The sequence below is a fragment of the Fertoeibacter niger genome (assembly GCF_009380135.2).
Lineage (GTDB): Bacteria > Pseudomonadota > Alphaproteobacteria > Rhodobacterales > Rhodobacteraceae > Fertoeibacter > Fertoeibacter niger.
In genome coordinates this window covers 223,864-278,609 of sequence record NZ_WHUT02000007.1, presented here as the reverse complement: position 1 = coordinate 278,609, position 54,746 = coordinate 223,864, and the positions used below count along the sequence as shown (strand labels likewise).

Sequence of the window (54,746 nt, the reverse complement as noted above, 5' to 3'; positions counted from 1 at the left end):
GGGTGGGGTCCGGGGAGGGGGCAGACAGCCCCCTCCCCGGGGTTTCCCGACATCGGGGTCGGTGCCAGGCAGCCCCCTCCCCAGCGTTTCCCAAAGCCGGTGCTGGCAAAAGTCAGCCCCCGGCTCCGTCAGAAAAGCCCGCGCTTACTTCTGCGGTTCATACCACGACGCCAGACCCTCTTGCAGGCGGGCGGCGGCGGCTTCCGGCGTCTCGGTGCCCTTGATCACATTGGCCGAGGCGTTCCAGGTCTCGTTTTCCAGGTTCGGCGTGCCACGCGACAGGATCTGATATGTGGACCGGATCGAGGATTTGCAGGTCGCACGCCAGTTCAGGAATTCCTGCGCCAGCGGGTCTTCCAGCGTGACGGGGGTCGATGACAGCGGGAAAAAGCCCGGCAGCGCATTGGCGTAAAGCGTGGCGAATTCGGGCGAGCCGACCCAGTTCAGAAAGACCTTGCCCGCTTCGGCATTGGGCGAGGCCGCGTTCAGGCCAATGGCGATGTCGGTATGGTCGGAAATATAGCACTCATCCCCGGCGGCGGGAACCGGCGGATAGAACGCGCCCATCTCGAACGCGGCCTGCGCGCGGAAACCGCTGATTTCCCATGATCCGGCCGGATAGACGGCGGCACGGCCCAGCGTGAACAGGTTCTGGCTGTCAGGATAGGTCTGCGCCTCGAAACCGTCGCCCAGATAGTCCTTCCATTTCGCCAGTTGGGTGAACGGGGCCACCCATTGTGCGTCGGTCAGCTTCTGCTCACCCGCGATCAGCGCCAGACGGCCTTCCTCGCCCTTCCAGTAGTTCGGCCCGATGTTGTTGTAGCCCATCGTGGCCGCTTCCCACTGGTCGTTTGTGCCCATGGCCATGGGAATGTAGCTGCCCTCGGCCTTGATCTTGTCCAGCGCGGCAAAGAACTCGGCCTCGGTTTTCGGCACTTCGACGCCCGCCGCGGCAAACGCCTCTTTGTTGTAGATATAGCCGTGGATCACCGACGCCATCGGCACGCAGAAGGTTTTCGCCGCATCATCGGTGGACCAGCCCGATTTCGCCACGGCGCTGAAATTCGCCATGCCTTCCAGATCGGTCAGGTCGGCCAGTTGCCCCTTGTTGAACAGTTCCAGCGAGGCATCGAAGGGGCGGCAGGTGATCAGATCGCCCGCCGAACCGGCGTCGAGTTTCGAGTTCAGCACAGCGTTGTATTCCGCCGGGGCCGAGGGCGCGAACACCACCTTGATGCCGGGGTTGGCAGCTTCGAACGCCGGTATCAGCGTGTCCTGCCAGATCAGCAGGTCGTCGTTGCGCCAGGACTCGATCGTCAGCGTGGTGTCTTGCGCGGCAGCCGCACCGGCCAGCAGCGTGCTGGTCAGCAAGGCGATGCGAAGGGTTTTCGTGGTCATTGTCGTCTCCCGGTTGGCGGGCTTTTTGCCCGGTTATGAAAACTTTGTGGCCAGCGCCGGGGCAAGGTGCCCGTGGCTGGCATGCAGGGCCTTGGCCGCAGCCGAAGGCGTGGCCCCGGCGGCGATCAGCACGGCAGGCTTCACCGCGCCGCCGGTCTGCGCCAGTGCGTCGCGGGCGGCATCCATGCCAGCCCCCGACAGGTTGGCCACGATGCGCGCGGCGCGGTCGATCAGCTTGGCATTGTCGGCGATCACATTCACCATGTAACCATCATGCACATGGCCCAGGCGGATGCCCACCAGCACCGACAGCATGTTCAGCGCGATCTTCTGCGCGGTCGCGGCCCCCATGCGGGTGGAACCCGCGATCACCTCGGGCCCGGTATCCAGCAGCACGGGCAGATCGGCCAGAGCCAGCAGACGGGTGCCCGGCGCATTGGCGATGCCGATGATCGTGGCCCCACGGTCGCGCGCGGTTTCGGCCACCACCAGCGTATAGGGTGTGCCGCCCGAAGCCGAAATGCAGATCACCACATCGCCCGCCCCGATGCCAGCGCGGTCCAGATCGGCCAGCGCCAGTGCGGGGTCATCCTCCACCGCGCCGGTCATGTGCAGCAGGGCAGCCGCACCACCGGCGAACAGCATGGGCGTGCGGTCGGGCGGAATGCCGAAGGTGCCTGCCAGTTCCAGACAATCGGCCAGCGCCATCAGCCCCGAACTGCCCGCCCCGGCATAGGCCATCTTGTGCCCCTGCCCCAACGCCTGCGCCGCGGCCTCGGCGGCAGCCTCCAGCGCGGGCAGGGCGGGCGCAACCGATGCCGCCGCTGCAACCTGTGCCGTCAGAAGATGCCCCAGGACCACGGCGGCGGGTGCCGCATGCAGCCCCTGCGCTGCGGGATGTGAAGCCTCTGTCCGACGGTTAGCCATGCGATTCCCCCTGATGGATAAACAATGCCAAAATAATACCAATTGTAAAGCATCATCTTTGAGTCGGCATATTCTTTGGTTTTCTGGCAGTTTGCATGATGCCACTTTTCATTTGGTATTGTTTTGGTATCTTAGGTGGCGGAGGATTCGGGATGGCGCTTTTTCTGGGCATCGATGGGGGCGGCACGGGGTGCCGGGCGGTGGTGGCAGGGGCTACCGGCCCGGTGCTGGGGCGTGGCACCGGCGGGCCTGCCAATATCACCAGCGACCCCGTGGCTGCCCGCGCCAGCATCCTTGCCGCCGCCATGCAGGCTGTCGCGGCTGCGGGCGGAGCCGATCTTGGCCGGATCCATGCCGGGCTGGGGTTGGCGGGTGCCAATGCGGCGGGGCATGATGCGCTGGATCTGCCGTTTGCCCGGGCGCGCATCGTCACCGATGCGCAGACGGCGGTGATGGGGGCGCTTGGCGCGGGTGACGGCATTGTTGCGGCCATCGGCACGGGGTCGGTCTTTGCGGCGCAGCGGGGCGGGGTGTTCCGGCAGATCGGCGGCAAGGGGCTGGTGCTGGGGGATGAGGGCAGCGGGGCATGGCTGGGCCGCCGGTTGCTGGCTCAGGTCTTGCGCGCGGCGGACGGATTCCTGGCGGCAACGCCGCTGGTGCAGGCCGTGCTGGCCGAGATGGGCGGCGAGGCGGGGGTGATTTCCTTTGCCGCCCGCGCCACCCCTGCCGATTTCGCGGCGCTTGCGCCCCGCATCATTGAATCCGGTGATCCGCTGGCGCAGACACTTCTGGCCGATGGCGCGCGTGAAGTCGCCGCCGCGCTTGACCTCCTGGACCATGATCAGACCCGGCAGGTGGTGTTTCTGGGTGGGCTTGGTGGCATCTATGCCGGGCTGCTGGCCCCGGAATGGCAGGCGGTGGACCCGCAGGGCACGGCGCTGGATGGCGCGTTGATGCTGGCGCGGGGGCTGGGATGAACCAGATGTTTTCGCCCGACGGCTTCGATGTGGCGGGCTCTGGCCCGCTGTATCTGCAACTGCAACGCCGCATTGCCGATGCGGTGGCCGAGGGGCGGCTGGCCCCGGGCGACAGCCTGCCCGCCGAGCGTGACATGGCCGCGATGACCGGGCTTTCCCGGGTGACGGTGCGCAAGGCGGTGCAGGCGCTGGTGGCGCAGGGCGTGCTGGTGCAGAAGCGCGGATCGGGCACCTTTGTGGCGGCACGGGTGGAACGTCTGGAACAGGCTCTGTCGCTGCTGACCTCGTTTACCGAGGATATGGCCCGGCGTGGGCGCAGCGTGGAATCGGTCTGGCTTTCGCGCGCGCTTCACGCCCCGGCCCCCGAAGAGGTCATGGCGCTGGGATTGGGCGCGGGTGACAGGGTGGCGCGGCTGGAACGGGTGCGGCGCAGCGATGGCGTGCCGCTAGCCATCGAACGCGCCAGCCTGTCGGCGCAGGTGTTGCCCGATCCCATGGCGGTTGAAGCCTCGCTTTATGCGCTGCTGGAGGAGCGGGGCCTGCGCCCGGTGCGCGCGGTGCAGCGGATTTCTGCGGCCAATCTGGGGGCAAAGGATGCCGACCTGCTGGGTGTCGCCCCCGGCGTGGCGGGCCTGAGGATCGAGAGGGTCAGTTACCTGCCCTCGGGCCGGGTGGTGGAATTCACCCGGTCGCTTTATCGCGGCGATGCCTATGATTTCGCTGTGGAACTGAAACTGGCCCCCGGTGGCGAAGCCACGGATGGCCGGACAACGAAAGGATGACCCGATGACCGACAGTTTCATGGCGCAGGAAGTGGCCGAAATTCCCGCCGCCGCCGCGCGGTTTCTGGCCGGGTCGCAGGCGGCGGTGGCCGACGCGGCTGCGGCGCTGCGAACGGTGGACCCGGGGCTGGTCGTGACCGTGGCGCGCGGATCGTCGGACCATGCGGCGACCTATCTGAAATACGCGGTGGAACTGCTGGCGGGGGTGCCGGTGGCCTCGGTCGGGCCATCCATCGCTTCGATCTACCGGCGGCCCCTGCGGTTGGGTGGGGCGGCCTGCATCGGCATTTCGCAATCGGGCCGCAGCCCGGATATTGTGGAGATGATGCGCGCCGCCGGGGCCGGGGGCGCCCTGAGCATCGCGATCACCAATTTCGCCGATGCACCGATGGGCGAGGCCTCGGCCCATTGCCTGCCCCTGCTGGCAGGCACCGAGAAATCGGTGGCGGCGACGAAAACCTTTGTCACCTCGGTTCTGGCCGGGCTGGCGCTGCTGGCCGAATGGCAAGACGATGCACCGCTGCGCGCGGCGGTCGCGGGCCTGCCAGATGCCTTTGCCAAGGCGCTGGCGCTGGATTGGGAACCGCTGGCCGCCCGACTGTCGCGCGCGCAGTCACTGTATGTGCTGGGGCGTGGGCCGGGTTTTGCCATCGCAAGCGAATGCGCGCTGAAGTTCAAGGAAACCAGCGGCCTGCATGCCGAGGGCTATTCGGCGGCCGAGGTGCTGCACGGGCCTGCGGCGATCGTGCAGGCGCGCTTTCCGGTGTTTGCGCTGGGGGTGGATGATGCCGCCCTGCCGCAGCTTGTGGCCACCGCCGAGCGGCTGGCGGCGCAGGGGGCCGATGTGTTTCTGACCGGGGCGGCAGCCAAGGGCGCGGTCACATTGCCATCGGTCGGCGGGCTGCATCCGTTGGTGGCGCCGCTGGTGCTGATCGTGGGCTTCTACGCCTTTGTCGAGGGGCTGGCGCGGCGGCGGGGCTTTGACCCCGACACCCCGCCGCATCTGCGCAAGGTGACGGAAACCGTGTGATGCAGGTCTTTGTCGGGGCACGGGTGTTTGACGGGCAGAGCCTGCATGACGGGATGGCGCTGGTGGTGCAGGGGGCCACGGTGACGGCGCTGCTGCCCGAGGCGGATGCCCCAAGCGGGGGCCGGGTGGTGCTGGACGGTGGCATTCTGGCCCCGGGCCTTCTGGATTTGCAGGTGAATGGCGGGGGCGGGCGGATGGTGGACGGGTCCACCGATGCGGCGGCACTGGCGGCCATATGCGCCGCGCATCTGCGGCTTGGCACGACCGGCATCCTGCCCACGCTGATCACCGACACGCCCGGGGCGACAGCCCGGGTGATTGCCGCCGGGGTTGCGGCGGCGGGCCTGCCCGGTTTTCTGGGCCTGCATATCGAAGGCCCGCATCTGGACCCGCGCCGCAAGGGCGCGCATGACCCCGCGCTGATCCGCCCGATGACCGGCGACGATCTGGCGCGGCTGTGCGACGCGGCCCGCGCCTTGCCCGCGCTGATGGTGACACTGGCGCCCGAGGCTGTGACGGCAGACCAGATCGCCACCCTGCGCGCGGCGGGTGCGGTGGTCAGCCTTGGCCACAGCGATTGCACCGCCGGTCAGGCACGCGCGGCGATGGCGGCGGGGGCGGGCTGCGTCACGCATCTGTTCAACGCGATGAGCCAGATGGGCAACCGCGAGGCGGGGCTGGTGGGCGCGGCCCTGGATTGCGCGATCCCGGCGGGCCTGATCGCCGACGGCATCCATGTGGCGGTCGAGGTGATGCGCATCGCCTGCGCGGCGAAGCCGGAGGGGTTGTTTCTGGTGTCAGACTGCATGGCTGTGGCGGGCAGCGGCCTGACGGAATTCACGCTGGGCGGGCGGCGGATATTGCGGCAGGACGGGCGGCTGACGCTGGAGGATGGCACGCTGGCCGGGGCCGACCTGACGCTGCCGCAGGCGGTGGGGGTGATGGTGGGCCGTGTGGGTCTGCCCCCCGAACGCGCGCTGGCCATGGCCACATCGGTGCCGGCGGCGGTGATCGGGCAAGGCGGCACCCGGGGCCACCTTCTGCCGGGGCGAGCGGCGGATATGGTGCATCTGGGGGCGGACTGGGCGGTGCGCGGCGTCTGGCAGGCGGGGCAGCGCGTAGGGTGACGCCACCCGGCCCGCATTTGTGACAGCGGGGTTGCAGACTCGGGCGGTTCTGCGTATATCCCCTTCAACAGCGCGTTTCGGGGTCCACACCCGAAGCCTCCGATCCGCACGCACGGGCCGCTTGGCCCGTTTTTTGTTTTCTGGAACATCACATGTCCGACCTTATCGCCAAAACCGCCATCGACCGCCGCCTGGCCGAGATTGTCACCCCCGCCATCGAAGGGCTGGGGTTCGAACTGGTGCGCATCCGCCTGATGGGCGGCAAGCTGCGCACCTTGCAGATCATGGCCGACCGCCCCGAAGGCGGCATCATCGTGGAAGATTGCGCGAAAATCTCCACCGCCGTATCCGCCGTGCTGGATGTGGAAGACCCGATCGAGGAAAACTACACGCTTGAAGTGTCGTCGCCCGGCATCGACCGCCCGCTGACCCGGCTGAAGGATTTCGATGTCTGGGCCGATTACGAGGCCCGGCTGGAAACGACCGAGCTGATCGACGGCCGCCGCCGCTTCAAGGGCTTTCTGCGCGGCACCGAAGGCAACGAAGTGCTGATCGAGATCGAGGATGGCGCCGACACGCTGACCATCGGGCTGGAATTCGACTGGCTGTCGGACGCCAAGCTGATTCTGACCGATGATCTGATCGCCGAAATGCTGCGCCAGCGCAAAGCCTCGGGCACGTTCGACGAGGCCGATTTCGACGAGATCGAGACATCCGAAGCCGGCGACAGCGACGACGCTGAAACCGCTGCACCCAAACACTGACCCAGCCCCGAAACGCTGATCCCTTACGAGGACGATGACCATGGCGATTACCTCTGCCAACCAGCTTGAACTGCTGCAAACCGCCGAAGCGGTGGCGCGTGAAAAGATGATCGACCCCGATCTGGTGATTCAGGCGATGGAAGAATCCCTCGCCCGCGCCGCCAAGTCGCGCTACGGGTCCGAGCTGGACATCCGCGTGAAGATCGACCGCAAGACAGGCCGCGCGACTTTCGCCCGCATCCGCACCGTGGTCGAGGACGAGGCGGTTGAGAATCACCATGCGCAACTGACCGTGGCGCAGGCGAAAAGCCATCTGAAAGACCCGAAGATCGGTGACGAGGTGATTGACGAGGTTCCGCCTGTCGATCTGGGCCGCATCGCCGCGCAATCGGCCAAGCAGGTCATCCTGCAAAAGGTGCGCGAAGCCGAGCGTGACCGCCAGTATGAGGAATTCAAGGACCGCAAGGGCACGATCATCAACGGTCAGGTCAAGCGCGAGGAATACGGCAACATCATCGTCGATATCGGCCGTGGCGAGGCGATCCTGCGCCGCAACGAAAAGATCGGCCGCGAATCCTACCGCCCGAACGACCGCATCCGCGCCTATATCAAGGATGTGCGCCGCGAGGCCCGTGGCCCGCAGGTGTTCTTGTCGCGCACCGATCCGCAGTTCATGGCCGAGCTGTTCAAGATGGAAGTGCCGGAAATCTATGATGGCATCATCGAGATCAAGGCCGTGGCCCGCGACCCCGGTTCGCGTGCGAAAATCGCCGTGATTTCCTATGACAACTCCATCGACCCGGTGGGTGCCTGCGTCGGTATGCGCGGCAGCCGCGTTCAGGCGGTGGTGAACGAGCTTCAGGGCGAAAAGATCGACATCATTCCGTGGAACCAGGATCAGGCGACCTTCCTTGTGAACGCGCTGCAACCGGCCGAAGTCAGCAAGGTTGTCATCGACGATGACGCGGGCAAGATCGAGGTTGTGGTGCCGGACGAACAGCTGAGCCTGGCCATCGGGCGGCGCGGGCAGAACGTGCGTCTGGCAAGCCAGCTGACGGGTCTGGATATCGACATCATGACCGAGGCCGACGAATCGGCCCGGCGGCAGGCGGAATTTACCGAACGGACCAATCTGTTCATGGAGACCCTTGATATTGACGAGATGATGGCCCAATTGCTTGTTTCCGAAGGGTTCACCAACCTTGAGGAAGTGGCCTATGTCGATACGGACGAACTTCTGTCCATCGACGGGTTTGATGAGGGCACCGCTGCCGAGTTGCAGATGCGCGCCCGCGACCATCTGGAAGCCGCCAACCGCAAGGCCATGGAAGCCGCGCTGGCGCTGGGTGTGGAAGAAAGCCTTGTGAACTTCGAAGGGCTTACCCCGCAGATGCTGGAGGCCTTGGGCAAGGACGGCATCAAGACGCTGGAAGATTTCGCCACCTGCGCCGACTGGGAACTGGCCGGCGGCTGGACGACCGAAAACGGCCAGCGCAAGAAGGATGAAGGCGTGCTGGAAAAATTTGACGTGAGCCTGGAAGAGGCGCAGCATCTGGTGATGACGGCCCGCGTGATGCTGGGCTGGGTGGACCCGACCGAACTCGCTGGCCCCGCCGACGACGAGGAGGCCGAGGCCTGATCGGGCCTCGGAACGCCCCGAATGACGCGCGGAGGCCGCATTGACGACCGCGACGACCCCGAACGCCGGTGCATCGTCACCGGCGAGCGCCAGCCCAAGCCGGGCCTGATCCGTTTCGCGCTGGGGCCTGACGCGCAGGTGGTGCCGGACGTGCTGGCACGCCTGCCGGGGCGCGGGTTCTACGTGACGGCCAGCCGCGCCGCGCTGGAAAAAGCGGCCGGCAAGGGCCTGTTCGCCCGTGCCGCACGCCAGCCGGTGACAGTGCCGCCTGGTCTGGCCGATCTGGTCGAGGCGCAGGTGCTGCGGCGGGTGATCGACCTGATCTCGCTGGCGCGCAAGGCGGGCGACGCGGTGATGGGCTATGAGAAGGTGAAGGACTGGCTGGTGAAGGGGCAGGCGCGCGTGCTGATCCAGGCCAGCGACGGATCGGAGCGTGGCAAGTCAAAGCTGCATCCGCCGGACGGAAAAGATGCGTTCATCGGCTGTCTGACGGCTCAGGAATTGGGTTTGTCCTTCGGGCGTGAACATGCGATACACGGCGCGCTTGCGGCTGGCGGACTCACGACGCGTGTTGTAGAGGAAGCGGCACGGCTCGCCGGACTACGAGAGAATATCGGCGGCAAGGCTGCTGATGGCGGGCAGATCGACGGCGAGACCGTCGGAAGGGATACGAAAGACGCATGAGCGATACAGACGGTAAGAAACCTCTTGGCCTTGGTGGCGGGTCGTCTCGGCCCGGCCAGGTAAAACAAAGTTTCAGCCATGGCCGAACGAAATCTGTGCTGGTGGAAACCAAGCGCAAACGTGTGGTCGTGCCCACAAAACCGGGGGCACCCGGCGCTGCCGGCGCATCCGGCTCGACATCGCATCTGGGCGACCCTTCCAAGCGTCCCGCAGGCATTTCCGATGCGGAGATGGAGCGTCGCCTGACCGCGCTGCGCAATGCCAAGGCCCGTGAAGCCGAAGATGCCGCCAAGCGCGCCGAAGATGACCGCATCCGCGAGGAAGACCGGCAACGTCGCCGCGATGACATCGAGGCGAAAGAGCGTGAGGAGCGTGAGCGTGTCGAAGCCGCCCGGCTGAAAGCCGAGGAAGAGGCGCGCGCCAAGGCCGAGGCCGAAGCCGCCGCCAAGCGCGCGGAAGAGGCCAAGCGAGCCCCGGCCCCTGCCCCGGCGCGGACCGATGCCCGTTCGGCGGCACCCGCCGCCCCGGCAGAAGACACCACGGCCCGCAACCAGACCAACGCCCCCGCCGGTGCCAAGCCCGGCCTTGCCCCGCGCAAGACCGAGCGTGACCGCGAACCGCGCGGCGATGACCGCGACCGCAACGCCAAGGCCAAGGCCGATGACGCGCGCCGTTCCGGCAAGCTGACCCTGAACGACGCCCTGTCGGGCGAGGGCGGGCGCACCCGCAGCCTGGCCGCGATGAAGCGGAAACAGGAAAAGGCCCGTCAAAAGGCCATGGGCTTCAACAAGCCCGAAAAGCAGGTGCGCGACGTGCAGCTGCCGGAAACGATCGTCGTTCAGGAACTGGCGAACCGCATGGCGGAACGCGCGGCCGATGTGGTGAAATCGCTCATGAAAATGGGCATGATGGTCACGATGAACCAGTCGATTGATGCCGATACCGCGGAACTGGTGATCGAGGAATTCGGCCACCGTACCGTGCGCGTGTCCTACAGCGATGTGGAACAGGTGATCGACACTGTGCAGGACAGCAGCGACAACCTGCTGCCCCGCCCGCCGATTGTGACGATCATGGGCCATGTCGACCACGGCAAGACCTCGCTTCTGGATGCGATCCGCAAGACGTCGGTTGTCTCTGGCGAAGCGGGCGGCATCACCCAGCACATCGGCGCCTATCAGGTGACGACCGACAGCGGCGCGGTGCTGACGTTCCTCGACACGCCCGGCCACGCGGCGTTCACCTCGATGCGCCAGCGCGGCGCGAACGTGACCGACATCGTCATTCTGGTGGTGGCGGCGGATGACGCCGTGATGCCGCAGACGATCGAGGCGATCAACCACGCGAAGGCGGCCAACGTGCCGATGATCGTGGCGATCAACAAGATCGACAAATATGAGGCCAATGCGCAAAAGGTGCGCACTGACCTGCTGCAACACAACGTTGTGGTCGAGGCCATGTCGGGCGACGTGCTGGATGTGGAAGTATCGGCGAAAACCGGCAAGGGTCTGGATACGCTGCTGGAAAGCATCGCGCTTCAGGCCGAGATCCTTGACCTGCGCGCCAACCCGAAACGGGCGGCACAGGGCGCGGTGATCGAGGCCAAGCTGGACGTGGGCCGTGGCCCGGTGGCGACGGTTCTGGTGCAGCACGGCACCCTGCGCAAAGGCGACATCTTTGTCGTCGGCGAGCAGTGGGGCAAGGTGCGCGCCCTGATCAACGACAAGGGCGAGCGGATCGACGAAGCCGGGCCATCGGTACCGGTCGAGGTGCTGGGTCTGAACGGCACACCGGGCGCTGGCGACGTGCTGAACGTGGTGGAAACCGAGGCGCAGGCGCGCGAGATTGCGACCTACCGCGAGAAAGCCGCCAAGGACAAACGCGCCGCCGCCGGTGCCGCGACCACGCTGGAGCAGCTGATGGCGAAGGCCAAAGCCGACAAGGACGTGGCCGAGCTGCCGATTCTTGTGAAGGCCGACGTGCAGGGTTCTGCCGAAGCCATTGTTCAGGCGATGGAAAAGATCGGCAATGACGAGGTGCGCGTGCGGGTTCTGCATTACGGCGTCGGTGCGATCACCGATTCCGATGTGGGTCTGGCCGAGGCGTCGAACGCGCCGATCATCGGCTTCAACGTGCGGGCCAATGCCTCGGCCCGCCAGTCGGCCAACCAGAAAAGCGTGGAAATCCGTTACTATTCGGTGATTTACGATCTGGTGGATGACATCAAGGCGGCGGCCTCGGGCCTCTTGAAAGCGGAAGTGCGCGAAACCTTCATCGGTTACGCCACGATCAAGGAAGTCTTCAAGGTGTCGGGCATCGGCAATGTTGCGGGTTGCCTTGTGACCGAGGGCATTGCACGCCGTTCGGCGGGCGTGCGCCTGCTGCGCGACAACGTCGTGATCCACGAGGGCACGCTGAAAACGCTGAAACGCTTCAAGGACGAAGTGAAAGACGTGATCTCCGGCCAGGAATGCGGCATGGCGTTTGAACGCTATGACGATCTGCGCGCCGGTGACGTGATCGAGATCTTTGAACGCGAAGAGGTTCAGCGCAAGCTGGCCTGATACGCGCGCGCCCTGTCAGGAACATCCCTGACCGGGCGCGGCACAAACGGAAAAGGCCGGGCAAATTGCCCGGCCTTTTCCGTTATCCTCCCAGATATCACGATACGCGGGCGGCACCGACGGGATAACCGACGAAATTCTTTTCATCGACCCGCACGACAATTTTTCCGTCCGCAAGTTGGGCAATGACAATACCCTGAACCGACACGCAGCTACCCAGTGTGATCGTTCGCAACATGGCTTCCCCCAAAGCAAATTCGTTACAATTTCAGGATAGTTACAAAATTTCCAAAAACCACCACAATTTTGCCGGATATGCGCAATTGCTGTGCGAAATGCGAAAAATCGCAAGGTTGTGACGTTACAGCCAGTCACGCAGAATGGGGATGAGCGGCAAATCAGCAGGCGGCATCGGATAGTCGCGCAAATTCTGGGCACGCACCCAGGCCAGCGCTTGCCCCTCTTGCCCCGCAGCGATTCCCTGCCAGCGGCGGCAGGCGTAAAGCGGCATCAGCAGGTGGAAATCCGGGTAACTGTGGCTGGCGAAAGTGAGCGGGGCCAGACAACTGGCATGGGTGTCAATTCCCAGCTCTTCCTTCAACTCGCGAATCAGCGCGGCCTCGGGAGTCTCGCCGGGCTCCACCTTGCCACCCGGGAACTCCCACAGCCCGGCCAGCGACTTGCCGGGCGGGCGCTGTGCCAGCAGCACGCGGCCGTCAGCGTCGATCAGGGCAACGGCCGCGACGAGGAGGGTTTTCATGCCAGGCTCCGGCACTCTCTGCCAAGGCCGGGGGTTTTGCACCCCCGGACCCCCGCAGGATATTTAAGTCTGGAAAGACAGCGCAGGGTCAGGACCGATAATCGGCGTTGATGTCGATGTAGCGGTGCGTCAGGTCGCAGGTCCACACCGTTTTTGCACCGGTGCCCAAACCCAGATCGACACCGATCACCAGTTCCGGCTGTTTCATATAGGCCGCGCCATCGTCTTCGGCATAGTCGGGATTCCGCCAGCCTTTTTCGGCCACCAGAATATCGCCGAAACGGATCGACAGCAGATCGCGGTCGGCCTGCGCGCCGGACTTGCCCACCGCCGCCACGATACGCCCCCAGTTCGGATCTTCGCCCGCGATGGCGGTTTTCACCAGCGGCGAATTGGCGATGGACATGGCGACGCGGTGTGCATCCTCGGGGCTGACGGCCCCCGTTACCCGCACCTCGACGAATTTGGTGGCCCCTTCACCATCGCGCACCACCTGCTGCGCCAGATCCAGCATCACGCCGCGCAGGGCCGACTCAAACGTCTTGGCCACTTTGGAACGGCCGTTGATCTCGGCCGCCGCGGTTTTGCCGGTGGCACAAAGCAGCAGCGCGTCGGAGGTAGATGTGTCACTGTCCACCGTGATGGCGTTGAACGTGTCATCTACTTGGCGCGACAGCATTTTTTGCAACAGCACGGGGCTGATTTTCGCATCGGTGAAGATATAGACCAGCATCGTCGCCATATCCGGCGCGATCATGCCCGACCCCTTGGCGATGCCCGCGATATGGATCGGGCCGCCATCGCCCGCGATGGTGGCCGAGGCCCCCTTCGGGAATGTGTCGGTGGTCATCATTGCCTGCGCCGCCATGGCGATGGCGTCTTCGTGCAGGGATTCGGCCAGTTCGCCGATCTTGGCGGTGATGCGGTCATGCGGCAGCGGCTCGCCGATCACCCCGGTGGAGGAGGAGAAGACGCGGCTTGCCGGCAAGTTCAGAACCGACGCAACCTCGCCCGTCACCGCCGCGACCGAGGCGATGCCCGCAGCACCCGTAAAGGCATTGGAATTGCCCGAATTCACGATGATCGCGGCACCGGCGCCTTCCGGCACTTTCAGCGCCAGTTTCGCCTGACAATCCAGCACGCAGGCCGCGCGGGTGGAGGACCGGGTGAATACCCCGGCCATCGCCGTGCCTGCCGCCAGACGGATCAGCATCACATCCTTGCGGTGCTGATAGCGCACACCGGCCTCTACGGCGGAAAATTCAACCCCGGCAATGACTGGCAGGTCAGGAAATCCGCCAGCCGGGGCAAGGGGCGACACAGGCTTGGCCGCCTTGGTCACGGCGGCAACGACGGCTTCTGCGCCATCCTCCAGCCGGTCTTTGAGCTTTGACAGCTTTTTCTTCAGCGTCTTCGCTTCGGCTTTCCAGTCGGTCTTGGCCATGTCGCCCTCCGGACGCGATTATTTGTCCAGCAGTGTTTGATCACGAAGCAGCGCCGGGTCAATCCCGATCCCGGGGCGCGTGATGGTGGCGGCGTCGGTGAGGCCCTTTACATGCGCCTCGACGGTGGCCTGTTCGATCTCGGCGGCCAATTCCTCGCGCAATGCATCCAGCGGCGGGGCTTCGGCGATGCGGGTTTCGTTCAGCTTGACCAGATGCCAGCCGAATTGCGTCTGTAGCGGCCCCACCACCTCTCCGGGCTGCATCGCCACGACGGCATCCTCGAAGGGTTTCACCATCATGCCAAGGCCGAACCAGCCCAGCGAGCCGCCGCCCGCCGCAGCGCCATCGGTGGAATTGGCGATGGCGAGTTCGGCGAAATCGGCGCCGCCGTCAATTTCGGCCTTCAGTTCGATCGCGCGGGCCTCTTCGGCCACGAGGATATGCGAGGCATTGTATTCGGTCTGCGGTGCCGCATCCTTGAAACGGGCATCATAGGCCGCTTGCAGCGCCTCGTCGGTGATCGCAGCCGACACAACGTCTTGCAGCGCCACGCCCGACAGATAACCGCGCCGGTCATTTTCCAGCGCCAGCGTGTCGCGCTTGGTGATCGCATCCGCGACCGATTGTTCCAGCGCGGTCTGCTGGATCAACTGTTCCAGAATGCCGTTGAAAAGCGCGTCGTCGGGCAGTTGCTGATACTGTTCCGGAAGGCTGGCGCGCAGCACGATCATGTGGCCCAGGGTGATGTCGGTGCCGTTGACGGATGCCACCACGGTATCGGCGGTCGCGTCCTGTGCGGCCAGCGGTGCGGCCAGCCCCAATGCGCAGACGGCACCCAGCGCCACACCCTGCATCAGCCTTGCGAATATCGCCATCTCACCTTCTCCTGAACGGGCCGCGCTGTTGCGCGACGTTGACTTGCCCCGGCCAGCCCCTTACATCGCATTGGTCGCGTGAGGCAGGGTGTCCGGGTTTGCCCGGCCCTTCTAGGCAAGCCGGTGCAGGCGGGCAAGGCCACAGCCTCACACGATCATGTCAAGAAAGACTTGGCCTGTCAGGAACGCGCCACGGAGAAAACATGCTGGGTCTCGGAACGCTTGCACGGAAAGTCTTCGGCACGCCGAACGACCGCAAGGTAAAATCGGTTCGCCCGCTGATCGCACAGATCAACGCGCTGGAGCCGGAGTTTGAAAAGCTGACCGACGAGGGGATCAAGGCCAAGACGGCGGCACTTCAGGCCCGCGCCCAAGGGGGCGAAAGCCTGGATGCGCTGCTGCCCGAGGCTTTTGCCAATTGTCGCGAGGCGGCCCGGCGCGCGCTGGGGCTGCGGGCCTTTGATGTGCAGCTGAAGGGCGGGATTTTCCTGCATCAGGGCAATATCGCCGAGATGAAGACCGGCGAAGGCAAGACGCTGACGGCCACCCTGCCCGCCTATCTGAACGCGCTGGCGGGCAAGGGCGTGCATATCGTCACCGTCAACGACTATCTGGCCAAGCGTGACGCGGAATGGATGGGCAAGGTTTACGCCGCCCTGGGCCTGACGGTGGGTGTGGTCTATCCCTATCAGCCGGATGCCGAGAAAAAGGCTGCCTATCGCGCCGACATCACCCATGCCACCAACAACGAGCTGGGGTTCGACTATCTGCGCGACAACATGAAGGGCAGCATCGAGGAGATGAGCCAGCGCGGCCACTTCTTTGCCATCGTCGATGAGGTGGACAGCATCCTGATCGACGAGGCGCGCACGCCCCTGATCATTTCCGGCCCGTCGCAGGACCGCAGCGATCTGTATATCAAGGTAGATGCGCTGATCCCCGAACTGACGGCGGATCACTTCAAGCTGGACGAGAAAACCCGCAACGTCACCTTTACCGAGGATGGCAACGAATTCATCGAACAACGGCTGCTGGCGGCGGGGCTGCTGCCGGATGGCCAGTCGCTCTATGACCCCGAAAGCACCACCCTTGTGCATCACGTCACGCAAGGGTTGCGGGCGCACAAGCTGTTCCAGAAAGATCAGCAATACATCGTGCGCGACGGCGAGGTGATGCTGATCGACGAATTCACCGGACGAATGATGCGCGGGCGGCGGCTGTCGGACGGGCTGCATCAGGCGATCGAGGCCAAGGAAGGCGTGGCGATCCAGCCGGAAAACGTCACGCTGGCATCCGTGACCTTCCAGAACTACTTCCGCCTTTACGACAAACTGGCAGGCATGACCGGCACGGCCACGACCGAGGCCGAGGAATTCATGGAGATCTACGGCCTTGGTGTGGTGGAAGTGCCCACCAACCGCCCGATTCAGCGCAAAGATGAACATGACGCCGTTTACCGCACCGCGCGCGAAAAGCATGAGGGTGTGGTCGCCAGCATCAAAGAGGCACATGCCAAGGGTCAGCCGATCCTTGTCGGCACCACCAGCATCGAAAAATCCGAATTCCTGTCGCAACTGCTGACCTCCGAAGGCATCACGCACAACGTGCTGAATGCCCGCCAGCATGAGCAGGAGGCGCAGATTGTCGCCGATGCGGGCAAGTTCGGCGCCGTGACCATCGCCACGAACATGGCGGGCCGGGGCACCGACATCCAGCTGGGCGGCAATGTGGAAATGAAGGTGATGCAGGCCATCGCCGCCGATCCGCACCTGAACCCGGATGAGCTGCGCAACCGGATCGAGGCGGAACACGCCGAGGAAAAGGCCAAGGTCATCGCGGCGGGCGGCCTGTTCGTGCTGGCGACCGAGCGGCACGAATCGCGCCGCATCGACAACCAGCTGCGTGGCCGGTCGGGCCGTCAGGGCGACCCGGGGCGTTCCAGCTTCTTCCTGTCGCTGGAAGACGACCTGATGCGCATCTTCGGGTCGGAACGGCTGGACAAGGTGCTGTCCACCCTCGGCATGAAGGAAGGCGAGGCCATCGTTCACCCCTGGGTCAACAAGTCGCTGGAAAAGGCGCAGGCCAAGGTCGAGGGCCGCAACTTTGACATCCGCAAGCAATTGCTGAAGTTCGACGATGTGATGAATGACCAGCGCAAGGCGATCTTCAGTCAGCGCCGCGAGATCATGCAGGCCGAAGACCTGTCGGAGATCGCCGAGGACATGCGCTATCAGGTGATCGACGATCTGGTCGACACCTACATGCCGCCGAAATCCTACCCCGACCAGTGGAAGATGCAGGGGCTTTATGCCGCCGTCATCGAAAAGCTGGGCCTGAACCTGCCGGTCATCGACTGGGCCAAGGAAGAAGGCGTGGATCAGGAGGCGGTGCGCCAGCGGCTGTGCGAGGCATCCGACACGATGATGGCGGAAAAGCTGGCGGCCTTTGGCCCCGAGACGATGCGCAACATCGAAAAGCAGCTTTTGCTGCAGACCATCGACGCGAAATGGCGCGAGCACCTGCTGACGCTGGAGCATCTGCGGTCCGTCGTGGGTTTCCGCGGCTATGCGCAGCGTGACCCGCTGTCGGAATACAAGACCGAGGGCTTCACGCTGTTTGAAAGCATGCTGAACTCCCTGCGGCAGGATGTGACGCAGAAACTGTCGCAAGTGCGCCCGCTGTCCGAGGCGGAACAGGCGGCGATGATGCAGCAATTCCTGGCGCAGCAACGCGGTGCCCAACCGGCGGCAGCGCCCGTGGCAGAACCGGCCCTGGTGCCGCCCGCGCCCCCGGCACCTGCACGGCTGGCCGGTTTTGACGAGACCGATCCCGCGACATGGGGCAACCCGAACCGGAATGATCCCTGCCCCTGCGGCTCGGGTGAAAAGTTCAAGCATTGCCACGGGCAACTGGCCTGATTGCGGCGAAACGGGGGCGGTCTGGCCGCCCCCTGCCCGAAAAACCTGACATTGGCCGGCGCGGGGCAGGAAACATTCCCCGGTTTTGCCATGTGTTGGCCCGTTTTGCCCCCTAGCCTTTCCCAAAGACAGAACGGACGGAGGGCACAAATGGATTTGAAACGCAAAGCGGCCATGGTGGTGCTGACGCTGGCCGTCGCCTTTGCCTGTGGCCAGTTCGTGCAATATGGCACCGGCTTTGGCCCGCGTCTGGCAAGCCTGCCGCCCGAGGCCGATCCGACCCCCCGCGCGATCGTGCCGCTGGCCGCCGATTCGGTCGAGGTGATCGCCACCCCGGTCGAGGCGCCTTCCGCCCCGCGCCTGCCCGATCAGGCCATGTTGCCCGCGCCTGCCGATCTGCCCATCGCCATTCCGCTGCCCGCAGAGCCCGCAGCCTTGCCACCGTTGACGGCCGAAGCGCCCGCGATCACATCGCTGGATTGCCCGGTGCAACTCGACGTGACGGCACAGCCCGATGCGATGCTGGGCGTCACCATGCTTGCACCCTGCCACGCCAATCAGCGTGTCGTATTGCGCCATGCCGGTCTGGCCTTCACAGGCAAGACTTCGGCAACCGGCGGGCTGTTCCTGACCATTCCGGGGTTGCAGGCGGATGCCGAGGTTTCGGTGCTGTTCGCCGATGGCGACACCGCCGAAGGCCGCACCCGCCTGCCCGACATGGCCGATACCCGTCGGTTTGCCGTGCAATGGATGGCCGATGACATGTTCCAGCTTCATGCCTTTGAAAACGGGGCCGATTATGGCACGCCCGGCCATATCTCGGCCGCAGACCCGCAGCGCCCGGCGGCGGGTGTGCCCACCCGCGGCGGTTTTCTGTCACCGCTGGGCGATGCGTCTGTCGATCTGCCGATGCTGGCCGAGGTCTATACCTTTCCGAAATCCGCCGATGTGCCCGTAAGCGTGGCGATCGAGGCCGCCGTGACAGAAGCCACCTGCAACCGCGATCTGCTGGGCGAAACGCTGGTCAGCGTGGCGGGCAAGGTGACTGTAACCGATCTGACAGTGGCGATGCCCGGCTGCGACGCCCTGGGCGATTATCTTGTGTTGAATAATCTGCTGCCCGAGATGAATATCGCCACAGCGAACTGAACGGTCAGGCGGCGGGTATATGAGGTCAACTTGGTGGCACGCGGCGGTCCTCGCCGCGTTTTTGCTTCCCGCCGCTGCGGTGGCGCAGGATGTAACGCTGACCGCCCGCGATGGCGCGATCACGCTGAACGGCACGCTGCAGGGCTTTGACGGTGAATTTTACCGTGTGATGACCAGCTATGGCCTGCTGACGGTGGATGGCGAGGGCGTAATCTGCGCAGGCCCCGGCTGCCCCGACCTGACCGCACCCAAGGCGCTGATCCGCATCACCGGCGCGCCGGATGCCGGGATGAACCTGCTGCCCGGCGTGCTGCGCGCCTTTGCCCGCACGCGGGGTCTGGTGATAAGGTTGGAACCCGGCGATGGCGAATTTGCCGCGCAGATCACAGATCCGGTCAGCGGTCAGGTGCTGTCGGACATTACCTTTACCCCCGCGCCACCCGATCAGGCCCGCGCGGCGCTGGCTGTGGCCGAAGCCGACCTGATCGTAGCCTCGCTGCCCGAACAGGGGCTGAACGCCAAGGTCATGGCGCTGGATGCGCTGATCCCCATTGTGGCGCCCGACAACAACGTGCCGCGCATTTCCACCCCCGACCTTGCACGCGCGCTGTCGGGCGAAATCGGCAACTGGCAGCAGCTGGGTGGCCCCGACATGCCGCTGGTGCTGCACGCCCTGTCACCTGACACCACCTTGCAAGAGGCGCTGGAGGCCCGTCTGGGCCGCCCTGTGGCCGCAGGCGTCACCCACCCCGATCTGGCCAGCCTTGCCGCCGCTGTGGCCCGCGATCCGTGGTCGCTGGCCGTTACCGGGCAATCGGCCACCGGCGAGGCGCGCGAGCTGACACTGACCGACAGTTGCGGCTTTCCCTTGCTGCCCACCTCGCTGGCGGTGAAGGCCGAGGATTACCCCTTGTCGGTGCCTGTATATCTGGTGACACCGCGCCGCCGCCTGCCGCTGGTCACGCGCGAATTGCTGGAGTTTCTGGCAACCCCCGAGGCGCAGGTGGCCGTGGCGCAGGCGGGCTATGTCGACCGCGCCGCCACACGCGCGGCACTCAGCGAAGATGGCCAGCGGCTGATCAACGCGATCCGCGGCGCGGGGCCGGAAATCGCGCTGGAGGAATTGCAGCGGCTGGCCGTGGCGATGGCCGGGGCGGAACGGCTGTCGCTGACCTTCCGGTTCGAGGATGGGTCAAGCACGATGAACACATCCAGCCGCGAGAATCTGGCCGATCTGGCCCGGCTGCTGGAAATCGGCCAGTTCCGGGGCGAGCAACTGGTGCTGGTGGGCTTTTCCGATGGGTCAGGCGATGCAGCCGCCAACATGGATCTGTCACGTGACCGCGCCGAGGGTGTGGCAGCGGCATTGGCCGAAGCCGCGCAAGCCCTGCCGCCCGATCAGACCCTGCCGGTGATCGAGGCCTTTGGCGAGGCAATGCCGATGGCCTGCGATACCACGGTTGCGGGCCGGCAGGTGAACCGGCGGGTGGAATTGTGGCTGCGGCCTTTCACCGGGCCTGTGCCATCTGCGCAGGATGAACTGGTGCCTTGAGGTGAAAGCCGCACGCGTATCAGCCCTAAAGATACCCCGCCGCGCGAAAGCTCAGCTCCCGTTCCCGCCCGACAATCAGGTGATCGTGCAATGTGATGCCCAGCACCCCCGCCGCATCCTGGATCTGCGCCGTCATGGATATATCGGCCTCTGATGGTGTCGGGTCGCCCGAAGGGTGGTTGTGCACAAGGATCAGCGCGCTGGCATTCAGCTCCAGCGCCCGCTTCATCACCTCGCGCGGGTAAACCGGCACATGATCGACCGTGCCGCGCGCTTGTTCCTCATCCGCGATCAGCACGTTCTTGCGGTCAAGAAACAGGATGCGGAACTGTTCGGTTTCACGGTGCGCCATTGCGGTATGGCAGTAATCCAACAGCGCATCCCAGCTGGACAATACCGGCCGGTGCATCACCCGGGCGCGCATCATCCGCTGCGCCGCAGCCTCGAGTATCTTCAGATCCTGCACCACCGCCTCACCCACGCCCGCAACCTGTGCCAGCCGAGCGGGGGCCGCTGTAACCACACGGTTGAAATCGCCGAACGTGTCCAGCAACAGCCGGGCCAACGGTTTCACATCCTGCCGGGGGATGGTGCGGAACAGCACGAGTTCCAGCAATTCATAGTCGGGCATCGCCGTTGCGCCACCTTCGCTGAACCGCGCACGCAGGCGCTTGCGGTGGTCGGCGATGTAGGACGGCAGGCGGGCGGGCAATGCGGCACCCTGCGCCTCGTCCGCGTCGGCGGCAAACAGCGGCAATGGCGCTTCCTGCAGGGTGCGGTTCCGGCTCATGCCGTCAGGATGCCGACCCATGGTGAAGGAAAGGTTAACGCTATCATGCTGCGTTGCGGAAAAAACTGTCGCCGCCAGCGCCACACGAACGATAAGTTGACGCGCGCGCCCTTGTCCTGTCGCACGCTCACACATATGTGACCGCAACGAAAGCGGCCTTGAAATGCGGCCCTTCCATCCAAAAAACCTGAAAAGAGGGGCACCCATGGCAGCGACATGGCATTATTTCAAATGGTCTTTCATCGTCACCGTCGTGGGCCTTGGTCTGACGTTGTGGCTGGGCTGGGCCTACACCGGCACACTGGCCGGCACGATGGGATTTTTCCTGATCGGGGCGATTCTGGCGGTTCTGGAAATATCGCTGTCGTTTGATAACGCCATCGTCAACGCCAACAAGTTGAAGGATATGACGCCGGTCTGGCAGCGGCGTTTCCTGACCTGGGGCATCCTGATTGCCGTGTTCGGCATGCGGATCGTGTTCCCGCTGCTGATCGTGGTTGTGGCCGCCTCCATCGGCCCGTGGGAGGCGATCCGCCTGGCCGCCACGCAGCCCGACGAATATGCGCGCATCATCGGCGACGCGCATCTGTCGATCGCGGCGTTCGGCGGGGCCTTCCTGATGATGGTGGCGCTGAATTTCTTCATGGCCGAAGGCAAGGATGTGCACTGGATCGCCGCGCTTGAGCGGCAGGTGGCCAAGTTCGCCTCGATCCGTGGCATTGAGGTGGCCATCGTGCTGGCCGTCGTGCTGATCTTCGCGTCGATCCTGCCCGATCAGTATCTGGCCACCTTCCTTTATTCTTCAATCGCCGGTCTGGTGACGTTTCTGGCGGTGGAAGTTGTCGGTCACGTGCTGGACGCCAGCCAGCAGGCCACCGATGTGGCGGTCAAGGGCGGTCTGGGCGCGTTTCTGTATCTCGAAGTGCTGGACGCAAGCTTCAGTTTCGACGGTGTGATCGGGGCCTTTGCGCTGACGCAGAACCTGTTCCTGATCGCCATCGGTCTGGGCATCGGGGCCATGTATGTGCGTTCGATGACCATCATGCTGGTGGAAAAGCAGACGCTGGCGCAGTTCCGCTATCTGGAGCATGGGGCTTTCTGGTCGATCCTGATCCTGTCGGTGATCATGTTCTGCCAGACCATCACCCATATTCCGGAAATCATCACCGGCCTGCTGGGGGCAGCATTTATCGGCGTGTCGCTGTGGTCGTCTATCAGGTTCAACCGCGCGGCGGCGGCGGTGCTGTAAGGCGCCGCCCTGCGGGCCTGAAATGAAAAAGGGCGGCCTGTCCGGGCCGCCCTTTTTTGTGTCGGAGTGGCGGGCCTCAGCCCTTCATGCCATCCCAGAACCCCTTGACCTTGGAAAAGAACGACGAGCCTTCGGGGTTGTTGTCCTCACTCAGCTTCTCGAACTCGCGCAGCAGGTCGCGCTGGCGGCTGGTCAGGTTCACCGGGGTTTCCACCGCCAGTTCGATCAGCATGTCACCGGCACCGCCGCCGCGCAGGGCTGGCATGCCCTTGGCGCGCAGGCGCATCTGCTTGCCGGTCTGGCTGCCCGCTGGCACCTTGACCCGGCTGGACCCACCGTCGATGGTCGGCACCTCCACCTCGCCGCCCAGCGCCGCCGTGGCGATGCTGACGGGCACGCGGCAGAACAGGTGAACGCCGTCGCGCTGGAAGATAGCGTGATCCTTCACCTCGATGAAGATGTAAAGATCGCCCGACGGCCCGCCACGCAGGCCCGCCTCACCCTCTCCGGCCAGCCGGATGCGCGTGCCGGTTTCCACACCTGCCGGGATGTTCACCGACAGCGCGCGCTCCTTCTCGATGCGCCCCTGCCCGCCACAGGCCCGGCAGGGGTTTTTCACGATCTGGCCCGCGCCGTTGCAGGTGGGGCAGGTGCGTTCGACGGTGAAGAACCCTTGCTGCGCCCGAACCTTGCCCATGCCCGAACAGGTTGGGCAGGTCACAGGCTCTGCCCCGCCCTCGGCCCCGGTTCCCCGGCAGATCTCGCAGGCGACAGAGGCAGGCACGTTGATGGTCTTCTGCACTCCCTTGAACGCCTCTTCCAGCGTCACGCGCAGGTTATAGCGCAGGTCAGACCCGCGCTGCGCCCGCGAACGGCCAGTGCCGCCGCGCCCGCCCATGAAATCGCCGAACAGATCCTCGAACACGTCGGAAAATGCACTGGCAAAATCGCCCTGCCCGCCATAGCCGGGCCGCTGGCCCGCCGCACCCATGCCACCCTCGAACGCCGCATGGCCGTAACGGTCATAGGCGGCCTTCTTGTCGGCATCCTTCAGCACGTCATAGGCTTCGTTCACGTCCTTGAACTGCGCCTCGGCATTCGGATCATTGGTGTTGCGGTCGGGGTGAAGCTCTTTGGCCTTGGTGCGGTAGGCCTTCTTCAGATCTTCCGCCGACGCGCCACGGGCCACTCCAAGCACATCATAGTAATCGCGTTTTGCCATTCAGACCCCCTCGGGGAACGCCGGAAGGCGGCCTGTTCCCAGACCGCCCCCCTTGCCATTCCATGCGGTGTTACTTCCGCTTGTTGTCGCCGAGATCTTCAAAATCGGCATCCACGATATCGTCATCCACATTGCGCGGGCCATCTTCGTCACGGCCCTCGGATTCGGCCTGGCTGGCCTTGTAGATCGCCTCGCCCAGCCGCATTGCGGCTTCGGTCAGGTTCTGGATACCGCCCTTGATCTTGCCGGCATCGCCCTTTTCAAGGGTTTCCTCCAGCGCGCCCATGGCCAGTTCGATGGCCTCGACCGTGGACGGGTCCACCTTGTCGCCATGTTCCGCAATGGATTTCTTGGTGGAATGCAGCAGGCTTTCGGCCTGGTTCCTGGTTTCCACCAATTCGCGGCGGGCCTTGTCGCCTTCGGCATTCGCCTCGGCGTCCTTCACCATTTTCTCGATGTCTTCATCGGAAAGGCCGCCCGAGGCCTGAATGGTGATGTTCTGCGCGCGGCCCGTGCCCTTGTCCTTGGCACCCACGGAAACGATGCCGTTGGCGTCGATGTCAAAGGTCACTTCGATCTGCGGCATGCCGCGCGGGGCGGGCGGGATGTCCTCCAGATTGAACTGGCCCAGCATCTTGTTGTCGGCAGCCATTTCGCGTTCGCCCTGGAACACGCGGATGGTCACGGCATTCTGGTTGTCTTCGGCGGTCGAGAACACCTGCGACTTCTTGGTCGGGATCGTGGTGTTGCGGTCGATCAGACGGGTGAACACGCCGCCCAGCGTCTCGATGCCAAGGCTCAGCGGGGTCACGTCCAGCAGAACCACGTCTTTCACGTCGCCCTGCAGCACACCGGCCTGAATGGCCGCACCCAGTGCCACGACCTCATCGGGGTTCACGCCCTTGTGGGGTTCCTTGCCGAAGAACTTGGTCACTTCCTCGATGACTTTGGGCATGCGGGTCATGCCGCCGACCAGAACCACCTCGTCAATGTCGCCGATCGACAGGCCCGCATCCTTCAGCGCGGCCTGGCAAGGCTTGATCGACGCCTTGATCAGGTCGCCCACCAGTTGCTCCAGCTTGGCACGGGTCAGTTTCATCACTAGGTGCAGCGGCTGGCCGGTGTTGCGGTCCATGCTGATGAAGGGCTGGTTGATTTCGGTCTGGCTGGCCGACGAAAGCTCGATCTTGGCCTTTTCCGCCGCTTCTTTCAGGCGTTGCAGCGCCATCTTGTCGAGGCTCAGGTCAACGCCATGCTCTTTCTTGAACTCGTCCGACAGGTAGTTGACGATGCGCATGTCAAAGTCTTCACCACCCAGGAACGTGTCGCCGTTGGTGGATTTCACTTCGAACAGGCCGTCGTCAATCTCCAGAATGGTGATGTCGAACGTGCCGCCGCCAAGGTCATAAACCGCGATGGTTTTCGAATCTTTCTTGTCGAGGCCGTAAGCCAGCGCCGCAGCCGTCGGTTCGTTGATGATGCGCAGCACCTCAAGCCCGGCGATCTTGCCCGCATCCTTGGTGGCCTGACGCTGGGCGTCGTTGAAATAGGCGGGCACCGTGATGACGGCCTGGGTGACGGTTTCGCCCAGATAAGCCTCGGCGGTTTCCTTCATTTTCTGAAGGATCATAGCAGAAACCTGCGCGGGCGAGTATTTCTCGCCGCGCACTTCAACCCAGGCGTCGCCGTTGCCGCCGTTGACCAGCGTGTAGGGCAGGTTCTTCTTGTCTTTGGCGATATGCGCGTCGTCGATGCGGCGGCCGATCAGCCGCTTGACCGCAAAGACGGTATTCGTGGGGTTGGTGACGGCCTGCCGTTTGGCGGCCTGCCCGACCAGACGTTCGTTTTCCGTGAAACCCACGATGGAGGGCGTCGTGCGCGCGCCTTCGGAGTTTTCAATGACGCGGGGTTGCGAACCATCCATGATGGCTACGCAGGAGTTGGTAGTCCCGAGGTCGATCCCGATGACTTTGGCCATGCTATGCACCTCTAGTTGCGGCGATGTTGTGGGGGTCAGGCCCGCAAGTCGGCCCCTGATCCCCGATCCCAATCGTGCCGGCCGGGGCGGCCGCCCCAATCGGCTACCGGGCGTATATAGGGGGGGGCCAGTGGGGCTGCAAGCGTCACAGAGTTGTGAAACCCCCATGAAACAGGGAAAAAGCGAAGCGTTGCAGGCATGTGCCGCCGTTCTGGCGAATTCACGCGCGCAACCCGTCCATCACGCGCACCAGTTCGGCGCTGATGCCGGGTTCTGACAGCGCGTGGCCCGCCAGGGGCACCAGACGCAGTTCGGCCTTGTCCCACCCTTGCGCCAGTTTCCAGGCGGAAACCGGCGGGCAGATCATGTCATAGCGGCCCTGCACGATGGCGGCGGGGATATGCGCGATGCGGGCGCGATTGGCCGTGATCCAGCCGTCATGCGCCAGAAAACCGGCGTTCTGGAAATAGTGATTCTCCAGCCGCGCAAAGGCACGGGCGTATTCTGACGGGCTTTCGCCCATCGGCCCCTCGTGGTTCACCGAGGCCAGCGCGTTTTCCCAGTTCGCCCAGATGCGACCATAGCGGCTTTCCTCCATCAGGTTTCCGGAAAACAGGCGGCGGTGATAGGCGCCGATCATGTCGCCACGCTCGGCCGGGGGGATGGGGTTCTGGAACCGCGCCCAAAGCTCGGGGAAAAACGCGCCCGCCCCGCCGCCGTAGAACCATTGCAGTTCCGCCTGCGTCATCAGGAACACGCCGCGCAGCACCAGTTGGGCCACGCGGGCCGGGTGGGTGATGGCATAGATCAGCGCAAGCGTGGCCCCCCAGCTGCCGCCAAAGCAAATCCACCGGTCGATGCCCAGCGTCTCGCGTATCACCTCGATATCGCCCACCAGATGCCAGGTGGTGTTGTGCTCCACCGAGGCATGCGGGCGTGACCGCCCGCAGCCACGCTGGTCAAACAGCACCACGCGGTAGACCGCCGGGTCGAAATAGCGCCGCATCGCCGGGCTGCACCCGCCCCCCGGGCCACCATGCAACACCAGCACCGGCACGCCATCGGGGTTGCCGCATTGCTCCACATACACCCTGTGGCCATCACCCATGTCGATGACCCGCTGATCGAACGGGTCGATCGGCGGATACAAAAATTCGACTGCGCGCTTTTGGCCTGATCTGTGGTCCATGATCGTCCTATATACCCTGCCAAGCCTGCACCTCTGTCCGGCAATGCGCAAGGAGTTCGCCATGGAAACTGCATCGACCATCGACCCCGCCGAAGTGGCGAAGTTCGAGGCCATGGCGGCCGAATGGTGGAACCCGCACGGCAAGTTCAAGCCGCTGCACCAGATGAACCCCTGCCGGCTGGACTACATCACCACGCAGATTGCTGCCGAGTTTGACCGCGATCTGGCCGCACCGCTGCCTTTTGCCGGGCTGCGCATTCTTGACATCGGCTGCGGTGGTGGCCTGCTGTCGGAACCCATGGCGCGACTGGGGGCGACGGTGGTGGGCGCTGATGCCGCCCCGCGCAACATCCCCGTCGCGCGCCTGCATGCCGAACAATCCGGGCTGGTGATCGACTATCGGCACACTACCGCCGAGGATCTGGCGGCGGCGGGCGAACAGTTCGACGCAGTGCTGAACATGGAGGTGGTGGAGCATGTGGCCGACCCGCTGGCCTATCTGACGGCCTGCCAGCGCCTGCTGCGGCCCGGCGGGCTGATGGTGTGCTCCACCCTGAACCGCAACGCCAAGAGCTTTGCCATGGCCATCGTGGGGGCCGAATGGGTGATGCGCTGGCTGCCCAAGGGCACGCATGACTGGCGGAAATTCATCACCCCGGACGAGCTTTATGCCCTGATCCGGCAGGCGGGCCTGGACCCGGTGGATCGCAAGGGCATGGTGTTCAATCCGGTGGCCTGGTCATGGAGCCTGTCAGACCGGGATCTGTCCTGCAATTACGTGACGGCCAGCGTGAAACGCGGGTAATTGTGGAAGCCTGCGGCGGGGATATTCTTGCCAGGATGAAAGCGCGCGGGGCGGTGTTACACCCCGACCCCACACCTCTGCGTGAGGTCGCAGATCCGTGTTTTGGCCGGACCCGCCTGATATGAGACGACAGGGCAACCGCAAAGCCATGAGGTCTGCCATGTCCCTGTCCCGCCGCACTGTCCTGTCATTCGCCCTTGCCTGCCTGCCCGGGCTGGCCGCCGCGCAATCGGTGTTCACCGCCGACGGGGCCGCGATCCGGGGTTATGACCCCGTGGCCTATTTCACCGAAGGCCGCCCGGTACAGGGCGACCCGGGCATGGCGTTGCAATGGGGTGGCGCGCGCTGGCAATTCGCCACCGAGGCCAACCGCGCGCTGTTCGAGGGCAACCCCGCCGCCTATGCCCCGCAATTCGGCGGCTACTGCGCCTGGGCGGTTTCGCGCGGCTATACCGCGCCCATCGACCCCGAGGCGTGGAAGGTGGTGGATGGCAAACTTTACCTCAACTATTCCAAAGGCGTGCAGCGCCAGTGGGAAGCCGACGTGCCCGGCAACATCGCCAAGGCCGAGGCAAACTGGCCCCGCCTTGGCGGCTGAGGCAGCCGGGATCAGTCCAGTTCGGCCGAACGCGCCCAGAGGTTCACATCTTCCTCACCCGCAATCCGGTCGATCTCTGCCAGTTCTTCGGCTGTGAAATCAAGGTTGGCCACGGCCCCCGCGCAGTCCACCACCTGTTCGGGTTTGCTGGCCCCGATCAGCGCCGTAGTGATGCCACCTCCGCGCAGCACCCAGGCAATCGCCATCTGTGCCAGCGTTTGCCCGCGCGCCTGCGCCATGGCGTCCAGTGCGCGCACCGACGCGATCGCGCTTTCGGTGATGGTCGCGGGGTTCAGCGATTTGCCCTGGCTTGCCCGGCTGCCCTGCGGGATGCCGCCCAGATATTTCTTGGTGAGTATCCCCTGTGCCAGCGGGGTGAATGCGATGGAGCCTACGCCCAGTTCCGCCAGCGTGTCCTTCAGCCCGTCATGTTCCACCCAGCGGTTCAGGATGTTGTAGCTGGGCTGGTGGATGATGCAGGGCGTGCCCAGGTCTTTCAAAATCGCCACAGCCTCGCGCGTGCGCTGGCTGTTGTAGCTGGAGATGCCCACATACAGCGCCCGGCCCGACCGCACGATGGTATCCAGCGCGCCCATGGTTTCTTCCAGCGGCGTCTCGGGGTCGAAACGGTGCGAATAGAAGATATCGACGTAGTCCAACCCCATGCGTTTCAGCGACTGGTCGCAGGATGCGATCAGGTTCTTGCGGCTGCCCCATTCGCCGTAAGGGCCGCCCCACATCTGATAACCGGCCTTGGATGAAATGATCAGCTCATCCCGGTAGCCCTTGAAATCATTGCGCATGATCTCGCCAAACGCCTCTTCGGCCGACCCGGGCGGCGGACCATAATTGTTGGCCAGATCGAAATGGGTGATGCCAAGATCAAAGGCCGTGCGGCAGATCGCCTGTTTTGTGGCATGCGGCGTGTCATGGCCGAAATTGTGCCAAAGGCCCAACGACACTGCGGGCAGCTTCAGGCCGGATTTGCCGCAGCGGCGGTAAACCATCGTGTCATAGCGGGTGTCGGCGGGATGATACATGGCGCGTTCCTTTGTGTTGCCACAGTGATAGCGCCAACAGCCGCAGGAGCAAAGACCCTGACCGCGCGCGTGACTGCGCGGCGCGGAACCGGGCGGGGCGCATCTGCGTTATCCCGGCACATAGCAAGGAGCTACGTCACATGGACAAAGACCGTATTGCAGGTGCCGCCAAGAACATCGGTGGCAAGATCAAGGAAGCCGCTGGCAAAGTCACCGGCGATGCCAAGTTGCAGGCCGACGGCCGCGCCGATCAGGTGGAAGGCAAGGTGCAGAACGCCGTAGGCGGCGTGAAGGATACGCTGCGCGGCAAGTAAGCGCGGCATGCCGAAATGACTGGGGGCGGGCACTTGGCCCGCCCCTTTGCCTTGCAGAACCGTCCCGGTTCAGACGTAGCGGTTCCACAGGTTTTCCAGCCGCTCCTGCCGCCCCGACACAGGCTCGGGGTTCACGTTGCGCGCCATGACATCGGCGGCGATGGTTTCAAGCGAGCCCTCCAGCATGGCCTGCGCAGCGGAGGTCTGCCATCCGGCATAGCGGGTGGCGCGGGCGGCCTCCATATGGCCATCCTCCAGCATCTTCGCGGCCGCTTTCAGGGCGCGGGCGCAGGTATCCATGCCGCCCACATGGGCCAGGATCAGATCCTCGGCATCAAGGCTCTGGCGGCGCACCTTGGCGTCAAAGTTCGTGCCGCCGGTGGTATAGCCGCCCGCGCGCAGGATTTCATAGAATGCCAGCGCCTTTTCGGCATGGTTGTTGGGGAACTGGTCGGTGTCCCAGCCCGACTGGTAATCGTTGCGGTTCATGTCGATGGAACCGAAGATGCCCAGCGCCGAGGCCAGCGCGATTTCATGTTCGAACGAATGACCGGCCAGAATGGCATGGCCCTGTTCGATATTGGTCTTCACCTCGCCCTCAAGCCCGAAATCCTTGAGGAAGCCGTAAACCGTGGCCACATCATAATCATACTGGTGCTTTGAGGGCTCCTGCGGTTTCGGCTCGATCAGGATCGTGCCGGTGAAGCCGATCTTGTATTTGTATTCCACCACCTGTTGCAGGAACCGGCCGGCATGGGCGCGTTCGGCCTTGAGGTCGGTGTTCAGCAGGGTTTCATAGCCCTCGCGCCCGCCCCACAGCACATAGTTCTGCCCGCCCAGTTTCTTCGTGGCATCCATGTTGGCCTTCACCGTTGCGGCGGCATAGGCGTAAACCTCGGGGTCGGGGTTGGTGGCAGCACCCGACATCCAGCGGCGATGGCTGAACATGTTGGCCGTGCCCCACAGAAGCTGCGTCTTGTGGGTGGCCTGCTTTTCGCCAAGGTAATCAACGATTTCCTCAAGGTTGCGGGTCGATTCCGCAAAGCTGGCACCCTCGGGGCGCGCATCGGCATCGTGGAAACAGTAAAAGGGCGCGCCCAGAATATCGAACATCTCGAAGGCCACATCGGCCTTCAGCCGGGCCAGATCCATGCTGTCGCCGAACCACGGGCGGTCAAAGGTCTGGCCGCCAAACGGGTCGCCGCCCGGCCAGGCAAAGCTGTGCCAATAGGCCACGGCAAAGCGCAGATGATCTTCCATCCGCTTGCCCAGAATCACCTCGTCGGGGTTGTAGTGGCGAAAGGCGTATTCATTGGTGCTGGCTTCGCCCTCGTATGTGACAACGGGGATACCCTTGAAAAAGTCGGTCATGTCAGATCCTTGATGGCAGATTGGGCCGCGCGGTAGCGGGCATGGCCCGCGTCAAAGGCGGCGGTCAGCGACGGGTCGGGTTCGAAGGTGCGGGCAATCGGCGGCAGGGTGGCAATCTCGGCCCCGGCACCTGTGGCAGCCATCATGGCCAACCGGGCGGCACCGAAAGCCCCGCCAAAATCGCCCGCCGCAGGCAGGGAAACGGGCAGGTTCAGCGCCGTCGCAATCGCCTGCAACCAATAGTCGGAACGCGATCCGCCACCCACGGCGATCAGTTGCTCCAACCGGGTGCCTGTGGCGGCCAGCGCATCGCGGCTGTCACGGAAGGCAAAGGTTACACCTTCCAGCACGGCGCGGGTGCCTGCCGCGCGGTCGGTAGCATGTTCCAGCCCCAGAAACGCGCCCCGGATGGCGGCATCGTTCAATGGTGTGCGCTCGCCCCCCAGATAGGGCAGGAACAATGTCTTGCCCGGGGCCTGCAACGGCCCCATGCCACGCGTCAGCCCGGCGGCATCCTGCCCCACCAGCCCGGCATACCAGTTCAGCGCATCCGTGGCGGCCAGTATCACACCCATCTGGTGCCAGGCACCCGGCAGCGCATGACAGAAGGTGTGCACCGCCGTTTCCGGTGCGGGCTGATAGCCGTCATTGGCGGCAAACAGCACCCCCGAGGTGCCAAGCGAAACAAAGGCCTCGCCCGCACGGACCACGCCCACACCCACGGCGGACGCGGCATTGTCGCCACCGCCACCGGCCACCACCACATCGGCGGGCAAGCCCCAGCGCGCGGCCAATGCGCCGCGCAATGCGCCCGACACGTCCGAGCCTTCGACCAGCCGGGGCATGTGCCCGCGGCTCAGCCCCGTCGCCGTCAGCAGTTCATCCGACCAGTCGCGCTTGCCGGTATCCAGCCAGCTTGTGCCCGCCGCATCCGACATTTCCGCCACATGCTCGCCCGTCAGCCACAGCCGCAGATAGTCTTTCGGCAGCAGCACCTTGGCCAGCCTTTCCCACAGGCGCGGCTCGTGCGCCTGCACCCACAGCAGTTTCGGTGCGGTAAAGCCGGGGAAAACGATGTTGCCCGTCACCCGACGAAACTGCGGATCGTCGTCAAGTTCGGCAGCTTCTTCGTGGCTGCGGGTGTCGTTCCACAGGATGCAGGGGCGCAGCACCTCATCCGCCGCATCCAGCAGCGTGGCACCGTGCATGTGCCCCGACAGACCGATGCCGCGCACGGCGGAAAGCCCGTGGGTCGCCAACTGGTCCATCACCGTTTCCGCCGCCGCAATCCAGTTGGCCGGCGATTGTTCCGACCAGCCTTCCTGCGGGCGGCTGACGGTCAGGGGCGCGACAGCCTCGGCCAGAACGCGCTGATCTTCGTCGATCAGCACGCCCTTCAGCCCAGAGGTTCCCAGATCAAGCCCGATATACATCACGCGGCCTTGCTTGCAGGGGGGCTTGCCCAGAATGATCATGCCCAGAATGTCGTCATCGGTCACTTCATCTACCTTCACTGTGCCGACCAGCTGGCCGTTCTTCATCACCGAGGCGCGGTCGCACAGGTCCATCACCGCATGAATGTCATGCTCGATCAGGAAGATGCCCAGACCCTGCCGCTTCAGCTCTTGAATAAGCTCGGCCACCATCTGCGTTTCCTGCGGGCCAAGGGCGGCGGTGGGTTCATCCATGATGAGGATCTTGGCGTTGAAATACACCGCGCGGGCAATGGCCACCGATTGCCGCTGGCCGCCCGACAGAGCCGAAACCGGCACGTTGAACTTGCGGAAGTTCGGGTTCAGCCGCGCCATGATCTTGCGGGTTTCCGCCTCCATCTGCGCATCGTCCACGAAACCGGCCTTCGTCACCAGTTCACGGCCCAGAAACAGGTTCGAGGCGGCGTTCAGATTGTCGGCCAGTGCCAGTGTCTGATAGATGGTTTCCACATTATGCGCCCGGGCATCGCGGGGGTTGGTAATCTCCACCTTCTGCCCGTTGATCCAGACTTCGCCGCTGTCGGCCTGATAGGCCCCGGACAGGCATTTGATCAGCGTCGACTTGCCCGCGCCGTTGTGGCCAAGCAAGCCCACAACCTCGCCCGGGTAAAGATCGACACTTACCCGGTCGACGGCCTTGATGCCGCCGAACGAGATGGAAATGTCGCGCAGTTCGACCAGCGGTGTTCCTTTGTTGGTCATGTCTTGCCCCCTCATTTCGATTTGCGGCGGTAAAGGATGTCAAGGAACACGGCCAGCACCAGCACCGACCCCACGACGACCTGCTGCAACCCTGCGTCGACACCGATGAAGGGCATGCCGGTTTGCAGGCTCTGCATCACCAGCGCGCCGAAGATCGCGCCGTAAACCGTGCCCACACCCCCGGCCAGCGACGTGCCGCCGATCACGGCAGCGGCGATGACATAAAGCTCGTCCAGCGTGCCCAGCGCGCCGGTGGCCGAGGTCAGACGGGCCGAGGCCACGACAGACGACAGCCCGGTCAACAGACCCAGCAGGGCAAAAATCTTGACGGTCATCCAGCGGGTGTTGATGCCCGCCAGTGCCGCAGCCTCGGGGTTGCCGCCGATGGCAAAGACATAGCGGCCAAAGCGGGTGCGCGTCATCAGTATGGTCATCAGGATGCCCACGCCGATCAGGATCAGCACCGGAATGGCAAAACCATGGCTGATGAACAGCCCCTCGGGCGGCACGGTGATGTTGTTGGCAGCGGCATAGGCCGTGACGATGCCCCTGGGCCAGGGATAGGCGTTCACCACCATCACGGCACCCAGCACCAGACCGCAGCCCAGCACGCCAAGGAACACTTCGGCCCACATCGGGCGCTGGGTGAAGCCGTGTTTTTCGCGCTGCGCGCGGCCCGAGATCAGCATCCACAAGATACCTGCGCAGGCCAGCAGGCCGACAATCCAGCTGCCGGTGGCGCCGATGGCCCCGTAAGGCCCGCCGCCCATCAACGCGAATGTGGCATCGACCGGCGCGATGGTTTCACCGCGCGCCACCAGAAAGGCCGCACCGCGCCAGACCAGCAACCCGCCCAGCGTGACGATGAACGACGGGATTCCGACATAGGCGATCATCCAGCCATGGAACGCGCCGATCAGACAGCCCACGATCAGCCCGGCAATCGCCGTGATGACCCAGATCAGCGGGTGGCCCAGCCCCAGGATGTCCGGCAGGATATAGACCTGGATCACACCCATGATGATGGCGCAGAACCCCAGGATCGAGCCGACCGACAGGTCGATGTTGCGCGTCACGATCACCAGCACCATGCCCGTGGCCATGATGCCGATCGACGAGGTTTGCACCGACAGGTTCCACATGTTGCGCGGCGTCAGGAAGCCCGCGTTGCCGTTCACGAAGATGCTGTAAAGATGGAAGCCCATCCAGATCAGCAGCAAGGCCCCGGCCATGCCCAGAAGGCGGGTGTCGATCTCGGTCGCGCGCAGGAAGCGGGCAATGGGCCCCGCGCCTGCGTCCGGGTTGGCGGATTGGGTGTGTGTCTGGCTCATGTCCTCATCCAGCGATATGGGGGCAGTGATGCGCGGGGATAGGGCAAAGGCGGGCAGCGGCGCTGCGCAATGCCCTGCCCGCCGAATGGCCGCAAAAGGAAAATCGGGGTTGTCAGTGGCATCCCTGCCCCCGGTCAGGGGGCAGGGGCACTGTTACCGTGTCACTGGCAGGCGGCGACGCCTGCGGCAGCACCTTCGCAAGCCTGCTCTTTCGAGATGTGGCCCGCTTCGATCACGACATTCAGGTTTTCCTGGGTGATCGGGGTCGGGGTCAGCAGGATTGCGTTCATTTCAACGCCGTTGGCGCCGTCCGAGAACTTGGTCGCGCCGGGAACGGCATCAAGAGCAGCACCACCGGCCAGAGCCACGGCAATCTCGCCCGCAGCCTTGCCCAGCGCGCGGCTGTCTTTCCAGACCGAAACGGTCTGCGTGCCGCGTGCCACGCGGTTCAGCGCGGCCAGATCGCCGTCCTGACCGCCGATCGGCACGTTCAGGCCCTGCGCCGACAGCGCCGCAATCGCGCCGCCTGCCATGCCGTCGTTCTGTGCCAGAACGGCGTCAATGGCGTTGTCGTTGGCGGTCAGGATCTGCTCCATGTTCTTCTGGGCATTTTCCGGCTTCCAGCCATCGGTCGAGGCTTCGCCGACGATCTTGATTTTGCCGTCGGTGACGGACTGGCCGATCACTTCCATCATGCCTTCCAGCAGGAAGCCCGCGTTCGGATCGCCCGGGTCACCTTTGATGACGGCATAGTTGCCTTCCGGCACGGCTGCCATCACCGACTCGGCGATCAGCTTGCCCACGCCCTTGTTGTCAAAGGTCAGGTAGAAGGCGCGCTGGTCTTCGATCAGACGGTCATAGCCGACCACCGGGATGCCTTCGTTGGCGGCCTGTTCGATCGCCGGGCCGATGGCGTCCTTGTCCTGCGCCAGGATGATCAGGGCGTTGGCACCCTGTGCAATCAGCGCCTCGATGTCGGTCAGCTGCTTGGCAGCCGAAGCCTGCGCGTCAGCCGAGATATAGGTGGCGCCGGCAGCTTCCAGCGCGGCCTTGATCGCGGCTTCGTCAGTCTTCCAGCGCTCTTCCTGAAAATTCGACCAGCTAACGCCAACGGTCATCGCATGGCTTTCGGCCAGAGCAGCCGAAGAGAAGCCGACCGTCGCAATGACGGCGGCCAGAATCGGGTTACGCATGTAGTCCTCCCTGTCAGTGCGGCCAGAAATATGGCCGGTCCGACGGATTCGTCGGCACAGGCGGAAATTGCCGCGAATAAATTCAGTTGTCAAAATAAAAATGTTGCGCGAAAGTCTCTTTGCCAAGAATTGGCTCGTGATTTCGCTGCTGTGCAGCAAATAAGTGGCGTGCGGCAAAGAAAACTGATCAGTTTTAGTTAGGGGACCGAATAAATGAGGCCGCGCGCAACCGGGCAACCGGCAAGCCACACGGCGCAGGGCTGCGGGCCGCTGATTCCGCCCCTGTCCGATACGCTGCGCCCGCTGCGCCAGCAGGTGTTTGAACGCGTGCGCGCGGCGGGGCAGATTGCCCGGGTGCAGGTGGCCAAGGATCTGGGGGTCAGCCCCGCTTCTGTCACCACCATCATGTCGGAACTGATCGAGGCCGGGCTGATCGAGGAAACGGCGGCCTTGCGCGAGGGTGACGGCGCGCGCGGGCGGCCCGCCGTGGCGCTGGGGGTGCGGCGCGATGCGCATCGCGTGGCGGGGATGAAGCTCAGCGACCGCGAACATACCGCGGTGATCGTTGATTTCGCAGGCAATCTGCTGGCCGATGATGTGATCCCCCGCCGCCCCGGTGCGATGACACTGGCCGAGATGCTGGACACGATCGAAACGCTGCTGGACCGGATCTGCGCCAAGGCCGGCTTGTCGCGCGCCGATCTTTCCGCCGTGGGCATCGGCGTGCCGGGGTTTGTCGATTGCGAGGCGGGCATGGTGGCCTGGTCATCCACCCTGACCGAACGCAGCATTCCCCTGGCCGCCGAAGTGCAGGCCCGGCTGCGCCTGCCGGTCAGCATCGACAACGATGCAAATCTGGTGGCGCTGGCGGAACTGTGGTTCGGCGCGGGGCGCAGGCTGTCGGATTTCGCGGTGGTGACGATTGAACATGGTGTGGGCATGGGGCTGGTGCTGAACCACCGCATCTATCGCGGCGCGCGGGGTCTTGGGCTGGAACTGGGCCATACCAAGGTGCAGCTTGATGGCGCGCTGTGCCGCTGCGGCCAGCGCGGCTGTCTCGAGGCCTATGTCGCCGACTATGCGCTGGCGCGCGAGGCGACCACGGCGCTGAACTGGGCGCACAAGGACGGGCAGAGCATCACCGTGCTGCTGGAAAGCCTTTATGACCATGCCAAGGCCGGCAATGGCGCTGCCCGATCGATCTTTCGCCGCGCGGGGCGGTATCTGGCGGTGGGATTGTCGAATGTGATCAATCTGTTCGACCCGGCGCTGATCATCCTGTCGGGGGAGCGCATGCGCTATGATTACCTTTATGCCGCCGAAACCCTGGCCGAGATGGAAAACCTGACCATTGCCACCGGCCGCCCCCGCCCGCCCATCGAAATTCACGCCTGGGGTGATTTGCTGTGGGCCCATGGCGCGGCAGCGCTGGCGCTGTCATCGGTCAGCGAGGGGCTGCTGGCCCCCGCCCGCGACATCGCGGCGCAATAGGATGTGATGCGGAAAGGTGGCACTTCCAGCCTCGGTGTTCACGCGAAGGCCATGCAGTAGCGGGTTTCAGCCACAGGGGGAAAAGTGATCCGCCGCTTTGCCGCAGCCGCATTGCCCCTTTCCGGTCAACCTGCAATAGTCCGTGTGGTTCTGCTTTGGGGGTATCTGTGGCCGGTTTTCGCGCAGGGTCGTTCTATGCTGTGGCGGCTGCGGCCGGGCTTGGTGTCTTCATGGCTGCGCCCGCGGGTTACGCCTTGGAGAAAATCGAATTTCAGGTGGTGGGCGGGAACGAGGATCTGGCCGATGACCTGCGCGCGTCATCCCTGCTGATCGCCGCCGAAACCGAAGGCACTACCGAGGCGCAGGATCTGTTCACCGCCGCAAGGGCCGAATACGCAAGGCTGGTCGGCGCACTTTATGCGCAAGGCTATTACTCTCCGGTGGTGCGCGTGCTGATCGACGGGCGCGAAGCCGCGACCATCGCCCCGCTGAATGCCCCCGCCAGCATCTCGCGCATCGCCGTGCAGGTTGACCCCGGCCCGCCTTTTGCCTTCAGCCGCGCGAACATCACGCCGCTGGCCCCTGAAACCGAACTGCCCGATGGTTTTGCGGTGGGCGAGCGCGCCCGCAGCGGCATCATCCGCGAATCGGTGACGGTGGCAGTCGATGGCTGGCGTGGCATCGGCCATGCCAAGACCGCCACCTCGGGGCAAAACATCGTGGCCGATCATGCACAGAACACTCTGGCCGCCGATGTCACCCTGAACCCCGGGCCACGCCTGCGTTTCGGCCCGCTGACCATCACCGGCGAGGAACGGATGCGGGAGCGCCGCATCCGCAAGATCGCGGGCCTGCCCGAAGGCGAGGTCTACAGCCCCGAAGAGCTTGACCGTGCCGCCGGCCGCCTGCGCCGCACCGGTGTGTTCAGCTCGGTCGCCATGACCGAGGATGAAAATGTCACCAGCCCCGACCTCTTGGGCATCACGGCCACGGTCGTTGAACAGAAGACCCGCCGCTACAGTTTCGGTGCCGAACTGGCCAGTTTCGAGGGCGCCACGCTGACGGGATCTTGGCTGCACCGCAACCTTCTGGGCGGGGCGGAACGGCTGACCATCAACGGCATGGTGGCCAATATCGGCGCACAAGCCAGCGGAATGGACTACAGCCTTGGCGTAACCCTTGACCGGCCCGCCACGCTGACCCCCGACACGACACTGAGCTTTCACGTCGACTTCGAACATATGGATGAAGAGGATTACGTGTCGGACGGGGCCGCGACCGGCATCACGTTCTCGCATATCTTCTCTGACCGGCTGACGGCGCGGGTGGGCGTGGAATACAGCTTTTCCAAGGTGGATGACGACTCGGGCGATTATACCTACCGCAACCTGTCGGTGCCGCTGGGCCTGACCTGGGACAGCCGCGATGTGAAGCTGGACGCGACCGAAGGCTATTTTCTGGATGCCACCGCCATGCCCTTTCTGGGGTTTGGCACCACCGATTCCGGCGCGCGGCTGACGGTGGACGGGCGGGCTTACCGCAGTTTCGGTGCCGATAACCGGGTAACGCTGGCCGGGCGGGTGCAGGCCGGGGCGGTGTTCGGGTCGGATCTGTTGAACACGCCGCGCGACTACCTGTTCTATTCCGGCGGCGGCGGCACGGTGCGCGGGCAACCCTATCAATCCTTGGGCGTGAATATCCTGCGGTCCTCGCTGCCCGATTTCAAGATCGGCGGGCTGGCCTTCATGGCGGTGTCGGCCGAGGTGCGCACCCGGATCACCGAAAGGATCGGCGTGGTGGGCTTTGTCGATGCGGGCAGCGTCGGCGCACAGGATTTCTTTGACGATCTGGGCGACTGGCACGCGGGTGCGGGGCTTGGCCTGCGCTATGACACCGGCTTTGGCCCGATCCGGCTGGATGTGGCCGCGCCGGTGGGCGGCGATACCGGCGAAGGCGTGCAGATTTATGTGGGTATAGGGCAGTCCTTCTGATGTGGCGCAATGGTCTGAAAATCGGGCTTCTGGTGGCAACGCTGGCCCTGCCCCCTGTGGCGCTGGCGCAGGAAACCGCGGCCGAGGCGGATGACCGGGGCTATTTGACCGCCCTGCTGGAAGACAACCTTTCGGGTGCCGGGCGCAAGGTGACGATCACCGGGTTTCAGGGCGCATTGTCGTCGCGGGCCAGTCTGGCCGAGATGACGATCGCCGATGACGAAGGCATCTGGCTGACCCTGCGCGATGTGTCGCTGGACTGGAACCGTGCGGCTTTGTTCGCGGGCCGCGTTTCGGTGAATGAACTGACGGCTGCCGAGATCATCGTGGCCCGGCCACCGGTGGCGGGCGACGATCTGCCCTCGCCCGAGGCGACGGAATTTGCCTTGCCGGAACTGCCGGTCTCGGTCGAGATCGGACGGCTGGCGGCAGAGCGGCTGGAACTGGGCGCGGCCGTGCTGGGCACACCCCTTGAGGCGCGGCTGGAGGCGGTGGTGCTTCTGTCGGGTGGCGAGGGCGGCGTGACGCTGACCGCCGAACGCACCGATGATGGCCCCGCAGGCCGCGCCGTGCTGAACGCCAGCTATGCCAATGAAACCCGGGTGCTGGTGTTCGATCTGGATGCGTCCGAGGCGGCGGGCGGGCTGGCCAGCACCATGATCGGCCTGCCGGGTGCCCCTGCGGTGGATGTGATGATCGCAGGCACCGGGCCGATCGACAATTATGCCGCGCAGATTTCGCTGGCCACCGACGGGGTTGACCGGCTGGCGGGCAATGTCACGCTGATGTCGAACCCCGCCACCGGCCAGCGGTTTTCGGCACAGTTGCAGGGCGATGTGGTGCCGCTGTTCCTGCCCGCCTATGCCGAGTTCTTCGGCCCCGATGTGCGGCTGGAAACCGAGGGCGCGCGCGATGCCACAGGGCGGCTTGACCTGAGCAAACTGTCGCTGGTGACGCGCGCGCTGACGCTGGATGGCGCGGTAGTGATCGGCGCGGGCGGGCTGCCCGAAATGGTGGCGCTGTCGGGGCGCATCGGATCGGCAGACGGCTCGCCCGTGCTGCTGCCCTTTGGCGCGGAACAGCCCACGCGCATTGCCGGGGCCGATCTGACGCTGGCCTATGACGTGACGCAGGGCGAGGGCTGGACCGGCCGCGCGCAGGTTACAGGGCTGGACCGCGCCGATTTTGCTGCGGCTACGGTCGAACTTTCCGGCTCGGGCCGCATCCGGCAAGATCCGGTGCGCGGGCTGATCGGTGCGACGCTGGCCTTTGCCGCCGAGGGGCTGCGGCCCACCGATCCGGGGCTGGCGCAGGCCTCGGGCGAGGCGGTGACGGGCACGGCGACGCTGTTCTGGCAGCAGGGCGGCGACGGGCTGAAACTGCCGAAACTGACGCTGGCCGGTGATGGCTATACCGTTGATCTGGCAGGCGGGTTTGAGGGGCTGTCCACTGGCCTTACCGTGCAGGGGCAGGGCACCGCACGCATCGACGATCTGTCGCGCGCGGCGCTGCTGGCCGGGCAACCGCTGGCGGGCAGCGCAATGCTGACCGTTGTGGGCGATGCCAGCCTGCTGGCGGGCAGTTTCGACGTCACCGGCACCGTGACCGGCACCGATCTGGCCATCGGCCAGCCCGAGGTTGACGGGTTGCTGCGCGGCCCGTCGCAAATCGCGTTCTCGGCGCTGCGCGACACGGCTGGCACGCAGTTGCGGCAGTTGGACGTCACCGCCACCAGCCTGACCGCCGCCGTGCAGGGCACGATTGCCACGGCGGGCAGCGACCTGACCGCCGATCTGGATTTCAGCGACCTGTCGGTGCTGGGCGCGGCCTACAACGGCCAGTTGACCGGGCAGGCCCGGCTGACCGGCACGTTGGAGGCGGGGCAGGTCAGCCTGGAGGCTGATGGCAGCAATATCGCCGTGGGTGTGCCCGAAGTGGATGCGCTGCTGCGCGGGGAATCCGTCATCCGTCTGGCGGCGGGCCTGCGCGATGGCGGGGCAGACCTGCGCGAGTTGCGCATCAATGCCGCCAGTCTGGCGCTGACAGCCACGGGGCGGGTCGCCCTGACGAGCAGCGATGTGCAGGCCAATCTCAGCTTTGCCGATCTTTCGGTGCTGGGCGGGCCTTACCGGGGTGCGCTGACCGCCGACGCCACCTTTACCGGCACGCCAGAGGCCGGGCAGATCGGCCTTGAGGCCGTGGGCGACGGCATCGGCATGGGCGTGCCCGAGGTGGATGCCCTGCTGCGCGGCACCTCGCAAATCACCCTTGCCGCCGGGCTGGACAATGGCGCGCTGGATATCACCACCCTGCGCATCAACGCCGCCAATCTGGTGGCCAGCGCGCAGGGGCGGCTGGCAACGGCGGGCAGCGACATCTCTGCACAGCTTATTTTCCCTGATCTTTCGGTGTTGGGCGGGCAATACCGGGGCAGTCTGGTGGCCGATGCCGCCTTTACCGGCACGCCCGAGGTCGGGCGGCTGACCGCCACCGCCATGGGCCGCGGTCTGGCCATCGGGCAGGCCGAGGCGGACCGCCTGCTGGCCGGGCGCAGCGATCTGGTGCTGGCGCTGAACCTGGACAACGGGCTGATCAAGGTCGATGAGGCGCGGCTGACCAACCCGCAACTGACCGCCAGCGCCACGGGCACGGCCCAAGGCACCCGGCGCGAGGTGGCGCTGGAGGCGCGGCTGTCCAATCTGGCGCTGGTGCTGCCCGAATTTCCGGGGCCGCTGACGTTGACGGGCACGGCGGTGGATGACGGTGCGGGCTATGCGCTGGACCTGCGCGCGCAGGGGCCGGGGCAGATTGCCCTGACCACCACCGGGCGGCTGGCGGCCAACATGGCCTCGGCCAACCTTGACATCGCGGGCACAGCGCAGGCGGCGCTGGCCAATGCCTTCATTGCGCCGCGCACAGTCTCTGGCCCGCTGCGCTTTGACCTTGCACTGAACGGGCCGCTGCAATTGTCGTCACTGTCGGGCCGCGTGACGCTTAGCGACGCGCGCATCGCCGACCCCGATTTCGGGCTGGCGCTGGTGGGCACATCTGTGACCGCCGATTTGTCGGCGGGACGCGCGCAGTTGAATGCGCAGGCCACCGCCAGCGAAGGCGGCCTGCTGTCGGTATCTGGCGGTGCGGGCCTGACGGCACCCTATGACGCCGATCTGGCGATCACCCTCACCAACCTGATCCTGAAAGACCCTGAACTGTTCCAGACCCGGCTGCGTGGCACCGTCACGCTGAACGGAGGGCTGACCGATGGGGGGCAGGTGGGGGGCCAGATCACCCTGCTGGAGACCGAGTTGCGTATTCCCTCGACCGGGCTGGGCGCCGCCGGCCCGCTGGAGGACTTGCAGCATGTGAACGAACCCGCCGATGTGCGCGCCACGCGCATCCGCGCAGGGTTGATCGAAACCGGGGGCGGCACGGAAGCTGCAAGCAACCGCCCGCTGGGCATAGACCTGACTATTTCCGCCCCAAATCAAGTGTTTATCAGGGGTCGGGGGCTGGATGCCGAACTTGGCGGTTCGTTGCGCCTGACGGGCACCACCAATGCGATCGTGCCCAGCGGGGCCTTCAACCTTATCCGCGGGCGGCTGGACATTCTGGGCAAGCGGCTGGAACTGAGCCAGGCATTGTTGCAGCTTGAAGGGGATTTTGTGCCATTCCTGCGCATTGCCGCTTCGACCGAAAGTGACGGCATCGTCAGCTCGGTGGTGATCGAGGGCGAGGCGACCGAACCGGTTGTCAGCTTCAGCTCCAGCCCCGAACTGCCCGAGGAAGAGGTGCTGGCGCGCTTGCTTTTCGGGCGTGAACTGACCTCGCTGTCAGCCCTGCAGGCGGCGCAACTGGCAAGCGCGGTGGCCAGCCTGGCCGGGCGCGGCGGCGATGGCATCGTGGGTCGTCTGCGCCAGGGGTTCGGGCTGGATGACCTTGATCTGGCCACCGACGCGGAAGGCGAAACCTCGCTGCGTGCCGGAAAATACCTGTCGCGCAATGTCTATACCGAGGTGGAGGTGAACCAGCAGGGCCAAAGCCAGATCAACCTGAACCTCGACATCACCGACAGCATCACCCTGCGCGGCAGCACCGGCAGCGCGGGCGAAACCGGCATCGGGATATTCATAGAGAAGGATTATTGACCGGCCCGGTCAGTGCCTGCGCGCGGTTGGCCGCGCGCTCCGCATCAACCGCCGCCCCCAGCAGCACGGCATAGGCGCTGAGGTAAAGCCACATCATCAACGCCACCACCGCGCCGATGGAGCCGTAAACCTGGTTGTAGCTGCCGAAATTGGCCAGATAGATCACCAGCCCGCGCGAGACCACCGCCCACAGCACCACGGCCAGAAACAGCCCGCGCGTGAACATGGGGCGGTGCACCGATCGCGGCCGGTTCGGCGCCAGCCGATAGACGATGGCAATGCCGAACACCACGATCAACAACCCGAGTGCCACGTTTGCAAGTTCCAGCGCCTGCGCGGCGGCTGGCCCCAGCGGCAGAAAACCGATGGCCAGCGGTGCCACGATTGCCAGCACCATGGCCACCAGAATCATCCCCACAAGGCATAGCGTCATCGCCAGCGCGCGCAGCACATGCCAGGGGCCGATGCGGTTGGGCAGGTAATGTGTGGCGTTGATGCCGCGGATCAGCGCCGCCACCCCGGCCCGCGCCGACCACAGCGCCAGCATGGTGGAAAACAAGGTGGCCCAACCCAGTTTGCGGCTGTTGGCGGCCAGCAGCGCCTCGACCTGGCCTGACAGAAGCTGATAGGATTCCTGGGGCAGATAGTCCTGCAACAGCACCAGCTGGCTGCGGATCACGCCGGGGTCAGAAGCAAACCCCCAGATGGCGATCACCGCCGCAACCGCCGGAAAAATCGCAAGAAAACCGAAAAACGCGATTCCCGCCGCGCACATGTCCAGATTGGCACGGTCCATCCGGTCGAACAGCGACATCAATGGCGCGAACAGGGCCGCGATCTTTGTCATCAGTTTCTCCGGATTTGGCTCAAAACAAAATCGGGCCAGCCTGCGCCAGCCCGATTGATTTTAAAAGCAAGCCTGAGCCCGCGTCTTGACTTACTCGTAGGTCGGGGTGGTGGTGGTGCTGTCGCCGCCACCTGCCAGAGCCGCGACAACCGCCAGAGCGCCCAGAGCCAGCGGTGCAGCGCCAGCCAGACCGCCCGAGCCAACCGGCAGAATGACAGCAGGCTCATCTTCGTCTTCGATGATGACCGGGCCACCGGCCATTGCGAAACCAGCCGACGCAGCCAGAGCCGCTGCAGCAACGAAAGCAGTAATCTTGTTCATGTTAAACTCCAGATGGTCGTGAACCTGTTTCTGCGATAGCATATCGGCACAATCAACGAAAGTCCGAATAGCCTCTGTCAATCGACTAGGCGCTTTGTCACCAGAAAGCCTGCTTCTTTTGCAACATATTGCCGAGATTGGCGAAGATATGTGCCGCCCTCGATCCAATAGCTGTTACGGAAGCTGCCCGCTGCGCCGCTGCAATCCTCGTCAATTCTCCGCGTCGGATAGCCAAGCCCGACGATGGTGAGGGTCTCGCTGCCTGCCGAAGACAGGGTGCAGCGGAAATCCTGCCGTTCGGTCTGGTCCAGACCGTTCAGATAGAAGTGAACCCGGCTGTGGGTTCCTGAACCTGCCGCAATCTGCCCCAGCGTCGGCACGCTGGCCGACATCAGGTCACCGCTGAGGCCCCGCGTGGCCACAACAATGCCTTGGCGGTAGGAGATGGTGCGGTTGTCTGCCGAAGACCAAGTGTCGGCACCGTTGTTGCTGCCCAGCGGGCCCATCACCGCCGACACGCCGGAAGGCTCCAGCGTGACAAGTTGCAGGGGTGTGGTGAAACCGGCAAGCGCAGCCCGCGTCAGGCCCAGATCGGCCGGTGCTGCCGCTGCGCCATCTGGCCGGACCGACCGTGTGAGATCACTCAGAAACGCCGACACAGACTGGGCATTGTCGGTCGATCCGCAGCCAGCCAGGGCAAGGCCCAGCAGCGTTGCGGCAAGGGTGCGGAAACGGGCCTGAGATGTCATTTCCAGAACGTTCCCCACTGCTGGTTGATGCCCGTCTCATGATAGTCGCGCACCGTTTCGTAAAGCCGCCCGTCCACGTTCAGCCTTGCACCGCCGTCGCGGGTGATCGGGCGCACCACGATGGTGCCGCTGTCGCGCGTCGGCCGGCCCAGAAGATGATTCAGCGGAACCTCGATGCGTATGCCCTTGTCGAACGACCCTTCGCCGAATTCCTCGGCCGACACGTTGGTCTTGGTGGCAAAAGCCCCCACACGCCAGCCGTTCTCGAACTCGCGGTGCAAAGACAGGGTCGCACCAACATCGCCCGCCAGATAGCGGCCAACGTCGATCTGGCCGTGGAAATCCTTGGAAATCTCGTAATAGGCCGACACGTGGCCGGTCACGATGTCATAATCCTGAAAGCCGAACCGCTGATCAAAATCGCGCTGCTTGGCATAGTTCACCTCGGCCCCCAGCGCCAGACGGCTGCCGGTCGGCTTCCACAGCAGTTCACCCGATACACCGCCGAACATCCGTTCCAGATAGCCCACGGTCACGCGGCCATACAGATTTTCCGCAGGGCGCATCTGCCAGGCGAGCGTCAGCTTTTCCAGCGCGGTTTCGCCCTCTTCGTCATAGATGTTGCCGTCGGTGCGCACGCGCGGCAGCACCGAGTTCGAATCGCGCCGCGAATCGTCGAGGTTGCCCGCGATTTTCTGTGTGACAGAGCCCGCCAGAACAAAACCGGGCGCGATCGCGTATTTCGCCGAAAGCCGCAGGCCCACGTCTGCGCGGAACGGCTTGTCGGGGTCGAACAGGCTGGTGCGCACATAGGGCGAAAGACCCCAGGTGAAGGCGGGGTAAAGATCGGGGTCATAGGTCAGCCCGGCAATGGCGGGGCCCGCCTCGCCGATCACCGCCCTGCTGCGCAGCGATTCCGCGCCGTCTGGTGCCAGATCCAGCGCCTCGATGTCGGACCGGCGCAGCGTGACTTTTGACAGCGGCACGCCATCAACCACCGGCACGATCTCGAACACCTCGACCGAGGCGGGCATGGTGCGTGACATGGCCCGCGCCACCCGCCCGATGGCCTGCGCCTCGGCGTTGTAGCGGGTGTTGCGGATGCGGACCTGTGCCGTCTGCGAGGTGTAACCCAGCGCCTCGATAAGGATGCCGTCATCTTCAAGCTGCTTGGCGATATTGCCGCGCAGCACCGGATTGGCGCCCTGTTGGCTGACCCATTCCTGTGACCATGCATCGGGATCGGCAGCGCGCGACGGGCGCGAGCGCACCAGTGGCGGGGCCACATCCTGCTGGTTCGCCACGGTCGGTTGTTTCGGGTTCAGCGTGAAATGCGCGGTCAGACCAACCTCGCTGCCGTAAAGATAGTGGGCCCCCAGCCGCACATTGGGCCGCGCCTGATATTCCACGCCAAAGTTGAACGGGCTCGACCGCTCAAACGTCCCGCGCTCGTCGGCTTCCTCGACATAGGCATCTGACGAGTATTCTGCCTTCAGGCCCCATTTGTCATTGATTTGCCACTCGACGCCACCAAAGGCCGCTGCCGGGCCGCGAAACCACTGGTCAAAGTTGAAGTTGCCGCCGCGGCCGATGTCGACTTCGGGGCGCGGACCAAATGGCGAACCGATTTCGCCATAGCTGCCAAGCCGCCCCCAGCCTAGACCCGCCGTCACCTTCAGATTCGGCAGGATGTTCTTGGTTGCGGCAACATACTCGCCCGCAAAAACGCCCGTGCCCGCAAAATCCTGCAGGCCGATGGTCACGGCAGGCAGATATCTGCTTTCGGTCAGCACCTGATAGCGCAGGTCGAAACTGCGGTCGTAATAGGTTTCAAACGAATCGGTTCCCGTCTGGTCGGGAATAGGGATATTCGCGTTCCAGTCCCGCACGGCACTGTAGCGGAAGCTGCCCGACAGGCGCGGCGTGATCTGGAAGCTCAACGTGTTGCGGCTGATCGGGCCGAAATGTGCGGTGGTAATGGACAACTGGCCGTCCGGCTGCGCCTCGCCCGAGGGCATGTCGATCAGGCCGGTAGCACCGTTGTAGTTCAGCGTGGGGCGGGTTTCCGGCATGGCCGGGCCTGCCGCAACAATGGCCAGAACAGAGGCCGCAGCAAGATAGACGCGGCGGGGCGCGAGCGTGGGGTCTGGCATGTTTACCTCTTTCGACTTGCGCAGTTTAGGGGGCACCAGCGATACCGACAATCGTTTTCGTCCCGGACCGGCACCGCGCCGCTGCCTAGTGCCGCATAGCCACGGCTTCAGGCTGCTGATAGCCTTCAACCCACGAAAACACCACCGCGCGCGCCGCATCTGCATCACCCACGGCCACCGCTGACCGAAGCGCGCGCAACGCCGAGGCCATTTCCAGTTCCGACAGCGAGTTTTCCTTTGCGCGCAGGATCTTGGCATGAGGTGTTGTCAGCAGTCCCTCGCCGATCAACAGCTCTTCGTGCAGCTTTTCTCCGGGGCGCAGACCTGTCACCAGAATCTCGATATCGCCGTCGGGGTTCTGGGCATCCCGCACGGCATAGCCTGCGGCCTCGATCATCTGCTGGGCCAGATCGCGGATCTTTACCGGCTTGCCCATGTCCAGCACAAAGACCTCGCCGCCACAGGACGCTTCGGCATCCGCAAATGAGCCAGCCAGCAGCACAAGGCGCGCGGCCTCGGAAATCGTCATGAAATAGCGCGTCACATCTTCATGCGTCAGGGTCAGCGGGCCGCCCCGCGCAATCTGATCCTTGAACAGCGGGATGACCGAACCGGATGATCCCAGAACGTTGCCGAACCGCACCATGGTAAACACCGTGCCGCGCGACCGTTTCGCCAGATCCTGAATAACCAGTTCCGCCAGCCGCTTTGACGCCCCCATGATGTTGGTGGGCCGCACAGCCTTGTCAGTGGAAATCAGAATGAAGCGGGCCACACCAGCCTCGTGCGCGGCATCGGCCAAGGTGCGCGTGCCCAGCACATTGTTGGCAAGACCCGCAATCGGATTGGCCTCAACCAGCGGCACGTGTTTATAGGCGGCAGCATGGAATACGGCCTCGATCTGGTGATCGGCCATCACCATGCGCGCCATGCGCGAGTCGGTCACAGAACCCAGAACCGGCACGATTTCCACCTGCGTGCCCTCGGCCAGGTCGCGCAATTCGCGTTCAATCGTGTAAAGCGCGATTTCGCTGACCTCGAACAGAACGATGCGGCGCGGGCGAATCAGCAGCAACTGTCGGCACAGTTCCGACCCGACCGACCCACCGGCACCCGACACCAGCACCGATTTGCCTGCATAGGCTTCGGCCCCCTTGGGCAGCACCTCTTCAAACGGGCGGCGGCCAAGGAACTGCCCGGGCATGAAGGGGGTCAGGTTGTCCAGCAGCTTTTCCTCGCCCACAAGCTGCGCAAAGGACGGCAGCGTGTGCACATCCAGCCCCACTTGCTGCAGGCGCCGCGCAATCTGCGCCAGTTTCGGCGGCGAGACGGACGGCATGGCCAACAGCACGCGGTCAATCTCGCGCTCGCGCACGATGCGTTCGATCTGGCTGGGCGGCAAGACACGCAGGCCCGCGATGGTCATCGAATGCAGCGCCACATTGTCATCGACAAAAGCCACCGGCACGATCGTGTCATGCGACCGCAGCGCGGCGGCAAGCTGCGTTCCAGTGTTGCCCGCGCCATAGATCAGCACGCGGTAGCGCCGCTGGCCCAGCCGCAGCACCCACAAAAGGATGTGCAGCATCGCCATCCGCGTGGCGACCGACAGAAGGAAGAACATCATCCCGAACAGGATGATCCCGGCGCCGGGGAAATAGACGCCCGTCACATCCGTCATCAGGGCAAAGCCGATCATCACGATCAGCGCAAACACCCCGGTTTTCAGGATTGCCAGCGATTCATAAGCGTTAAGCTTGATTCGCGGCATGCCCAAGGCGATGGACACCGCCGATGCCAAGGCTGCGGCAGCCGGAAACATATACCAGATGCGCGAGGCACCCGGCAGCGGCATCAACGCGTTGTAGACCAGCGCGCAGGTGGCAAACAGGGCGACAGGTGCGATGATGGCATCGACCAGAAGCAGCAAGATACGCTTTTGTGGCCGGGACATACGATCCACAAAGGCGAAAAGCCTGGCTCTCAGCGCAAGCATATCTGCTCCTTGTTCGGGCTGGCGATTCGGCAAAGTTTGATGGTCTGGATCATTTTTCTGACACCATGCCCCAGCTAAAACTTCCTTTAATCAATCGCCAAGACCATAGCGCAACCGCAGCATTGCAACAAGTAGGTCGCCCTTTTCTTGTGCAAGACTCCGCCTACGCTTTGCGAAATGCGGCACGCCGACGAAAAACCACCCGCGATCCGGTGCGCCAGATCAGCAAAAGATCAAAACAAAAGCTGCGTTGCCGCTGATACAGCAGATCCAGATGCGCCTTGCGCGGCACACAGCGCCGGGCATAGACCGCGTCGGTTTCCGCTGCATCGCGGCAATTTGCCAGCAGCCGCTCCTCATGTTTGTGGAAATGCAGCGACGCAAGGCCGGTCACACCGGGGCGGCTTTGCAGCACTTTGGCGTAAAGCTCGGGGAAGCGTTCGACATAGATCCGCAATGGCGGGCGGGGGCCGACAAAGCTCATGTCACCGCGCAGCACGTTCCACAGTTGCGGAATCTCGTCCAGACGGCTGCGGCGCAGGAACCGGCCCATCGGGGTGATGCGGTTCAGCTTGTCACCGCCCGACACGCCGCTGTCAGCCGCCGCCGCCCGCATGGTGCGCAGTTTCCACAGATGAAAGGGCTGGCCCGGGGCCTTCATCCGCTCGGCCACATAAAACAGGGGGCGGCCCTCTTTCAGCAGAAGGATCACCACGATCACCGCGAAGGGCAGCGCCAGGATCGCCGCCAGCAGCAGGGCCAGAACGATATCGGTCAGTCGCTTGGAAAACGTCATGCCACGCACCCGTGCCATTCGGCGACCATGGTGGCTGGCAACCCTGCCACAGCGGGCAAGGGGCACAGCGCGTTCAGCCGCGTGGTGTCCAGCGAAACCTGCGGAACCACCGCCGGGTTTTCATCCCCATAGAACCAATCCAGCCCCGCCGCATCCAGCAGATCGCCCATCGCCACATCAGCGGCGGCAATGTTCAGCACCGGCGGCAATGTGGTGCCCGTCGCCGCCAGATCGGCCAGCCGTGCCAGCACCTGCGCCAGTGACCGCGGCCCGATATATGACCTCAGCGGCCCGCGCTGGCTCGCCACCGGATCAAGCTGCACCGGCACGCCCGGCTGCGCGCGCCCCAGCAGAGCATCGGCCCCCGCCACATTGCCCAGCCGAAGAATGGTCAACCCCGGCCCGCCAGCGGCCTGCCATGCGCGCGCCGCATTCTCCATCCGCGCCTTGGCCTCACCATAGGCAGACACCGGGGCGAGCGCGTCATCCTCACGCCATACACGCTGCGCCACGCCATAGACTGCCGCCGACGACATCAGGAACACATACCTTGCGCCGATGGCCGCTGCCGCCTGCCATGCCGCCTGCGCCAGCGCGACGTTGTGCTCCATCGGCGCGCGGGCATCGGTCACACCGGCGAGATTCAGCACGACATCGGGATGCAACTGGCCGGGAACCGGATCAGCCAGCATATCCCACGCCAGATCACCCCCTTGCCGCGCATGCCAGATGCCCTGCCCCGGCCAGACGCCGCGCAGCATCCGCCCGATACGGCCCCCGGCCCCCAGAACCAGCGTCTCAGTCATCCTGCTCAAACCTCGTGCGCAATTCGCGCAAGACAGGCAGCACCGCGCGCACCCGGTCGGCCCCCAGTGCCTGCACCACATCGGCAATCAGCGGCGCGATGGCCTGAACCGCTGTATCGCGCGCCAAGCGGCCCGAAGGGCTGATGCCTACAAACTTGCGCCGCGCATCATCCCAGTCGGGGCGGATATGCACATGGCCCGCCCATTCCAGTTTCGCCAGCGTGTTGGTCATCGCGCCGCGCGTCACATGAAACGCCTTGGCCAGTTGCGCGGGCGTGCGTTCACCATCGGCCCTGGCCAGATGGTTCAGCACGCCGAAATGCGACAGTTCCATCCCCTTGGGCAGCACTTTCGACATGCGGTTGCGCGCCAACTGGTCGGCCATGAACAGTTCACCGAACAGGGCCACGGCGATGTCTTCGTTCTTTTCCGCCATCACGGGCCTGCAAAGGGGCGGTCATGGGTCAATGACGGCACGCGCGCGCGCGCCTGCGCCACCTGCGACAGGTCAAGGTCCACCAGCGTGACACCCGGCACTGTGCCCGCATCGGCCAGAACCTCGCCCCAGGGTGCCACGGCCAGGCTGTGGCCATGGGTGCGGCGGCCCTTGCCGTGCGATTCGGGGTGAAAGCCGGTCTGCGCCGGGGCCAGCACGAAACAGCCCGTCTCGATCGCCCGCGCGCGCAGCAGTATTTCCCAATGCGCCGTCCCGGTCAGATGGTTGAAGGCGGCGGGCACGGTGATGATCTGCGCACCCGCCTGCGCCAGATGCCGGTAAAGCTGCGCAAAGCGCACGTCATAGCACACGGTCATGCCGATTCTCGCAAAGGGCGTGTCGGCCAGAACCGCCTGCGTGCCAGGACGATAGCCCGCCGACTCGCGGTAAATCTCGGTTTCCGACACATTCACGTCAAACATGTGGATCTTGTCATAGCGCGCGGCAATTGCGCCATCCGGGCCGATAAGGAAGCTGCGGTTGGCGAAACGCCCATCGGCATCTTGCGTCAGAACGCCCAATGATCCAACCAGCAGCCAGATGCCTGCCCGCGCCGCCTCATTCCGCAGGGCGGCAAGGGTGGGATCGTCAGCCTCAAGGTGAAAACTGGCCCGCTGATGCGCGCGGCTGGACGATAAGGCATTGGTGCATTCCGGCGTCAGCACGAAACCGGCACCACCTGCCGCAGCCTGCCGCACCAGCGCCACCGTCTGCGGCAGGTTGGCCGCCGGGTCGTCACTGACCGTCAGTTGCACCAGCCCCGCGCGCATGGTCAACCGGCCAGCAGCGGGGCCAGCCCACCCTTGCGGTCAAGCTCATACAGGTCGTCGCAGCCGCCCACATGGGTGCCGCCGATGAAAATCTGCGGCACGGTGCGCCCGCCGTTCGACCGTTTCGTCATGGCCGCGCGCAGATCAGGGTCGCGGCTCACGTCGATCTCGGTGAAAGCTGCGCCTTTTTGTGTCAGCAGGCGTTTCGCGGCCTGACAGAAACCGCAAGTCGGGGTGGTATAGATCTCAACGGGTTTCATCGCGCTCTCCGGCAGGCGGGCCATGTTGCGGCCCGACTATAGGGAATTAGCCCTCCTTCGCAACGCGCGCCAGTGCCAGAACCGAAACCTCTTTTGCCCCCGCCGAAAGGCAGGCCTCGGCCCCCGCCGCAAAGGTTGCACCCGAAGTCATCACATCATCCACCAGCAGAACATGCCGCCCCGCCACCCGCGCCTTTCGCGCCGGATGCAGCCTGATCGCCCCTGCCATATTCTCAAACCGCGCCTCGCGGCCCCGCCCCTCCTGGCTGTGGGTGTTGCGCGGGCGGGTCAGCAGATCGGGGCAATGCTCTAGCCCTGCCGCCCGGGCCAGCGCGGATGACAGCAGCGCCGCCTGATTGTAGCGCCGGGTGAACAGCCGCAGCCAGTGCAGCGGCACCGGGGCCACCAGCATGCCGGGCACCAGCATGGGCGCGGCCACCCGCCGCATCCAGCCCGCCGCCGGACGCGCCAGGTCCAGCCGGTCGCCATGTTTCAACGCCAGCACGATGCGCCGCCCGTTGTCGCGGTAGAGCAGCGCCGCCCGCCCCTGCGCCCACGGACGCGCCAGCGTCAGGCAATCGTCGCAGCGCAGCCTTTTCCCCGTTTCCTCGCCCGGCAGCGGCACACCGCATTGGTCGCAGACCAGCCCGGTAATAAAGGCCGTGTCGCGCCAACAGGGGCCGCACAGCCCGAAATCCGATGTCACCAGCGAATCGCAGGTTAGGCATTGCGGCGGATAGATCAGATGCAGCACCGCTTGCAATCCCATGGCCGCCCCCTATGGTCCGCTGCCATGCAGACCCCGCCCCTGATGACTGACCGCCCCGCCCTGCTGCGCCAGCGCACCCGCGCTACGGCGTTTTTCCTGCATGACGAGGTGATCACCGAGGTGCAGGAGAGGCTGGCCGAGGTTAACAGAACCTTTACAGCCCCTGCCATCGTCACCGGATTTCCCGCTTTGTGGCAGAATGTGATGCACGCTGCGCGGTTTGTCGCCGATGAGGATGTGCTGGCGCTGAACCCCGGCGCGCATGATCTGGTCGTGCATGCGCTGGCGCTGCACTGGGCCAATGATCCGGTGGGGCAACTGGTGCAATGCCGCCGCGCGCTGGCCCCGGACGGGCTGTTTCTGGCGCTGATGTTCGGCGGGCAGACCCTGGCCGAACTGCGCGCAGCACTGGCCGAGGCCGAGGTGGCCGTGACCGGTGGCCTGTCGCCCCGCGTTTTGCCGATGGGCGAGATCCGCGATCTGGGCGGCCTTTTGCAGCGCGCGGGCTTTGCCCTGCCCGTGGCCGACAGCTTTACCAAGACCGTGCGCTACCGCGATGCTTTTCACCTGATGCGCGATCTTCGCGCGATGGGCGAGGGCAACGCCCTGATGGCCCGCCCGCGCCATGCGACGCGCCGCGCCGTCGTGGCCGAGGCAACACGGCGCTATGGCGACGCTTATGGCGATGGCGCGACAATCCCCGCCACCTTTGAAATCATCTGTCTGACCGGCTGGGGCCCCGCCGACAGCCAGCCACAACCGCTGCGGCCCGGTTCCGCCACGCAACGGCTGGCCGATGCGCTGGGATCTGCGGAAATGCCGCTGCCTGCGACAAAGCGGAGCGGTTGACCCCGGCCAACTTGCCTATATGTCGGGGGGATGGATTTGCAGGACAGGAACGCCGCGATGCTGGATGCCAAGCCGGGCCACGCCACACCCTCGGACACGGGGCTTGTCAACCCCGGTCAGGGGCGCCTGGCCCATGCGCAGGCCGACCATCCGCCGGTGCGACGGGCCAAGGTGGGCATTCTGCTGGCCAATCTGGGCACGCCTGACAACTATGATTACTGGTCGATGCGCCGCTATCTGAACGAATTCCTGTCCGACAAACGGGTGATCGACTATGCGGCCTGGAAATGGCAGCCGCTGCTGCAACTCATCATCCTGACCAAACGACCCTTCAGCTCGGGCGCGAATTACAAGCTGATCTGGAACCACGACAAGGGCGAAAGCCCGTTGATGACCATTACCAAGGACCAGACGGCCCGCATCGCCGAGGCGATGGCCGCG

Annotated in this window: 46 protein-coding genes and 1 pseudogene (1 of these 47 running past the window's edge); 20 read left to right on the top strand and 27 right to left on the bottom strand. The window is 64.7% G+C overall.

What is annotated here, in order from left to right:
• Positions 1 to 144: 144 nt before the first annotated feature.
• A complete protein-coding gene (locus tag GEU84_RS13595; protein WP_152826929.1) occupies positions 145 to 1,398 on the bottom strand; it encodes an ABC transporter substrate-binding protein in 1,254 nt (417 codons plus the stop codon).
• A gap of 33 nt (positions 1,399 to 1,431) precedes the next feature.
• Positions 1,432 to 2,325, bottom strand: coding sequence for an N-acetylmuramic acid 6-phosphate etherase (locus GEU84_RS13590; RefSeq protein ID WP_152826927.1), 894 nt, complete (start codon positions 2,323 to 2,325; stop codon positions 1,432 to 1,434).
• 152 nt (positions 2,326 to 2,477) lie between these two features.
• Between GEU84_RS13590 and GEU84_RS13585 the strand changes: the two genes are divergently transcribed.
• The 8 genes from GEU84_RS13585 to infB all read left to right on the top strand — a co-directional run bounded on the left by GEU84_RS13585 (position 2,478) and on the right by infB (position 11,892).
• Positions 2,478 to 3,302, top strand: coding sequence for a glucosamine kinase nucleotide-binding domain-containing protein (locus tag GEU84_RS13585; RefSeq protein ID WP_152826925.1), 825 nt, complete (start codon positions 2,478 to 2,480; stop codon positions 3,300 to 3,302).
• Positions 3,299 to 4,084 (top strand): GntR family transcriptional regulator, encoded by a 786-nt coding sequence (locus GEU84_RS13580; RefSeq protein WP_152826922.1) that lies wholly within the window; start codon positions 3,299 to 3,301, stop codon positions 4,082 to 4,084. Before GEU84_RS13585 ends, GEU84_RS13580 begins: the two co-directional genes overlap by 4 nt.
• A 4-nt stretch (positions 4,085 to 4,088) precedes the next feature.
• On the top strand, positions 4,089 to 5,114 hold the full coding sequence (locus tag GEU84_RS13575; RefSeq protein ID WP_152826920.1) for an SIS domain-containing protein: 1,026 nt from the start codon (positions 4,089 to 4,091) through the stop codon (positions 5,112 to 5,114).
• The gene (locus tag GEU84_RS13570; protein ID WP_420899284.1) at positions 5,111 to 6,241 is read left to right on the top strand and encodes an N-acetylglucosamine-6-phosphate deacetylase; all 1,131 of its coding nucleotides are present in this window, start codon (positions 5,111 to 5,113) and stop codon (positions 6,239 to 6,241) included. The genes GEU84_RS13575 and GEU84_RS13570 overlap by 4 nt, the downstream gene beginning before the upstream one ends.
• A 152-nt stretch (positions 6,242 to 6,393) precedes the next feature.
• Entirely contained in the window at positions 6,394 to 7,005 is a 612-nt protein-coding gene (gene rimP, locus GEU84_RS13565) for a ribosome maturation factor RimP (protein WP_152826918.1), read from the top strand.
• Between the two features lie 40 nt (positions 7,006 to 7,045).
• Positions 7,046 to 8,644, top strand: coding sequence for a transcription termination factor NusA (gene nusA, locus GEU84_RS13560; protein WP_152826916.1), 1,599 nt, complete (start codon positions 7,046 to 7,048; stop codon positions 8,642 to 8,644).
• A gap of 21 nt (positions 8,645 to 8,665) precedes the next feature.
• Entirely contained in the window at positions 8,666 to 9,328 is a 663-nt protein-coding gene (locus GEU84_RS13555) for an RNA-binding protein (RefSeq protein ID WP_152826914.1), read from the top strand.
• The gene (gene infB, locus GEU84_RS13550) at positions 9,325 to 11,892 is read left to right on the top strand and encodes a translation initiation factor IF-2 (protein ID WP_152826912.1); all 2,568 of its coding nucleotides are present in this window, start codon (positions 9,325 to 9,327) and stop codon (positions 11,890 to 11,892) included. The genes GEU84_RS13555 and infB overlap by 4 nt, the downstream gene beginning before the upstream one ends.
• 97 nt (positions 11,893 to 11,989) lie before the next feature.
• On the opposite strand, the gene GEU84_RS13545 is transcribed toward infB, so the two are convergent.
• The 4 genes from GEU84_RS13545 to GEU84_RS13530 all read right to left on the bottom strand — a co-directional run bounded on the left by GEU84_RS13545 (position 11,990) and on the right by GEU84_RS13530 (position 14,972).
• Positions 11,990 to 12,130 (bottom strand): hypothetical protein, encoded by a 141-nt coding sequence (locus GEU84_RS13545; RefSeq protein ID WP_174539862.1) that lies wholly within the window; start codon positions 12,128 to 12,130, stop codon positions 11,990 to 11,992.
• A 123-nt stretch (positions 12,131 to 12,253) separates the two neighbouring features.
• Complete coding sequence (mutT, locus tag GEU84_RS13540; RefSeq protein ID WP_152826910.1) at positions 12,254 to 12,652, bottom strand: 8-oxo-dGTP diphosphatase MutT; 399 nt, start codon at positions 12,650 to 12,652, stop codon at positions 12,254 to 12,256.
• A gap of 88 nt (positions 12,653 to 12,740) precedes the next feature.
• The gene (gene argJ / locus GEU84_RS13535) at positions 12,741 to 14,096 is read right to left on the bottom strand and encodes a bifunctional glutamate N-acetyltransferase/amino-acid acetyltransferase ArgJ (protein WP_152826908.1); all 1,356 of its coding nucleotides are present in this window, start codon (positions 14,094 to 14,096) and stop codon (positions 12,741 to 12,743) included.
• 18 nt (positions 14,097 to 14,114) lie between these two features.
• Positions 14,115 to 14,972, bottom strand: a complete 858-nt coding sequence (locus GEU84_RS13530; protein WP_152826906.1) for a peptidylprolyl isomerase — start codon at positions 14,970 to 14,972, stop codon at positions 14,115 to 14,117.
• A gap of 203 nt (positions 14,973 to 15,175) precedes the next feature.
• On the opposite strand from GEU84_RS13530, the gene secA reads away from it, so the two are divergent.
• The 3 genes from secA to GEU84_RS13515 all read left to right on the top strand — a co-directional run bounded on the left by secA (position 15,176) and on the right by GEU84_RS13515 (position 20,591).
• A complete protein-coding gene (gene secA / locus GEU84_RS13525) occupies positions 15,176 to 17,890 on the top strand; it encodes a preprotein translocase subunit SecA (RefSeq protein ID WP_152826904.1) in 2,715 nt (904 codons plus the stop codon).
• Positions 17,891 to 18,040: 150 nt separating this feature from the next.
• Complete coding sequence (locus tag GEU84_RS13520; protein WP_152826902.1) at positions 18,041 to 19,039, top strand: hypothetical protein; 999 nt, start codon at positions 18,041 to 18,043, stop codon at positions 19,037 to 19,039.
• Positions 19,040 to 19,058: 19 nt separating this feature from the next.
• Positions 19,059 to 20,591, top strand: coding sequence for a phosphate ABC transporter substrate-binding/OmpA family protein (locus GEU84_RS13515; RefSeq protein WP_152826900.1), 1,533 nt, complete (start codon positions 19,059 to 19,061; stop codon positions 20,589 to 20,591).
• Between the two features lie 25 nt (positions 20,592 to 20,616).
• Here GEU84_RS13515 and radC read toward each other — a convergent pair whose 3' ends face one another.
• Positions 20,617 to 21,381, bottom strand: coding sequence for a RadC family protein (gene radC, locus GEU84_RS13510; protein WP_152826898.1), 765 nt, complete (start codon positions 21,379 to 21,381; stop codon positions 20,617 to 20,619).
• A 205-nt stretch (positions 21,382 to 21,586) separates the two neighbouring features.
• On the opposite strand from radC, the gene GEU84_RS13505 reads away from it, so the two are divergent.
• Entirely contained in the window at positions 21,587 to 22,630 is a 1,044-nt protein-coding gene (locus GEU84_RS13505) for a DUF475 domain-containing protein (RefSeq protein ID WP_152826896.1), read from the top strand.
• A gap of 76 nt (positions 22,631 to 22,706) precedes the next feature.
• Here the strand turns inward: GEU84_RS13505 and dnaJ are convergent, their stop codons facing one another.
• The 3 genes from dnaJ to pip all read right to left on the bottom strand — a co-directional run bounded on the left by dnaJ (position 22,707) and on the right by pip (position 27,019).
• The gene (gene dnaJ / locus GEU84_RS13500; protein WP_152826893.1) at positions 22,707 to 23,852 is read right to left on the bottom strand and encodes a molecular chaperone DnaJ; all 1,146 of its coding nucleotides are present in this window, start codon (positions 23,850 to 23,852) and stop codon (positions 22,707 to 22,709) included.
• 70 nt (positions 23,853 to 23,922) lie between these two features.
• On the bottom strand, positions 23,923 to 25,830 hold the full coding sequence (dnaK, locus tag GEU84_RS13495; RefSeq protein WP_152826891.1) for a molecular chaperone DnaK: 1,908 nt from the start codon (positions 25,828 to 25,830) through the stop codon (positions 23,923 to 23,925).
• A gap of 220 nt (positions 25,831 to 26,050) precedes the next feature.
• Positions 26,051 to 27,019 carry a prolyl aminopeptidase gene (gene pip / locus GEU84_RS13490; RefSeq protein ID WP_152826889.1) on the bottom strand — a complete coding sequence of 323 codons (969 nt, stop codon included), beginning with the start codon at positions 27,017 to 27,019 and terminating at the stop codon, positions 26,051 to 26,053.
• A gap of 61 nt (positions 27,020 to 27,080) precedes the next feature.
• Between pip and ubiG the strand changes: the two genes are divergently transcribed.
• Entirely contained in the window at positions 27,081 to 27,824 is a 744-nt protein-coding gene (ubiG, locus tag GEU84_RS13485; RefSeq protein WP_152826887.1) for a bifunctional 2-polyprenyl-6-hydroxyphenol methylase/3-demethylubiquinol 3-O-methyltransferase UbiG, read from the top strand.
• A 160-nt stretch (positions 27,825 to 27,984) separates the two neighbouring features.
• Positions 27,985 to 28,422, top strand: coding sequence for a YHS domain-containing (seleno)protein (locus GEU84_RS13480; RefSeq protein ID WP_152826885.1), 438 nt, complete (start codon positions 27,985 to 27,987; stop codon positions 28,420 to 28,422).
• Positions 28,423 to 28,433: 11 nt separating this feature from the next.
• Here GEU84_RS13480 and mgrA read toward each other — a convergent pair whose 3' ends face one another.
• The gene (gene mgrA, locus GEU84_RS13475) at positions 28,434 to 29,462 is read right to left on the bottom strand and encodes an L-glyceraldehyde 3-phosphate reductase (protein WP_152826883.1); all 1,029 of its coding nucleotides are present in this window, start codon (positions 29,460 to 29,462) and stop codon (positions 28,434 to 28,436) included.
• Positions 29,463 to 29,602: 140 nt separating this feature from the next.
• Between mgrA and GEU84_RS13470 the strand changes: the two genes are divergently transcribed.
• The gene (locus GEU84_RS13470; protein ID WP_152826881.1) at positions 29,603 to 29,776 is read left to right on the top strand and encodes a CsbD family protein; all 174 of its coding nucleotides are present in this window, start codon (positions 29,603 to 29,605) and stop codon (positions 29,774 to 29,776) included.
• 69 nt (positions 29,777 to 29,845) lie between these two features.
• Here GEU84_RS13470 and xylA read toward each other — a convergent pair whose 3' ends face one another.
• The 5 genes and pseudogenes from xylA to xylF all read right to left on the bottom strand — a co-directional run bounded on the left by xylA (position 29,846) and on the right by xylF (position 35,866).
• The gene (gene xylA / locus GEU84_RS13465; RefSeq protein ID WP_152826879.1) at positions 29,846 to 31,147 is read right to left on the bottom strand and encodes a xylose isomerase; all 1,302 of its coding nucleotides are present in this window, start codon (positions 31,145 to 31,147) and stop codon (positions 29,846 to 29,848) included.
• On the bottom strand, positions 31,144 to 32,580 hold the full coding sequence (gene xylB, locus GEU84_RS13460; protein ID WP_174539866.1) for a xylulokinase: 1,437 nt from the start codon (positions 32,578 to 32,580) through the stop codon (positions 31,144 to 31,146). The genes xylA and xylB overlap by 4 nt, the downstream gene beginning before the upstream one ends.
• A gap of 9 nt (positions 32,581 to 32,589) precedes the next feature.
• Positions 32,590 to 33,342, bottom strand: a pseudogene (locus tag GEU84_RS13455) (ATP-binding cassette domain-containing protein); the annotation flags it as partial.
• A gap of 11 nt (positions 33,343 to 33,353) precedes the next feature.
• Positions 33,354 to 34,673 (bottom strand): sugar ABC transporter permease, encoded by a 1,320-nt coding sequence (locus tag GEU84_RS13450; protein ID WP_152826875.1) that lies wholly within the window; start codon positions 34,671 to 34,673, stop codon positions 33,354 to 33,356.
• A 161-nt stretch (positions 34,674 to 34,834) separates the two neighbouring features.
• Positions 34,835 to 35,866 (bottom strand): D-xylose ABC transporter substrate-binding protein, encoded by a 1,032-nt coding sequence (gene xylF, locus GEU84_RS13445; protein ID WP_152826990.1) that lies wholly within the window; start codon positions 35,864 to 35,866, stop codon positions 34,835 to 34,837.
• A gap of 213 nt (positions 35,867 to 36,079) precedes the next feature.
• Between xylF and GEU84_RS13440 the strand changes: the two genes are divergently transcribed.
• The 3 genes from GEU84_RS13440 to GEU84_RS13430 all read left to right on the top strand — a co-directional run bounded on the left by GEU84_RS13440 (position 36,080) and on the right by GEU84_RS13430 (position 43,493).
• Positions 36,080 to 37,357 carry an ROK family transcriptional regulator gene (locus GEU84_RS13440; RefSeq protein ID WP_152826873.1) on the top strand — a complete coding sequence of 426 codons (1,278 nt, stop codon included), beginning with the start codon at positions 36,080 to 36,082 and terminating at the stop codon, positions 37,355 to 37,357.
• Positions 37,358 to 37,587: 230 nt separating this feature from the next.
• Complete coding sequence (locus GEU84_RS13435) at positions 37,588 to 39,348, top strand: autotransporter assembly complex protein TamA (protein WP_152826989.1); 1,761 nt, start codon at positions 37,588 to 37,590, stop codon at positions 39,346 to 39,348.
• Positions 39,348 to 43,493: a translocation/assembly module TamB domain-containing protein gene (locus tag GEU84_RS13430; RefSeq protein ID WP_152826871.1), complete on the top strand. Its 4,146-nt coding sequence runs from the start codon at positions 39,348 to 39,350 to the stop codon at positions 43,491 to 43,493. The genes GEU84_RS13435 and GEU84_RS13430 overlap by 1 nt, the downstream gene beginning before the upstream one ends.
• Here GEU84_RS13430 and GEU84_RS13425 read toward each other — a convergent pair.
• The 11 genes from GEU84_RS13425 to GEU84_RS13375 all read right to left on the bottom strand — a co-directional run bounded on the left by GEU84_RS13425 (position 43,474) and on the right by GEU84_RS13375 (position 53,456).
• Positions 43,474 to 44,340: a YihY/virulence factor BrkB family protein gene (locus GEU84_RS13425; protein ID WP_152826868.1), complete on the bottom strand. Its 867-nt coding sequence runs from the start codon at positions 44,338 to 44,340 to the stop codon at positions 43,474 to 43,476. The two genes, GEU84_RS13430 and GEU84_RS13425, sit on opposite strands and share 20 nt — an antisense overlap.
• Before the next feature lie 90 nt (positions 44,341 to 44,430).
• Positions 44,431 to 44,661 carry a hypothetical protein gene (locus GEU84_RS13420; RefSeq protein WP_152826866.1) on the bottom strand — a complete coding sequence of 77 codons (231 nt, stop codon included), beginning with the start codon at positions 44,659 to 44,661 and terminating at the stop codon, positions 44,431 to 44,433.
• 77 nt (positions 44,662 to 44,738) lie between these two features.
• Positions 44,739 to 45,410 carry a YjbF family lipoprotein gene (locus GEU84_RS13415; protein WP_152826864.1) on the bottom strand — a complete coding sequence of 224 codons (672 nt, stop codon included), beginning with the start codon at positions 45,408 to 45,410 and terminating at the stop codon, positions 44,739 to 44,741.
• Complete coding sequence (locus GEU84_RS13410) at positions 45,407 to 47,563, bottom strand: YjbH domain-containing protein (RefSeq protein WP_152826862.1); 2,157 nt, start codon at positions 47,561 to 47,563, stop codon at positions 45,407 to 45,409. Before GEU84_RS13410 ends, GEU84_RS13415 begins: the two co-directional genes overlap by 4 nt.
• Positions 47,564 to 47,648: 85 nt before the next feature.
• Positions 47,649 to 49,550 (bottom strand): polysaccharide biosynthesis protein, encoded by a 1,902-nt coding sequence (locus tag GEU84_RS13405; protein WP_152826987.1) that lies wholly within the window; start codon positions 49,548 to 49,550, stop codon positions 47,649 to 47,651.
• A 172-nt stretch (positions 49,551 to 49,722) separates the two neighbouring features.
• Entirely contained in the window at positions 49,723 to 50,355 is a 633-nt protein-coding gene (locus GEU84_RS13400) for a sugar transferase (RefSeq protein ID WP_152826985.1), read from the bottom strand.
• The gene (locus GEU84_RS13395; protein ID WP_152826860.1) at positions 50,352 to 51,161 is read right to left on the bottom strand and encodes an NAD-dependent epimerase/dehydratase family protein; all 810 of its coding nucleotides are present in this window, start codon (positions 51,159 to 51,161) and stop codon (positions 50,352 to 50,354) included. The genes GEU84_RS13400 and GEU84_RS13395 overlap by 4 nt, the downstream gene beginning before the upstream one ends.
• On the bottom strand, positions 51,154 to 51,597 hold the full coding sequence (locus tag GEU84_RS13390; protein WP_152826858.1) for a MarR family winged helix-turn-helix transcriptional regulator: 444 nt from the start codon (positions 51,595 to 51,597) through the stop codon (positions 51,154 to 51,156). Before GEU84_RS13390 ends, GEU84_RS13395 begins: the two co-directional genes overlap by 8 nt.
• Positions 51,597 to 52,427, bottom strand: coding sequence for a carbon-nitrogen hydrolase family protein (locus GEU84_RS13385; RefSeq protein ID WP_152826983.1), 831 nt, complete (start codon positions 52,425 to 52,427; stop codon positions 51,597 to 51,599). The genes GEU84_RS13390 and GEU84_RS13385 overlap by 1 nt, the downstream gene beginning before the upstream one ends.
• Positions 52,428 to 52,429: 2 nt before the next feature.
• A complete protein-coding gene (gene grxC / locus GEU84_RS13380; protein ID WP_152826856.1) occupies positions 52,430 to 52,687 on the bottom strand; it encodes a glutaredoxin 3 in 258 nt (85 codons plus the stop codon).
• Positions 52,688 to 52,733: 46 nt separating this feature from the next.
• Complete coding sequence (locus GEU84_RS13375) at positions 52,734 to 53,456, bottom strand: ComF family protein (RefSeq protein WP_152826854.1); 723 nt, start codon at positions 53,454 to 53,456, stop codon at positions 52,734 to 52,736.
• A 24-nt stretch (positions 53,457 to 53,480) separates the two neighbouring features.
• Here GEU84_RS13375 and GEU84_RS13370 point away from each other — a divergent pair, with 24 nt between their 5' ends.
• Both GEU84_RS13370 and hemH read left to right on the top strand, forming a co-directional pair.
• Positions 53,481 to 54,305: a methyltransferase domain-containing protein gene (locus GEU84_RS13370; protein WP_152826852.1), complete on the top strand. Its 825-nt coding sequence runs from the start codon at positions 53,481 to 53,483 to the stop codon at positions 54,303 to 54,305.
• Between the two features lie 57 nt (positions 54,306 to 54,362).
• Positions 54,363 to 54,746, top strand: partial view of a ferrochelatase gene (hemH, locus tag GEU84_RS13365; RefSeq protein WP_152826850.1) — the 5' end (the start) only. The gene runs 717 nt beyond the window's last position; the window shows 384 of its 1,101 coding nt (coding positions 1–384); the start codon lies at positions 54,363 to 54,365; its stop codon lies beyond the right edge, outside the window.

What these genes read in the sequence shown, in the direction of transcription:
- GEU84_RS13595 (WP_152826929.1), bottom strand. Translation starts at nt 1,398, where the DNA reads ATGACCACGAAAACCCTTCGCATCGCCTTGCTGACCAGCACGCTGCTG.
- GEU84_RS13590 (WP_152826927.1), bottom strand. Translation starts at nt 2,325, where the DNA reads ATGGCTAACCGTCGGACAGAGGCTTCACATCCCGCAGCGCAGGGGCTG.
- GEU84_RS13585 (WP_152826925.1), top strand. Translation starts at nt 2,478, where the DNA reads ATGGCGCTTTTTCTGGGCATCGATGGGGGCGGCACGGGGTGCCGGGCG.
- GEU84_RS13580 (WP_152826922.1), top strand. Translation starts at nt 3,299, where the DNA reads ATGAACCAGATGTTTTCGCCCGACGGCTTCGATGTGGCGGGCTCTGGC.
- GEU84_RS13575 (WP_152826920.1), top strand. Translation starts at nt 4,089, where the DNA reads ATGACCGACAGTTTCATGGCGCAGGAAGTGGCCGAAATTCCCGCCGCC.
- rimP (WP_152826918.1), top strand. Translation starts at nt 6,394, where the DNA reads ATGTCCGACCTTATCGCCAAAACCGCCATCGACCGCCGCCTGGCCGAG.
- nusA (WP_152826916.1), top strand. Translation starts at nt 7,046, where the DNA reads ATGGCGATTACCTCTGCCAACCAGCTTGAACTGCTGCAAACCGCCGAA.
- GEU84_RS13555 (WP_152826914.1), top strand. Translation starts at nt 8,666, where the DNA reads ATGACGCGCGGAGGCCGCATTGACGACCGCGACGACCCCGAACGCCGG.
- infB (WP_152826912.1), top strand. Translation starts at nt 9,325, where the DNA reads ATGAGCGATACAGACGGTAAGAAACCTCTTGGCCTTGGTGGCGGGTCG.
- GEU84_RS13545 (WP_174539862.1), bottom strand. Translation starts at nt 12,130, where the DNA reads ATGTTGCGAACGATCACACTGGGTAGCTGCGTGTCGGTTCAGGGTATT.
- mutT (WP_152826910.1), bottom strand. Translation starts at nt 12,652, where the DNA reads ATGAAAACCCTCCTCGTCGCGGCCGTTGCCCTGATCGACGCTGACGGC.
- argJ (WP_152826908.1), bottom strand. Translation starts at nt 14,096, where the DNA reads ATGGCCAAGACCGACTGGAAAGCCGAAGCGAAGACGCTGAAGAAAAAG.
- GEU84_RS13530 (WP_152826906.1), bottom strand. Translation starts at nt 14,972, where the DNA reads ATGGCGATATTCGCAAGGCTGATGCAGGGTGTGGCGCTGGGTGCCGTC.
- secA (WP_152826904.1), top strand. Translation starts at nt 15,176, where the DNA reads ATGCTGGGTCTCGGAACGCTTGCACGGAAAGTCTTCGGCACGCCGAAC.
- GEU84_RS13520 (WP_152826902.1), top strand. Translation starts at nt 18,041, where the DNA reads ATGGATTTGAAACGCAAAGCGGCCATGGTGGTGCTGACGCTGGCCGTC.
- GEU84_RS13515 (WP_152826900.1), top strand. Translation starts at nt 19,059, where the DNA reads ATGAGGTCAACTTGGTGGCACGCGGCGGTCCTCGCCGCGTTTTTGCTT.
- radC (WP_152826898.1), bottom strand. Translation starts at nt 21,381, where the DNA reads ATGAGCCGGAACCGCACCCTGCAGGAAGCGCCATTGCCGCTGTTTGCC.
- GEU84_RS13505 (WP_152826896.1), top strand. Translation starts at nt 21,587, where the DNA reads ATGGCAGCGACATGGCATTATTTCAAATGGTCTTTCATCGTCACCGTC.
- dnaJ (WP_152826893.1), bottom strand. Translation starts at nt 23,852, where the DNA reads ATGGCAAAACGCGATTACTATGATGTGCTTGGAGTGGCCCGTGGCGCG.
- dnaK (WP_152826891.1), bottom strand. Translation starts at nt 25,830, where the DNA reads ATGGCCAAAGTCATCGGGATCGACCTCGGGACTACCAACTCCTGCGTA.
- pip (WP_152826889.1), bottom strand. Translation starts at nt 27,019, where the DNA reads ATGGACCACAGATCAGGCCAAAAGCGCGCAGTCGAATTTTTGTATCCG.
- ubiG (WP_152826887.1), top strand. Translation starts at nt 27,081, where the DNA reads ATGGAAACTGCATCGACCATCGACCCCGCCGAAGTGGCGAAGTTCGAG.
- GEU84_RS13480 (WP_152826885.1), top strand. Translation starts at nt 27,985, where the DNA reads ATGTCCCTGTCCCGCCGCACTGTCCTGTCATTCGCCCTTGCCTGCCTG.
- mgrA (WP_152826883.1), bottom strand. Translation starts at nt 29,462, where the DNA reads ATGTATCATCCCGCCGACACCCGCTATGACACGATGGTTTACCGCCGC.
- GEU84_RS13470 (WP_152826881.1), top strand. Translation starts at nt 29,603, where the DNA reads ATGGACAAAGACCGTATTGCAGGTGCCGCCAAGAACATCGGTGGCAAG.
- xylA (WP_152826879.1), bottom strand. Translation starts at nt 31,147, where the DNA reads ATGACCGACTTTTTCAAGGGTATCCCCGTTGTCACATACGAGGGCGAA.
- xylB (WP_174539866.1), bottom strand. Translation starts at nt 32,580, where the DNA reads ATGTATATCGGGCTTGATCTGGGAACCTCTGGGCTGAAGGGCGTGCTG.
- GEU84_RS13450 (WP_152826875.1), bottom strand. Translation starts at nt 34,673, where the DNA reads ATGAGCCAGACACACACCCAATCCGCCAACCCGGACGCAGGCGCGGGG.
- xylF (WP_152826990.1), bottom strand. Translation starts at nt 35,866, where the DNA reads ATGCGTAACCCGATTCTGGCCGCCGTCATTGCGACGGTCGGCTTCTCT.
- GEU84_RS13440 (WP_152826873.1), top strand. Translation starts at nt 36,080, where the DNA reads ATGAGGCCGCGCGCAACCGGGCAACCGGCAAGCCACACGGCGCAGGGC.
- GEU84_RS13435 (WP_152826989.1), top strand. Translation starts at nt 37,588, where the DNA reads ATGGCTGCGCCCGCGGGTTACGCCTTGGAGAAAATCGAATTTCAGGTG.
- GEU84_RS13430 (WP_152826871.1), top strand. Translation starts at nt 39,348, where the DNA reads ATGTGGCGCAATGGTCTGAAAATCGGGCTTCTGGTGGCAACGCTGGCC.
- GEU84_RS13425 (WP_152826868.1), bottom strand. Translation starts at nt 44,340, where the DNA reads ATGACAAAGATCGCGGCCCTGTTCGCGCCATTGATGTCGCTGTTCGAC.
- GEU84_RS13420 (WP_152826866.1), bottom strand. Translation starts at nt 44,661, where the DNA reads ATGAACAAGATTACTGCTTTCGTTGCTGCAGCGGCTCTGGCTGCGTCG.
- GEU84_RS13415 (WP_152826864.1), bottom strand. Translation starts at nt 45,410, where the DNA reads ATGACATCTCAGGCCCGTTTCCGCACCCTTGCCGCAACGCTGCTGGGC.
- GEU84_RS13410 (WP_152826862.1), bottom strand. Translation starts at nt 47,563, where the DNA reads ATGCCAGACCCCACGCTCGCGCCCCGCCGCGTCTATCTTGCTGCGGCC.
- GEU84_RS13400 (WP_152826985.1), bottom strand. Translation starts at nt 50,355, where the DNA reads ATGACGTTTTCCAAGCGACTGACCGATATCGTTCTGGCCCTGCTGCTG.
- GEU84_RS13395 (WP_152826860.1), bottom strand. Translation starts at nt 51,161, where the DNA reads ATGACTGAGACGCTGGTTCTGGGGGCCGGGGGCCGTATCGGGCGGATG.
- GEU84_RS13390 (WP_152826858.1), bottom strand. Translation starts at nt 51,597, where the DNA reads ATGGCGGAAAAGAACGAAGACATCGCCGTGGCCCTGTTCGGTGAACTG.
- GEU84_RS13385 (WP_152826983.1), bottom strand. Translation starts at nt 52,427, where the DNA reads ATGCGCGCGGGGCTGGTGCAACTGACGGTCAGTGACGACCCGGCGGCC.
- grxC (WP_152826856.1), bottom strand. Translation starts at nt 52,687, where the DNA reads ATGAAACCCGTTGAGATCTATACCACCCCGACTTGCGGTTTCTGTCAG.
- GEU84_RS13375 (WP_152826854.1), bottom strand. Translation starts at nt 53,456, where the DNA reads ATGGGATTGCAAGCGGTGCTGCATCTGATCTATCCGCCGCAATGCCTA.
- GEU84_RS13370 (WP_152826852.1), top strand. Translation starts at nt 53,481, where the DNA reads ATGCAGACCCCGCCCCTGATGACTGACCGCCCCGCCCTGCTGCGCCAG.